The sequence below is a fragment of the Pantoea sp. ABR1s genome (assembly GCF_057812235.1).
Window position 1 is genome coordinate 1 of the sequence record NZ_JBSZSY010000003.1, and the last position, 57,671, is coordinate 57,671.

At 50.2% G+C, this 57,671-nt stretch carries 39 protein-coding genes and 9 pseudogenes (1 of these 48 running past the window's edge); 17 read left to right on the forward strand and 31 right to left on the reverse strand.

What is annotated here, in order from left to right:
• The 3 genes from ACXKZD_RS20415 to ACXKZD_RS20425 all read left to right on the forward strand — a co-directional run bounded on the left by ACXKZD_RS20415 (window position 1) and on the right by ACXKZD_RS20425 (window position 4,226).
• Window positions 1-867, forward strand: coding sequence for a RepB family plasmid replication initiator protein (locus tag ACXKZD_RS20415; RefSeq protein ID WP_425027990.1), 867 nt, complete (start codon window positions 1-3; stop codon window positions 865-867).
• Window positions 868-2,034: 1,167 nt separating this feature from the next.
• A complete protein-coding gene (locus ACXKZD_RS20420; protein ID WP_425027991.1) occupies window positions 2,035-3,243 on the forward strand; it encodes an AAA family ATPase in 1,209 nt (402 codons plus the stop codon).
• Window positions 3,240-4,226 (forward strand): ParB family protein, encoded by a 987-nt coding sequence (locus ACXKZD_RS20425; RefSeq protein WP_488982231.1) that lies wholly within the window; start codon window positions 3,240-3,242, stop codon window positions 4,224-4,226. The genes ACXKZD_RS20420 and ACXKZD_RS20425 overlap by 4 nt, the downstream gene beginning before the upstream one ends.
• 1,135 nt (window positions 4,227-5,361) lie before the next feature.
• Here ACXKZD_RS20425 and ACXKZD_RS20430 read toward each other — a convergent pair.
• Window positions 5,362-6,357: a LysR family transcriptional regulator gene (locus tag ACXKZD_RS20430; RefSeq protein WP_488982249.1), complete on the reverse strand. Its 996-nt coding sequence runs from the start codon at window positions 6,355-6,357 to the stop codon at window positions 5,362-5,364.
• A gap of 433 nt (window positions 6,358-6,790) precedes the next feature.
• Here ACXKZD_RS20430 and ACXKZD_RS20435 point away from each other — a divergent pair, with 433 nt between their 5' ends.
• The 4 genes from ACXKZD_RS20435 to ACXKZD_RS20450 are packed head-to-tail and all read left to right on the forward strand — an operon-like array spanning window position 6,791 to window position 11,043.
• Complete coding sequence (locus ACXKZD_RS20435; protein ID WP_425027994.1) at window positions 6,791-7,525, forward strand: fimbria/pilus periplasmic chaperone; 735 nt, start codon at window positions 6,791-6,793, stop codon at window positions 7,523-7,525.
• A 35-nt stretch (window positions 7,526-7,560) separates the two neighbouring features.
• Window positions 7,561-10,035, forward strand: coding sequence for a fimbria/pilus outer membrane usher protein (locus ACXKZD_RS20440; protein ID WP_488982232.1), 2,475 nt, complete (start codon window positions 7,561-7,563; stop codon window positions 10,033-10,035).
• Entirely contained in the window at window positions 10,028-10,474 is a 447-nt protein-coding gene (gene afaD, locus ACXKZD_RS20445; RefSeq protein ID WP_250489737.1) for an AfaD family invasin, read from the forward strand. Before ACXKZD_RS20440 ends, afaD begins: the two co-directional genes overlap by 8 nt.
• Before the next feature lie 47 nt (window positions 10,475-10,521).
• Window positions 10,522-11,043 (forward strand): hypothetical protein, encoded by a 522-nt coding sequence (locus tag ACXKZD_RS20450; RefSeq protein ID WP_425027996.1) that lies wholly within the window; start codon window positions 10,522-10,524, stop codon window positions 11,041-11,043.
• Between the two features lie 62 nt (window positions 11,044-11,105).
• Here ACXKZD_RS20450 and ACXKZD_RS20455 read toward each other — a convergent pair whose 3' ends face one another.
• The 5 genes and pseudogenes from ACXKZD_RS20455 to ACXKZD_RS20475 form a co-directional block, all read right to left on the reverse strand.
• Entirely contained in the window at window positions 11,106-12,032 is a 927-nt protein-coding gene (locus tag ACXKZD_RS20455; RefSeq protein WP_488982233.1) for an ISNCY family transposase, read from the reverse strand.
• Window positions 12,029-12,367, reverse strand: a complete 339-nt coding sequence (locus tag ACXKZD_RS20460) for a helix-turn-helix domain-containing protein (RefSeq protein WP_488982234.1) — start codon at window positions 12,365-12,367, stop codon at window positions 12,029-12,031. Before ACXKZD_RS20460 ends, ACXKZD_RS20455 begins: the two co-directional genes overlap by 4 nt.
• Before the next feature lie 357 nt (window positions 12,368-12,724).
• Window positions 12,725-13,836: pseudogene (locus tag ACXKZD_RS20465) on the reverse strand (IS3 family transposase).
• 83 nt (window positions 13,837-13,919) lie between these two features.
• Window positions 13,920-14,570 (reverse strand): annotated as a pseudogene (locus ACXKZD_RS20470) (YaaW family protein); the annotation flags it as partial.
• Between the two features lie 57 nt (window positions 14,571-14,627).
• Window positions 14,628-14,954, reverse strand: coding sequence for a hypothetical protein (locus ACXKZD_RS20475; RefSeq protein WP_488982235.1), 327 nt, complete (start codon window positions 14,952-14,954; stop codon window positions 14,628-14,630).
• Window positions 14,955-15,609: 655 nt separating this feature from the next.
• Between ACXKZD_RS20475 and ACXKZD_RS20480 the strand changes: the two genes are divergently transcribed.
• Entirely contained in the window at window positions 15,610-16,638 is a 1,029-nt protein-coding gene (locus ACXKZD_RS20480) for a tyrosine-type recombinase/integrase (protein WP_425028000.1), read from the forward strand.
• A gap of 681 nt (window positions 16,639-17,319) precedes the next feature.
• Here the strand turns inward: ACXKZD_RS20480 and ACXKZD_RS20485 are convergent.
• Both ACXKZD_RS20485 and ACXKZD_RS20490 read right to left on the reverse strand, forming a co-directional pair.
• Window positions 17,320-17,598, reverse strand: coding sequence for a Txe/YoeB family addiction module toxin (locus ACXKZD_RS20485; RefSeq protein WP_425028001.1), 279 nt, complete (start codon window positions 17,596-17,598; stop codon window positions 17,320-17,322).
• Window positions 17,579-17,824 (reverse strand): type II toxin-antitoxin system Phd/YefM family antitoxin, encoded by a 246-nt coding sequence (locus ACXKZD_RS20490; RefSeq protein ID WP_346530374.1) that lies wholly within the window; start codon window positions 17,822-17,824, stop codon window positions 17,579-17,581. The genes ACXKZD_RS20485 and ACXKZD_RS20490 overlap by 20 nt, the downstream gene beginning before the upstream one ends.
• A gap of 290 nt (window positions 17,825-18,114) precedes the next feature.
• Here ACXKZD_RS20490 and ACXKZD_RS20495 point away from each other — a divergent pair.
• Window positions 18,115-19,238: pseudogene (locus ACXKZD_RS20495) on the forward strand (IS3 family transposase).
• Window positions 19,239-19,994: 756 nt separating this feature from the next.
• On the opposite strand, the gene ACXKZD_RS20500 reads toward ACXKZD_RS20495, so the two are convergent.
• Window positions 19,995-21,539, reverse strand: a complete 1,545-nt coding sequence (locus ACXKZD_RS20500; protein ID WP_425028002.1) for a methyl-accepting chemotaxis protein — start codon at window positions 21,537-21,539, stop codon at window positions 19,995-19,997.
• 1,337 nt (window positions 21,540-22,876) lie between these two features.
• On the opposite strand from ACXKZD_RS20500, the gene ACXKZD_RS20505 reads away from it, so the two are divergent.
• A complete protein-coding gene (locus ACXKZD_RS20505; protein ID WP_425028003.1) occupies window positions 22,877-22,987 on the forward strand; it encodes a S24/S26 family peptidase in 111 nt (36 codons plus the stop codon).
• A 635-nt stretch (window positions 22,988-23,622) separates the two neighbouring features.
• Here ACXKZD_RS20505 and ACXKZD_RS20510 read toward each other — a convergent pair.
• Together ACXKZD_RS20510 and ACXKZD_RS20515 are read right to left on the reverse strand one after the other, a co-directional pair.
• Complete coding sequence (locus ACXKZD_RS20510) at window positions 23,623-25,590, reverse strand: glycoside hydrolase family 127 protein (RefSeq protein WP_425028004.1); 1,968 nt, start codon at window positions 25,588-25,590, stop codon at window positions 23,623-23,625.
• Between the two features lie 10 nt (window positions 25,591-25,600).
• On the reverse strand, window positions 25,601-27,001 hold the full coding sequence (locus ACXKZD_RS20515; RefSeq protein WP_425028005.1) for an MFS transporter: 1,401 nt from the start codon (window positions 26,999-27,001) through the stop codon (window positions 25,601-25,603).
• A 239-nt stretch (window positions 27,002-27,240) separates the two neighbouring features.
• Between ACXKZD_RS20515 and ACXKZD_RS20520 the strand changes: the two genes are divergently transcribed.
• A complete protein-coding gene (locus ACXKZD_RS20520) occupies window positions 27,241-28,059 on the forward strand; it encodes a helix-turn-helix domain-containing protein (RefSeq protein WP_488982236.1) in 819 nt (272 codons plus the stop codon).
• A 554-nt stretch (window positions 28,060-28,613) separates the two neighbouring features.
• Here the strand turns inward: ACXKZD_RS20520 and ACXKZD_RS20525 are convergent.
• Window positions 28,614-28,910, reverse strand: a complete 297-nt coding sequence (locus ACXKZD_RS20525; RefSeq protein WP_425028007.1) for a hypothetical protein — start codon at window positions 28,908-28,910, stop codon at window positions 28,614-28,616.
• A 380-nt stretch (window positions 28,911-29,290) separates the two neighbouring features.
• Between ACXKZD_RS20525 and ACXKZD_RS20530 the strand changes: the two genes are divergently transcribed.
• A protein-coding gene (locus ACXKZD_RS20530; protein ID WP_088234235.1) for an IS3 family transposase occupies window positions 29,291-30,438 on the forward strand; the annotation gives its coding sequence in 2 pieces (ribosomal slippage) (window positions 29,291-29,528 and window positions 29,528-30,438; 1,149 coding nt in all).
• Window positions 30,439-30,533: 95 nt separating this feature from the next.
• Here the strand turns inward: ACXKZD_RS20530 and ACXKZD_RS20535 are convergent.
• From ACXKZD_RS20535 to ACXKZD_RS20550, 4 genes and pseudogenes are all read right to left on the reverse strand, one after another.
• Window positions 30,534-32,078, reverse strand: coding sequence for a methyl-accepting chemotaxis protein (locus ACXKZD_RS20535; protein ID WP_425028008.1), 1,545 nt, complete (start codon window positions 32,076-32,078; stop codon window positions 30,534-30,536).
• Window positions 32,079-33,353: 1,275 nt separating this feature from the next.
• A pseudogene (locus ACXKZD_RS20540) lies at window positions 33,354-33,595 on the reverse strand (IS30 family transposase); the annotation flags it as partial.
• A 402-nt stretch (window positions 33,596-33,997) separates the two neighbouring features.
• Window positions 33,998-35,638 carry a methyl-accepting chemotaxis protein gene (locus ACXKZD_RS20545; RefSeq protein ID WP_488982237.1) on the reverse strand — a complete coding sequence of 547 codons (1,641 nt, stop codon included), beginning with the start codon at window positions 35,636-35,638 and terminating at the stop codon, window positions 33,998-34,000.
• 344 nt (window positions 35,639-35,982) lie between these two features.
• Window positions 35,983-36,189, reverse strand: a pseudogene (locus ACXKZD_RS20550) (CrcB family protein); the annotation flags it as partial.
• Here ACXKZD_RS20550 and ACXKZD_RS20555 point away from each other — a divergent pair.
• Window positions 36,183-36,494 (forward strand): annotated as a pseudogene (locus ACXKZD_RS20555) (LysR family transcriptional regulator); the annotation flags it as partial. The pseudogenes ACXKZD_RS20550 and ACXKZD_RS20555 overlap by 7 nt on opposite strands.
• An 837-nt stretch (window positions 36,495-37,331) precedes the next feature.
• The gene (locus ACXKZD_RS20560) at window positions 37,332-37,535 is read left to right on the forward strand and encodes a winged helix-turn-helix transcriptional regulator (RefSeq protein ID WP_488982238.1); all 204 of its coding nucleotides are present in this window, start codon (window positions 37,332-37,334) and stop codon (window positions 37,533-37,535) included.
• Window positions 37,536-37,904: 369 nt separating this feature from the next.
• Here the strand turns inward: ACXKZD_RS20560 and ACXKZD_RS20565 are convergent, their stop codons facing one another.
• The 7 genes from ACXKZD_RS20565 to ACXKZD_RS20595 all read right to left on the reverse strand — a co-directional run bounded on the left by ACXKZD_RS20565 (window position 37,905) and on the right by ACXKZD_RS20595 (window position 44,952).
• Window positions 37,905-38,675 (reverse strand): N-acetylmuramoyl-L-alanine amidase, encoded by a 771-nt coding sequence (locus ACXKZD_RS20565; RefSeq protein ID WP_488982239.1) that lies wholly within the window; start codon window positions 38,673-38,675, stop codon window positions 37,905-37,907.
• A gap of 116 nt (window positions 38,676-38,791) precedes the next feature.
• On the reverse strand, window positions 38,792-39,064 hold the full coding sequence (locus ACXKZD_RS20570) for a helix-turn-helix transcriptional regulator (protein ID WP_425028048.1): 273 nt from the start codon (window positions 39,062-39,064) through the stop codon (window positions 38,792-38,794).
• A gap of 101 nt (window positions 39,065-39,165) precedes the next feature.
• A complete protein-coding gene (locus ACXKZD_RS20575) occupies window positions 39,166-39,903 on the reverse strand; it encodes a fimbrial biogenesis chaperone (protein ID WP_425028012.1) in 738 nt (245 codons plus the stop codon).
• Complete coding sequence (locus ACXKZD_RS20580; protein WP_425028013.1) at window positions 39,903-41,186, reverse strand: fimbrial protein; 1,284 nt, start codon at window positions 41,184-41,186, stop codon at window positions 39,903-39,905. The genes ACXKZD_RS20575 and ACXKZD_RS20580 overlap by 1 nt, the downstream gene beginning before the upstream one ends.
• 9 nt (window positions 41,187-41,195) lie before the next feature.
• Window positions 41,196-43,679 (reverse strand): fimbria/pilus outer membrane usher protein, encoded by a 2,484-nt coding sequence (locus ACXKZD_RS20585; RefSeq protein ID WP_488982240.1) that lies wholly within the window; start codon window positions 43,677-43,679, stop codon window positions 41,196-41,198.
• An 18-nt stretch (window positions 43,680-43,697) separates the two neighbouring features.
• Window positions 43,698-44,369 carry a fimbrial biogenesis chaperone gene (locus ACXKZD_RS20590; RefSeq protein ID WP_425028015.1) on the reverse strand — a complete coding sequence of 224 codons (672 nt, stop codon included), beginning with the start codon at window positions 44,367-44,369 and terminating at the stop codon, window positions 43,698-43,700.
• Between the two features lie 40 nt (window positions 44,370-44,409).
• The gene (locus ACXKZD_RS20595; protein WP_425028016.1) at window positions 44,410-44,952 is read right to left on the reverse strand and encodes a fimbrial protein; all 543 of its coding nucleotides are present in this window, start codon (window positions 44,950-44,952) and stop codon (window positions 44,410-44,412) included.
• Between the two features lie 429 nt (window positions 44,953-45,381).
• Here ACXKZD_RS20595 and ACXKZD_RS20600 point away from each other — a divergent pair, with 429 nt between their 5' ends.
• From ACXKZD_RS20600 to ACXKZD_RS20610, 3 genes and pseudogenes are all read left to right on the forward strand, one after another.
• On the forward strand, window positions 45,382-46,263 hold the full coding sequence (locus ACXKZD_RS20600; protein ID WP_425028017.1) for a winged helix-turn-helix domain-containing protein: 882 nt from the start codon (window positions 45,382-45,384) through the stop codon (window positions 46,261-46,263).
• Window positions 46,256-46,714 carry a FidL-like protein gene (locus ACXKZD_RS20605; protein ID WP_307565810.1) on the forward strand — a complete coding sequence of 153 codons (459 nt, stop codon included), beginning with the start codon at window positions 46,256-46,258 and terminating at the stop codon, window positions 46,712-46,714. Before ACXKZD_RS20600 ends, ACXKZD_RS20605 begins: the two co-directional genes overlap by 8 nt.
• 201 nt (window positions 46,715-46,915) lie before the next feature.
• Window positions 46,916-47,503 (forward strand): annotated as a pseudogene (locus ACXKZD_RS20610) (integrase core domain-containing protein); the annotation flags it as partial.
• Between the two features lie 32 nt (window positions 47,504-47,535).
• Here ACXKZD_RS20610 and ACXKZD_RS20615 read toward each other — a convergent pair.
• From ACXKZD_RS20615 to ACXKZD_RS20650, 8 genes and pseudogenes are all read right to left on the reverse strand, one after another.
• Window positions 47,536-47,952 (reverse strand): annotated as a pseudogene (locus ACXKZD_RS20615) (ester cyclase).
• Window positions 47,953-48,166: 214 nt separating this feature from the next.
• The gene (locus tag ACXKZD_RS20620) at window positions 48,167-50,884 is read right to left on the reverse strand and encodes an autotransporter outer membrane beta-barrel domain-containing protein (protein ID WP_488982241.1); all 2,718 of its coding nucleotides are present in this window, start codon (window positions 50,882-50,884) and stop codon (window positions 48,167-48,169) included.
• A gap of 555 nt (window positions 50,885-51,439) precedes the next feature.
• Window positions 51,440-52,516, reverse strand: coding sequence for an acyltransferase family protein (locus ACXKZD_RS20625; RefSeq protein ID WP_425028020.1), 1,077 nt, complete (start codon window positions 52,514-52,516; stop codon window positions 51,440-51,442).
• A gap of 631 nt (window positions 52,517-53,147) precedes the next feature.
• Window positions 53,148-53,507, reverse strand: a pseudogene (locus ACXKZD_RS20630) (transposase); the annotation flags it as partial.
• An 839-nt stretch (window positions 53,508-54,346) separates the two neighbouring features.
• Window positions 54,347-55,387, reverse strand: coding sequence for a CAP-Gly protein (locus tag ACXKZD_RS20635; protein ID WP_488982242.1), 1,041 nt, complete (start codon window positions 55,385-55,387; stop codon window positions 54,347-54,349).
• Window positions 55,388-55,610: 223 nt separating this feature from the next.
• Window positions 55,611-56,534 (reverse strand): DUF1173 family protein, encoded by a 924-nt coding sequence (locus ACXKZD_RS20640; RefSeq protein ID WP_488982243.1) that lies wholly within the window; start codon window positions 56,532-56,534, stop codon window positions 55,611-55,613.
• A 49-nt stretch (window positions 56,535-56,583) separates the two neighbouring features.
• Complete coding sequence (locus tag ACXKZD_RS20645) at window positions 56,584-57,114, reverse strand: phospholipase D family nuclease (protein WP_425028024.1); 531 nt, start codon at window positions 57,112-57,114, stop codon at window positions 56,584-56,586.
• A 456-nt stretch (window positions 57,115-57,570) separates the two neighbouring features.
• Window positions 57,571-57,671: the 3' end of a KTSC domain-containing protein gene (locus ACXKZD_RS20650; protein ID WP_425028025.1), read on the reverse strand. 133 nt of this gene lie beyond the right edge of the window; 101 of the gene's 234 nt are visible here — the last part of the coding sequence; the start codon falls outside the window, past its right edge; its stop codon occupies window positions 57,571-57,573.

Sequence of the window (57,671 nt, forward strand, 5' to 3'; positions counted from 1 at the left end):
ATGATAGATAAGTCATTCATTGGCGATGCACTTTATAGTGACATGGTCAGTAAAGATAAACAGCTCACAGTTAATTCTAACAATACTGTTCAGCCAGTTGCACTGATGCGCCTTGGTGTTTTTGTTCCTAAACCCACGAAATCACAGGGTGAAAACAATATTGTTGATGCTTCGGAATTGTTTTCACAGTTAGAGATTGCTCGGGCTGAAGGTTACGATCATATCAATATTTCAGGTCCGCGACTCGATATGGATAGTGACTTTAAAGTGTGGATAGGAGTTATCTATGCTTTCAGCCGATACGGACTGACATCGAATAAAATTGAACTGAAATTCACCGAGTTTGCTAAAGGGTGTGGCTTTTCTGCTAAACGTATAGACGGCAGGCTGCGCCTTTCAATCCATGAGTCTTTGGGAAAATTACGTAATAAATCAATCTCTTTCAAACGTGGACGTGATGCTAAGGGAAGTTATCAGACAGGGCTTTTGAAAACCGGCTACTTTGATGCTGAAAAAGATATCGTCCAGCTTGAAGCTGATGAGAAACTCTGGGAACTGTTTCAGTTGGACTACAGAGTTCTTCTTCAGCAACATGCAATCAAAGCACTACCCAAGAAGGAAGCGGCTCAGGCTATTTACACTTTCATTGAAAGCCTTCCAGCTAATCCTATTCCGGTAAGCTTTTCACGTTTACGTGAACGTCTCTCTCTCAGCAGTTCTGTAAGCGAACAAAACCGCACAATCAAAAAAGCGCTTGAGCAGTTACAAAAGATAGGTTACCTGGAATTCTCCCTGGTCCGTAAAGCGCGGGAAAATTTCGTTATTATTCATAAGCGTAATCCAAAACTTAAACCGTCTGACATCTGAATGTGTGCTATCGGGAACCCTAGACAGCCTCCACTTCAGAATAGCAATTATGCTAGTCCGCCAGCGCACATGTTCAGGCAATGCATTGTTCCGGAAACCTTCCTGGGCATATATAAAGTGCTCTGACTCTGAACAGCAGCCCGTCAGCACACACTATCGGGTATTTTAAGCACAGCTGATTCCCTCCAGCACACATGAATCTCCAGCTAACGCACATAAGTATGAGTCATTCTGGAAAGCCCATCCTGCCAGCACACATTTTTTGGAGTCCTTAAGGCTCAGTTTTCCGCCAGCATACATGATCGTGACTTTCGGACGGGCTTGACCGGCCATAGAACATTTTTAGTTTTACCTGAACTCGTATCCCTCCAGCACACATTTCTGTATCCAAAAAGAAGAAAATAGCCTGCCAGCCTGCATCTTTTTGCTTCGGCAAAGTAAATGTGCATCCAGCTTATAAGTCAGTGGCCGCATATAGCCCGTTATAGATGGCTTTTATAGGGCTGCCTATAAACAGAACCGCCAGCACACATGTTTAAGTCCTGTTCTTTTTAATACCCGCCAGCACACATTTTCCTTTGGGATAATGACATCCCGCCAGCACACATTCTCTTTCAGGATAACCATTTCCCACCAGCACACACGATTTATTGTTTAATCGTTGATGCTATGAGTCGTAAGTCTTCTATGGCAGAGATTGGGGTGTCTATAAGGTCGAGTAGATGAGTCTTTTAACCCTCTAAGGAGAAATGACCTAACTCAGTTTTAATCAAAATGGTGCATCCGCTAAATTTATTGAAGCAAGCATGAATGTCCTAAAAAAACTTACAAAAACTGTACAAAGATCATCTGCAAATTATCTGAAAGACATTGCTGATCCTCGCTGAGTTAAAGGGAATTTCAGTTTGAAATAAACAAATAAATTATAATAAAAACAGTATGTTGTATGTTTTAAAGTATGGGCTAAATTTGTCTTAATCTAAGTGCATCACTTATCCTGTGACTGTAATTACTTCATTACCAGGACTTCACTTTTGACAGAAAAAGCGCGGTACAGTGAGCAATATATTATTTGAATGTACAATTAATCCATGTCTTTTCGAAAATTGTTGCTCTGACTTTTTTAACATGTACAATCAACATAAAAATTGACAACGGAACGGTTAAATGAAAAGTCATTATGGTGGCGTGGATGAGACCGCGCGCAGGGCAAGCGCAATGTTGCGCAGTATGAGTGACGATATATCCTTAAGACGAAATGAGTTTGGCCTAGATCAGTACTACCAGACATTCACACGTAACTCTGTGGCTAACCTTCCTAAACTCAGCCGGCGTGCAGTTGAGCAGGCGATCGATGAAATGGAAGCGCAGGGGCATGTATTCGGCAGAAAAGATGCCGGTAATACCCGACACTATGCTCTGACCATTAAAGACGTTGTTGATATTTACGCTCACCGCAAAGTGCCTAAATACCGTGATTTGCACACCGGGGAAGGTCCCTTTGTCATCTTTGTTGTGAATCTTAAGGGCGGTGTTTCGAAAACCGTGAGCACGGTGACGCTTGCACATGGTTTACGTGTTCATCAGGACCTTCTACAGCATGATCTTCGTGTGCTTGTGGTTGATCTTGATCCCCAGGCCTCCAGCACCATGTTTCTCAGCCAGCAAAACAGCATTGGCTCCATAATGGAGACGGCTGCACAGGCAATGCTTAACGATCTTGACGCTGAGCAGCTCCGTGAAGACATTATCAAACCCACAATCATTCCTGGTGTGGATGTGATCCCTGCTTCCATAGACGATGGTTTCATTGCCAGTCAGTGGAATGATCTCGTCAGAGAACACCTGCCGGACAAGTTACCCTCAGAGGTTCTGCGCCGCACTATCATTGACCGTGTTGGCGGGGATTATGATTTTATCTTTATTGATACCGGTCCTCACCTTGATGCCTTTATGCTGAATGCTCTCGCGGCAAGCGATTTACTGCTCACACCCACGCCGCCGGCACAGGTGGATTTTCACTCCACTCTGAAATATCTCACCCGACTGCCTGAAATGATTGAGCAGCTTGAAGAAGAGGGAATCACACCACGTATAAAAGGGAATATCGGCTTTATGTCGAAAATGACCTCAAAACGTGATCATGAGATGACGCATGGTCTGGCTCGCGACGTCTTTACGTCTTACATTCTTGATGCGGCACTGCCACGGCTTGATGGCTTTGAACGTTGTGGTGAGAGCTTTGATACTATCATCAGCGCCGATCCCGGTTCTTATCCGGGCAGTGCTGAAGCGCTCAAAAAGGCAAAACGGGAAGCAGAACGCTTTACTCAGGCTGTATTTAAAAGGATCGAGTTCATCAGGGGTGTGAAATGAAGAAAGAAATGGTGAAGCTGGGCCGGCAGCTGGGTAACTCAAGTTTTTCGAAAATGATGAGTGAGTCAGACAGCGAGCGGGTGTTCACCCTGAAGTCTGGCGCTCAGGCCCGTTTTGTTCTGACAAAGTTTCTGCATGATCACATTGAAGCACAGACTTTTGTAGACGCAACCGTTAATGGTCGTGACCAGGCCTTTCTGACGCGCGAATCGGTCAGTGATATTTCCCGTACCATCAGACTGCAGCAGTTCTTTCCCGCTATTGGCCGGGAGGTAGACGGACGTACAGAGATTCTCGATGGTTCACGCCGTCGGGCCGCCTGCCTTTACAACGGGACCGCCTTTGAAGTGCTGGTGACGCGTGATGCGTTGTCTCTTTCTGATGCCAGACAGCTGGCCGCTGACATTCAGACTGCCAGAGAACATACGCTTCGTGAACTCGGTAAACGATTAAAGCTGATGTATCCTGCAGATATGAATCAGTCTGATATTGCCGCCGCAGAAGGACTTTCTGCGGCTAAGGTCACCCGGGCGTTTCAGGCGGCTGCAGTTCCAGACGAGATCATTGCAGTTTTTCCTTCGGTCAGTGAACTCTCAATCAGTGACTACCAGATTCTGCTTGAGGTGACTGAGAGAGCCCGTGCGAGAGGCATCAGCACGGAGGAGTTTGCTGGCCATGTCCGTGCACGTATCGAAAGTGACGCGCATTACGACAGGGGGGATCCCACCTATAAGGCAAAGATAATCAGTTATTTTCGCGCTGAAAGCGCAGAGCCCAAAAAAGGATCGGCCAGCAAGAAAGTCGTGACTGAAAAACTGGCTGAATTTGCTGATAAAAAGCAGTTTGCCAGAAAGAAAACGGATTCAGATAAACGGGTGGTTACCTATGAATTCTCGCGCCTTTCTGCAGCCTGTCAGGCTGAACTTGATGCCGCGGTCAGAAGCGTCATCGAGCGTATGGTTGTGAAGGCAAAAGGCGCATAACTTAGTGCCAGTTGCGGGAAATTCAGAAGGGATTCCCCGCAAAAAAAACTTTAAACCGCTGTTTTTAAAATAAAAACCATAAAAATTTCAGTCTGAAATTCCCGGAAGCAAACGTTCTTTAATTACCTGCATATTACAGAGCCAGGTCTGGCTAAAGCAACACAGACCTTAAACTGATCAATGTTAAGCATGAAGAAAGAACGAGTGATTATCGGATTAAAATTCAATTTAGTTTAAAAATGCAATTCTCAGTGAGGCTGAACAGGAGAGAGGCTTTATCTGACTCACGTTTCTCCCTTCATATAATCTTCAATCAGTACACCCCTTATTCTGAGCCGGACTCTGCTGTTCATCTCAAAATTTTAATCCCTGTATTGCGACGTTACATCAGATTTTGAACCCTTAACAGACAGCGGGCATATCGGTTATTCATAATAATAGAAGCAGTAGATACAGCCGGGGCACGGGAAGTCAATATGAGAGAAAACTCGCTGGCTGATCGTATCATTGCATTATGATTAACCGGCCAGAAATGCTGGGCCTGACGGGGACGCCAAGGCATTATTATGCTATCTGAACACGCAACAGCTGCGAATACTACAGTACTACCGGGTGTGATCAGCGAAGCCGTTATACAGTCTGCAATCGAGCGCGTCAGCAGAAAATGGCGCAGCAGGAGCTACATATAGTATGTATATCAGCTGGTAGAACCACTACATGCAACCTTATCCACAGAAACGGTGGGTAAGTTAGGGATAATTGTCGGAAATAGACAGAATTTACTTAATATGCTTTTCAGGGGCTTGTATAAAAAGGCCACCAGGGATAAGGGCTTCAACGATAGGTAAATGGCCCTGCCGGCCTTGACCGGCAGGGGAGCTGTTAACGCATAAATTCAAACAAAAAGATAATCACGCTGAGGGCAACACGAATTGCCTTGAGTGTAGTGATCAACACTTCCATAACGTCCTCCATTCATTCAGGGACATCAAGGACATTGCATGGTTCAGCCAGCCTAGAATTTTCCGCTGCGCTTTTTTCCGTGCTGTTCGTTTTACAGTGTACAGACAAAACATTCGGTGAAGTCTGTGGAATGATGAAAGCGATGCCACGCTTATCAATGAGCACTGGGCGGTTACGGTTTTCTGGTGTCATGCCGTGCAAGAAAATCGGGCTGCAGCAGAGGCGCCGCGTGGTCATCAGCAATCAGCTGCGGGCGCGTATTCCAGCGTTCCTCGATATAATTGCAAAAATCAGTGAAAATCCTGGTGTGTCGGGGGCGCTGACGCCAGATAAGCCAGACCGGGAGGTCAGGTATATTCCATTCCGGCAGAATGATTTCAATTTGTCCACGCCTCATATAACCGGAAGCCAGCCAGCCGGGCGTGGCGACGCTGATCCCGCACCCCTGAATCGCCAGGTTCAACATAGCGAACAGGTTGTTTGATGAGATGCCTGTTTCAGCATCCCGCTCCAGCGCATAGGACTCTTCTCCCCTGAAAAACAGGATCGGACCTGCAAGGCCGTGATGGTGCATCCCCAGAAGCTGATGATTTTCCAGGTCGCGCGGATGAGAAATGACCGGATGCTGCTGAAGATAACGGGGACTGGCACACAGCACAAGCTTCAGGGGAGACAGCTTTCTGTGCACCAGGTCTTCACTTTCAATCCTACCACTGCGCAATACCAGGTCATCCAGTTCGGGGGATTCCCGGCTAAGATCGCTGCGTTCACGCGCGTCGAGGAACACCTTCACTTTCGGATGCATCTGCGCATAATCGAAGACCCATTCATTGGCCAGAAACTCACACACGATGGCGGGTGCCGTCAGACGGATATGTCCCTTTATTTCATTGTCCGGATTACGGATGTCCTCAAGCAGCGAATAAAAGGACTCAGTGATCTCCCTTGCACGGTTTAGCGTTGTCAGGCCCGTTTCGGTCAGGTTCATTCCCTGCGACGTCCGGCTAAACAGTATCGCACCCAGATAATTCTCCAAGCGACCGACGGCCTTGCTGACGGCTGCGGTACTTATATTCAACTGCCGGGCAGCCTCTGAAATGCTCCCGGATTCTGCTGTGCGGATGAAGATAAGCCAGTCCCGCATACCACGGTTATTATCCTTATCCATCATGGTTCCTTAGTCAGTGTGTGCAAAAAGCAGAGCTGATGTGTTTTTCAACACCTCTGTCAGGGGGGGGATTATGGGAATACAGGATAGTTTAAATGAGAACACTTTGTTATCAAGCCCTGACGCCGGCGGTGAGCCGCCTTGTGAAAACACTGAGCAAAGGAGTTGTCCGTTAATAATGATTACCTGGGGTATAGCCAACGGGTATTCATACCGTGGACACGAAGTATAGCCCCCCTTCCTGCTCTGTACGCTTGAACCTTTCCTGAAAGTTAACGACGGGTTAACCCCTGATGGGTTTTCTCAGCCCCTTCCCGTCACTATGATTCGCGTCCTGAATTAAGACCTCAGTTGACAGGCCGCCGCGTTTATCCCTTTCAGGCAGACGGCACCTGTATTTTGTCTGACGGCGTAAATATAACGGGACCATCGCATGAACCATTCAATAATCACTAAAACCCTGCTGGCCGGAGTTTTGCTTACCCAGTGCCTCTCTGCAACAGCGGGGGTACTCCAGCCAGCAACGAGCTCTAACGCTTTCCGCGTAACACTCGGATCCACACGGGTTATCTACCCGGAAGGGGCGCCTGGGGCGCAGCTGTCGGTGTCAAACCCGCAGGACCGCCCCATGCTGGTCCAGTCCACGGTGACCGGCGAGGACAAGAAAACGCCGGCTCCCTTCCTGGTCACGCCGCCGCTGTTCCGCCTTGAAGCAAACCAGCAGAGCCGGCTGCGTATTATCCGCACCGGAGGCAGCCTTTCGCCGACGCGGGAGAGCCTGTACTGGTTGTGCGTGAAAGCGCTGCCGCCGTCGGGCGACGCGTCTGGTCACGCAGCCGGGGTGTCGATGACCGTGAACATGGCCATCAGCATGTGTGACAAGCTGATTTTCAGGCCGTCCGGCCTGAAGGGCAGTCCGGAAGATTCGGCCGGCGCGCTCACCTGGACGCGCGTAGGTAAGGAGTTAAGGGTCAGTAATCCGACGCCATTTTACATGAACCTGAAGGCGGTGAGCGTGGGGGGGAAAGAGGTCGGTAACCTGACCTATGTCCCGCCGCAGGGAAGCGTGACGCTGCCGCTGCCTGCAGGCTCGGCAACGGACGTGAAGTGGAGCGTCATCAACGACCAGGGGGGCGAGAGCCGACAGTTTGAGGCCAGAGCTGACTGATTTATCCGATTTAACGCGAAGAGCCGGAGGGACGCGTGCGTCGTACAGCTTTCATCACGGCCCTGCCGGTAGTGTGCTTTACCTCCGGCGCGCCTGCGCAGCAGTATCATTTTGACGCCTCGCTGCTCGGCGGCACGGCGAAAAACGCGGACCTGTCACTGCTTGAACAGGGGCTGCAGCAGCCGGGCACCTACCGGATGGACGTTCTGCTTAACGGCGAACAGGTTGACAGCCAGGACATCACGCTGCGACTGGTAAAAGCGCCGTCGGGAGAAAGTCTGCAGCCTTGCCTGAGCGTTGCACAGCTGCTGCGCTGGGGAGTCAATACGGCGGCCTGGCCTGCGCTGGCCGAAGGCGAAAAAGCGTGCGCCCGCCTGTCGGCCATACCGCAGTCGCAGTTGACGGCGGACGTGGCGGCATTGCAGCTGAGACTGAACATTCCGCAGGCCGCCCTGCGTCCGCACTACGGCGGTCTTGCGCCGGAGGCGCTCTGGGACAACGGCATCACCGCCTTCAGAATGAACTACAGCGCCGCCACCTCACGCACGGCCGGCCAGCCCGGCGGCCCGGCGGAGACATCGTGGGCACAGTTGCAGCCGGGCATCAATGCCGGCCCGTGGCGCGTGCGCAGCAGCCTGAGCTGGCAGAGTGGCGGACGCTGGCAGCGGGCTTACGCCTGGGCAGAGCGCGGGTTCGTGAAGATAAAGAGCCGCCTGACGCTCGGTGAGCGCACCACCTCCGGCGACGTTTTTGACGGCGTGCCGTTCACCGGCGCCATGCTTGCCACAGACGAAGCCATGATACCGGCGGACGAGCGCGGCTACACGCCTGCGGTGAGGGGCGTGGCGCGCACCCGGGCCAGGATTGAGATACGCCAGCATGGCTATCTGCTCAGGATGCTGCAGGTCGCGCCCGGGCCTTTCAGTATTGAGGATTTGCCTGCGGGGCAGGGCGGAGACGACCTGCAGGTCACGGTGTATGAGGCGGACGGGCATAACCAGTTCTTTACGGTTCCGTGGCAGACGCCGGCCGTGGCGCTGCACGAAGGATACCTCAGGTACAGCATGGTCGCGGGCCGCTACCGCCCGTCTGAGGTGGGGGTTGCCCGGACACCGTTCGCACAGGCCACCCTGATGTACGGGCTGCCCCGCGGACTGACTCTTTATGGCGGACTGCAGGAGGCAGCATACTACAGCGGGGCATCACTGGGGCTCGGAAGCTCGCTGGGCCGCTGGGGTGCCGTCTCGGCTGACGCCACGGCGGCACGTGCCCGCACCCCGTATGACGGGGCACGGGCGGGAGCTGCCTGGCGGGTGCGATACAGCAGCCAGTTGGGTGGCACGGGAACGGGCCTTGCCCTGTCGAGCGTGCAGTATGCCTCACCCGGCTACCTGTCTATGACTGATACCCTGGATCGCTGGCCGCGCACTGACCGCCCGGCGGGATACGCAGGGCGGTCAGTGCGCGGTCGCAGCACGATGCAGGTGAGCCAGTCGCTGGGCGCGGCGGGCGGGCTGGGTCTGAACGTCACCCGTACGGACTGGCGGGGCGGCAGCGGACCGGACTACGGTTACGGCGCCAGCTGGAGCGCGTCGCTGCACGGCGCATCCGTGTCGCTCAGCTGGCAGCAGAGCCGTACCGGGCTCGGCTGCCAGGACGGTCTGCTGAGCCTGTGGCTGAGCGTGCCGCTCGGCCAGAGCACCCGCGCCAGCTGGAGCCTGACGGCCCCGACTCAGGGCGCACAGGCGCAGGAAGTGGCGCTGAGCGGCCGGGCGGTGAACGACCGGCTGGACTGGAGCATGCGGGAAAGCTACCGCCCCGGCAGCGGGTCAGACCCGACGGGTGGCAGTCTGCATGCGGGGTGGGCCGGCACCTACGGGACGGCCAGTGCCGGCTACAGCTACAGCGCGTCGGGCCGACAGGCCGACGTCAGCGTGGCGGGCGGCGTAATTGCTCACCGGCACGGGGTTACGTTCAGCCAGCCGCTGGCCGACACGGTTGCGCTGGTGAGTGCCCCCGGCGCCGCTGGCGTGGGCGTGGGTGGGTGGCCGGGCGTCAGTACGGACTGGCGAGGCTACACCTCCGTGTCCGGGCTGGCCGACTATCAGGACAATTTGGTGAGCCTGGACACCACCACTCTGCAGGATGATGTGGATGTGCCGCAGACCGATGTGAGAGTGGTGCCAGCTGCCGGTGCAGTCGTGATGGCGGCCTTCCGGACGCGATCCGGCGCCCGGGCTCTGGTCACGCTTCGGCACCCGAACGGTACACCCGTGCCGTTCGGGGCGCAGGTGAGCGTGTCGGGAAAAGCCGGAAGCGCGGGTCTCGCGGACGGAAGCGGGCAGGCTTTTCTTACCGGCCTGCCGCCTGCGGGTCATCTGATGGTGCGCGCGGACAACGAGAGCTGTCAGGCGGACTACCGGCTGCCCGGAGAAAAGGGCCCGGCCGGCCTTTACACCTTCAGCGCGGTCTGTCGCCGGGCTGCACAACACGGAGAAAAACATGAATAACGCAACCGCCAGTGCCCGGCGCTGGCATTTTGCCCTGACGGGGCTGCTGCTGACCGTGGCGGGAGCCGCTCAGGCCGGCCCTGTGCTTCAGCTGACCGCCACTCCCGGCCTGCAGGCCGGGCCGGTCAGGGACGGCACGCTGCTGATGCGGGGCCGCGTCAGCAGCGACGCGCCGCATGGCGGCTTCCGGCTATGGTGCGCTGCGGATGCGGCGGGCGGCAGCTCAACCCGCTGCGTACTGACCGGGCAGCGACATGCTGGTAACACCCTGCGGGTGCGCCTGAGCGGAGAGGGATGGCAGCCGGGACCGACGCTGGAAGGCGGAATCATGACGATTAACGCGGAGCGCAGCGTTGCATTCCGCATTGAGGCCGACGGCGACCAGAACGCCGCCGCCGACACGTGGGCCGTGGCGCTGAGCGCGGCCACAACAGACTGAGACCGGCAATCCTGCCGGCTCGGAAATACTAAACCAGAGGAAAAACCATGAAAATTCGTTTACTGACCGCCCTTGTCGTCGCCGTCTGTTTCAACCAGATGGCCATGGCGGATTTGGTGACTACGGGCAGCATCACGCAGAAGACTACCGCCACCGCCACCGTGACGCTCAACCAGCCTATAACGCTGGAAAACACCGTGACACCTGTTGAAGGACTGAAGGCGGGGGCTTCCACACCAACACTGGCCTCTGGCCTGATTGCAACGGGTAACCTGAGAATTAAGGAGGCCGGGGCAAGTGCGCAGCTTGCCTTAAACACCGACGCACCTGGTAGTAAGGCGTTTGTAACGTATGCGACAGGCCATAACCTCAAGGATGACTACAAACTGGAATATCGGGTATATCCCACATCACAAGACACTGATTATATCGAAACGTCAGAAGGGATTTACATTTTCAGTAATCAAAATGTCAATAATTTTGGTTATAACGTTAACGCTGTATCATCGAAACTGCCCAAAGCGGGCAACTACGTCATCAGCGTTACGGGCGCCGTATACAATCCGTAACGAATCCACCTGATATTTTTAATGGCCGGCAGGACGGCGCAACCGCACGGACCCTGCCGGCATCACGGGAAAAAACAGTGAGACTGATGAGAGAAAACACAGATACCAGACGGGCCATGCACCCGTTCAGCGCCACGGACCTGGCCGCCAAGCTGGGGCGGTACGGCTTCACCGAATGCAGCATGCTGCGGGCTTTTATACTCTGCATCTGCGCCCCCCGGCACCGTAGCGAAATGCAATCGTGCCATCCGGATAATCGAAAGCGATGATTTTTTCGCCAGCAATGCGCGCGTTTTCTTCCGTAGGCTCAACCAGATAAAGCATTTTATCGTACTGAACCTCAGGGATGTTGAGAGAGTGCGTAACGTCTGCCAGGCGAAAATATTATCCAGCTCTGCGCGCGTTTCTGACACAGGCCGATGCAGATTTTTCGGGTATGTTGCCGGCCTGCCGAAGCGGCGGTTGAAGTCACTGATAAATGTCTCAAGCCAGGCATTCGCGTTATCAATGCCGGAAATGTTCTCCAGCCGCATCTCCTTTACAAGCCGATCCTGAAGCGTAAGATTCGCACGTTCGACGCGACCTTTGGCCTGCGAGCTGTTGGCACAGATAAGCTCGATGTTCAGGTCGTGCAAAGCGCGTCCAAACTGTGTCACGCCGGTACGGCGTGTTTCGGCCTGGCTGACGCGGAATACTGTGTGCTTATCGCTGTAAAACGCCACCGGCTTGCCGTGTTTGTCGATGTAATCGCGCGTCGCCACCATGTAATCAAATGCCGATTCACTCTGGCAGAAGCGCAGGTGCATCAGACGGCTTGTCGCATCATCAATGTAAACCAGAAGGCAGCATTTTGGTGCACGGCCTTCGAACCAGTCATGGTGAGAGCCGTCGATCTGGATAAGTTTGCCAGGACAATCCCGCCGCTGGCGTGGCTGATATACCCGGGGCTGACGGCGAGCCTGCGGGATCCAGAGTCCGTCAGCAGTCATCCAGCATCGCAGCGTCTCAACGGAGACAGCGTCCCGTGACCCTCCCGGAGCTTTTCTGCGGCAAGTGTGAGTCCGAAACCCACGTAATTTTCATGTAGCAGCGTCAGTATCCGGCATCGCAGCGCATCATCAATCCGATGAGTACCGGGTTTACCACGGCGCGCGTTTGTCAGCCCGGCAGCACCGGACTCGCGATAGCGGTTAATCAACCGCTGAACCTGACGTTCAGTGAGCTGTAACTGTGAAGCAGCATCACGGCGGCGCAGACGTTTTTCGATAACAGCCTGAATGACGGGAAGACGGTGAAGCTCTTTGTTGGACATGGTCACCAGCATCAGCAGAGATCTCCCAGAAAGGTGGCAAAAGAACCATATCTGGGTGACATTATGAACTAGCTAAAAAGTGACATTATCAAATTGGATTCGCACAATACTAATTATGTTAAATTTAATACCAGAATGAAGATTAATTAACCCCCTTGGGTATCGCTGAGTATATTATATTCCCTTTTATATACAGTATTTTTAGAAAAAGATATAGATTAAGGTGGTTTCATTAGGAAACCACCTTGATTTTATTCTAGGGTTATTTCATCAGCTAATGAGTTGGCTGTTTTACTTCTGAGGGCAGCGATCTGAATTACTGCAGGAATTGTTACTCTGTATGCTGTCCCTCCTGTAAGTATCCCAGCTTTAGTTCCACACACTTTTTGAGAGTTCCGGTTTTTCAGCCATCAGCCGGTATTCTTCCGGCGTCAGGTTGTTCAGGGATTCATGAGGCCGCTCGCTGTTATATTCCGTCAGCCAGCGCTCTGTAATTTCCCGTCCTTCATTCAGTGTTCTGAACAGGTAAAAATCCAAGATTTCTGTCCGGTATGTCCGGTTAAAACGTTCGATAAACGCGTTCTGTGTTGGCTTACCCGGCTTGATAAATTCAAGCTGCACGCCATGTTCTTCGGCCCATTGTGCCAGCGCCAGTGAGACCCGTTCCGGCCCATTGTCCATCCGCATCTTCAGCGGGTAGCCGCGGTTTACCACGATCCTGTCCAGCACCCGGACGACTCGCTAAGCCGGGATATTAAGGTCGATTTCTATCGCCAGCGCTTCACGGTTAAAATCATCCACCACATTGAAGGTCCGGAAGCGTCTGCCGCAGACCAGCGCATCGTGCATAAAATCGATGGACCAGCTCTGGTTTAACGCTTGCGGTGTCGCCAGTGGTGCTGGATTACGCACGGGCAGCCGCTGTTTTCCCTTACGACGGAAATTCAGTTTCAGCAGGCAGTAAATCCGGTGAACGCGTTTATGGTTCCAGATATTGCCCTGCCTGCGAAGCAGCTGGAACAGCTTCTTAAAGCCGTAGCGCGGATAGCGTTCTGCCAGCTCAGTCAGTGCATGGATCACCGGTTCATCACGCCGGGTATCGGGCTGATAAAAATACACCGTCCTGCTCAGCGGTAATGTCCTGCACGCCTGGCGGATGCTCATGGCAAATTGTGCCGCCAGATAGCTGACGAGCTCCCGCTTTATCGCTGTCTTTAAAGCTTTTTTTCGATGACGTCTTTCAGTGCCCGGCATTCAAGGCTGAGATCAGCAAACATCTGTTTGAGGTGTCGGTTTTCATCCTCCAGGCCTTTCATCTTTTTAATATCAGAGGCTTCCATACCTCCATACTTTGCTTTCCAGTTGTAGTACGAAGCCTCTGATATTCCCGCTTCGCGGCAGACATCTCTGACGGTGCGTCCGGCTTCGACGGATTTCAGAACGGCAATGATCTGGTGTTCGGTGAATCGGGCTTTACGCATGGCGATCTCCTCAGAGGACATAATCAGTATGTCGGAAGATCTCTAAAAGTGAATGGTTCGGTTAAGCGGGGTACTTACACTCCAACATCTATCAATGTCCAGGCTGCAGTGATTGCCCATCCAATAGGCCCAGTTAGAACTGCCATAGTACGCGTCAAGAGGATATTACCACCGAAACTGAGCCCCCTTCCAATTAGTGCTTTTAGAATTGAATTAGCAATAATTAAAGTAAGCTTATAGGATTTGAAACCGCCAGCTTTAAATATAACCTGAAAGGCTGTTACTAAAGTTTCTGGAGTCAACCCGCTTGTGTTTTTAACACCTATTTCACCTGCAAATTCTTTTAATTCTTCTGAAGTCATCTTATCTAGTGCATCCTGCAAAACTTTGAGAAGAAGACATTGTTCTATTATCTCAACTGAACTATTTTTATTATAATTAACTTTCATTTTATCAAATGCGCCTATTAAAACTTCTTTCTACTTTACCCCTCTACCTCCTCTTATGAGGGTGGCAAATGTATTGCTTCCGAAACATTGTACTTCTGCCGCAATTTCTCTCCAATATTTACTATGTTGTGGCTTGTAAGCTTTATAAGCATCGGTAGTAGTAAGTTCTTCAGTCCAGCGTGTTTCTCCATCCTTATCAAAAATTAAGCATTCGACTAATCCGTTTAGATCCGAATCTGTGCACTTTGATAAAAATGAAAGATCTTCATCTTCACGATATGCCATAACTACCCCTTTAAATTATCATAATGAAATTTTGGTCCTTCATACAATGAGTATGGTTTATTTTTCGGAAGCTTCACAATTAACATTGACTGAGGGGATGTAAGTCGTTTCCTTGTCAGCACTGATAAATCCGCGCATGAAACTTAAAATCGTTCTGCCATCATCGGTCCGTCCGATATAAATATTTCTTGCTACCTGATAATCTGATGTACCGCCTCGTTCATATATACCCCAAATTGTTTTTTCACCCTCCGTGCAGATGATTTTGAAATCCACGCTGTCTGATTTTGGAACAAGAAACCATTCTTTATCTTTAGCTTTTGCTAAAGATGAAAACAATAGAAGAAAAGTAAAGTAAGTCGTTAATTTATTTGAGATCTTCATATTCCCACCTCTTTTAAGTTTAAAGTAAGATATCGGCACTAAGTGAAATTGTTCATAGGCAAAAAATGCTTTTTTTATTTTTTAAGTGCTCTGCATTTCAGGAATAAATAATTAATAAATTTCCCGAAAATATTCATATCGTTAACCGTTCATGACAGCCTCAAGACTCTAAGCGAACCACATAATAGAAGCTATTTATCAGTCGATAGATTCGGAAATGAATCTACCCACGTTAGTGCCCTTCAACTGATTACCAGACGCTAAATTAATATTAACCTTTTATAATAAGTGGTTTATCAGCCTACCCCGTCGTAAGCATACTGCCGTTACTGGATCATTTTATAAAATGCTAGCTTCATATATTTAGTTTATGGACTTTGAGGATCTCGTCCTCACCTACTGACCAGACGATAACTTCGAATTCTAACATTATATAATTATCATTATATAAGGCCAGACAGGGCCGCAGAAACCCTGTATCATGCGGATCCGGGCCGGATCATGACCTTTGTGGCAGTTTATACAGGTGGTAGCCGGGCATAAAAGTGACTGAAAAACAGGCAGCGCTACGTGAAATCTGGCGGGTAACCACCCTGCTGTTTCCTCAGAATTCACGTAGCGTCGCCAGGGCGTACATGGGAGAAAACTGAACAGGATGAACGATCTTTCCGTTTTTACCGGTCTCATCCCCGGAGCGGCGCCGGATGATGACCTGACCGAAAGGCTGGCCGCGTTCGTCCGCCATCGAGAGGCCTTTTCGGCCAACACGTGGCGTCAGCTGCTGAGCGTCATGCGAATCTGCTGGCGCTGGTCGCAGGCAAACCGGCGCTCGTTCCTTCCCATGTCGCCAGAGGATCTGCAGGACTATCTCTTTCATCTACAGGCAATCGGCCGATCGACGTCAACTGTTTCGGTGCACGCTGCGCTTATTTCAATGTTACACCGTAACGCGGGGCTGGTCCCTCCGACGGTATCACCTGACGTGGTGCGCGCCAGAAAGAAAATTAACCGCACCGCCATCATGTCCGGCGAACGTACGGGACAGGCCGTGCCCTTCTGCCGTCCGGATCTCGACCGTCTGGATGAGCTATGGCAGCATTCGCCCCGTCTGCAGCACTTGCGTGATCTGGCTTTCGTCCACGTGGCATACGGCACCCTGCTGCGGATGAGCGAGCTGTCACGCCTGCGGGTGCGCGACCTCACGCGCGCGGCTGACGGCCGCGTTATTCTCGACGTGGGGTGGACCAAAACCATTCTGCATTCCGGCGGCATCGTCAAAGCGCTGAGCGCGCGTTCTTCAGAACGGCTGATGAAATGGATTCGCGCGGCGGGTCTGGCGGACGAGTCTGAGGCAGTGCTGTTCTGCCCCGTTCACCGGTCAAATAAGGTGACCGTCGTTCCGACCACGCCCATGAGTGCGCCCAGCCTGGAAGACATCTGGCACCGGGCAAGGCGGGAGGCTGGCCAGACGACCCGCGCGGAAACCAATAAAGGGCGTTACGCCAGCTGGAGCGGCCACAGCGCGCGCGTCGGCGCCGCGCAGGATATGGCCAGAAAAGGCGTATCCATTGCGCAGATCATGCAGGAAGGCACGTGGACACAGACTCAGACGGTAATGCGGTATATCCGCATGGTCGAGGCGCATAAAGGGGCCATGGTCACGCTGATGGAAGATGAGGATTAGTCTGGCCTGCTGTGCCCCTGCTAAAAAAACCTGGTATGGCCGCCTCCCGTTGAAAGGAAACATTCCTTATTAAAATATTTTTGCCTGAGGCCGTAGACCCGCTCCTCCCGGCCCTTTCAGGCTCAATCACACCGGCGACTACTGGCCATGGGCAGACAGGAAATCAAGTTATAAATAGCCATGTGTTGTAAGTAATCAACGGGGAGCAGGTCACATTCACAGCATGCATTCCGTTAATAGGTTAATAAGTTAATAAATTAGTAAGCTGCGGAAGGCAGTCCGGATGGAGGGTGCCAGGCTTATGAGTCAGAAAATAACACCGGCACCGCACGATGGAACGTTCTCGGCGTTTCTGACGCGCCCGCAAACCACGCGTCACGTTAGCCGATTGCTCATATCGTCAGGGTTTCGCGCCAGTTGCGATCCCGGTACATTCCGGCCATAGGCTGGCCGTTTTGCTGTTGAGGATTTGCGCGGCTGTTACGGTGTCAGACTACCGGGTGTGAAGGTCATCTTCCCGTGATCACTGAGCATTCTTCCACACCCGCCCGGCATGTGTCGCTACGACGGATGCGTTACCCGCCAGAGATACCTCATACTTCCCGGCTGAACGTTCATCATATCTTATCCCTCCTTATCCGCCGGGCATGAAAAAGCCCGCAAACGCGGGCTGACTGATTATCAAGATTTATCGCCGTAGTGATAACGTGCTGCATAGATAATAATCTCTCCGTTCTGGATTGAGTAGACCAGCCGGTGGCTCTGATCGATGCGTCGCGAATAGAGCGCTGGATCTTTGTGATGCCGTAACCGTTCAGGTTTGCCAATGCCAGTCAGCGGATCGGCCTCAATGCTGTGAAGCAATTGCCGCACGCGTTCAAACTTCTTTTTGTCTGTATCGCGCCAGTAATTGAGATCGTCAGCTCCATTTTTCGTGAACTTAATATTCCACTTCGACAAACTCGCCCCGCTCCGCCTGTTTCATTGACTCATTAATATGCGCAGCGTTTGCCGGGTTGCTGAACAGGTACACCGTTTCTATCAGTGCCTCATACTCTTCTGCATCGATTATCACAACATCAGGTGCGTCTCGGCGCATAACGCGCACAGGCTCGGCGTCGTCAGTGACCCGCTTCATCGTATCTGCGAAATGTTTGCGGGCATCGGTAAAATTGATTGAATGCATGTTATTAACTCCCATCAGTTGACGGCTATTATGGAACATGTACTCAAATAAGTACAATTTAAATTTTTCGCCATTTCTTATCAGGACGACGCCCTTGCGATGGAAAGATTAAGAAGGGAAGCCAGAAATTCTGATCACCAAAATCCTTCTGACGTCAGTATACCCCGCTACCCTTAAAGAATGGGGGCTAAGTGCGGGCAATTTGCGCAGTACATCAGCTGACCTGCCCCCTGTTGATTAACACACCCCGATGTTAGTAATGTCTTCATAAGCCACATGAGGGCATCCCCATGAAGAAGCGTTTTTCCGACGAACAGATCATCAGTATTCTCCGCGAGGCCGAAGCCGGAGTTTCTGCCCGCGAGCTCTGCCGCAAGCATGCTATTTCCGATGCCACGTTTTACACCTGGCGTAAAAAGTATGGCGGCATGGAGGTGCCCGAGGTTAAGCGGCTCAGGTCGCCTGAGGCAGAGAACGCACGACTCAGGAAGCTGCTGGCCGAAGCCATGCTGGATAAGGAGGCGCTTCAGGTGGCACTGGGCCGAAAGTACTGACGACAGACCAGAAGCGGGAAGCCGTGATGTTGATGTGTGATGCGACCGGTCTGTCGCAACGTCGTGCATGCAGGCTTACAGGTTTGTCCCTGTCGACCTGCCGTTACGAAGCGCAACGTCCGGCATCGGATGCGCATTTATACGGGCGCATCACCGAACTGGCACTGGAGCGCAGGCGTTTTGGTTACCGCCGTATCTGGCACCTGCTGCGCCGCGAAGGACTTCATGTTAATCACAAGCGAGTATACCGGCTCTACCATCTGAGTGGACTCGGCGTAAAACGCAGACGTCGTCGTAAAAGGCTGGCAACAGAACGTCTGCCGCTGCTCCGCCCGGCGGCGCCCAATCTGACCTGGTCGATGGATTTTGTCATGGATGTGCTGGCCACCGGTCGCAGGATCAAGTGCCTGACCTGCGTTGATGACTTCACAAAGGAGTGCCTGACGGTCACCGTTGCATTCGGGATTTCAGGCGTTCAGGTCACGCGTATTCTGGACAGCATTGCGCTGTTTCGCGGCTATCCGGCTACGATAAGAACCGATCAGGGCCCGGAGTTTACCTGCCGCGCGCTCGATCAATGGGCCTTTGAGCATGGCGTGAAGCTGCGACTTATCCAGCCCGGCAAGCCGACACAGAACGGATTTATTGAGAGTTTTAACGAACGGGCGCTTTCGCGATGAATGCCTGAATGAACACTGGTTCAGTGACGTCAGTCATGCCAGGAAAACCATCAGTGAATGGCGTCAGGATTATAACGAATGTCGCCCGCACTCCGCGCTGAATTATCAGCGCCGTCTGAATTTGCAGCGGGCTGGAGAAAGGGTAATTCTGAGAGTGAAGGATCCGACATTACTAACTGAGCCTTGTATCTAATCCTGGGGGCAGGTCACAATAGCTATGTGCCGCTAGACAAGACAACTTCAGGCTGAACGTGATGCCAGACTGGCATTCTCTGCCGACCAGCCCATTCCGCTTTCCGCAAACCCGATTACGAATGAACAGCAGTATATTCATGAGCTTGAGGAGCGTATTAAGGGGCTTGAGCGGAATAGAGAAATACGAAAAAAGCCCCGGCCTCGCTGATGTCGGACTTCGTAAAACCCTGATGCCCGCAGCGACCGGGCTAAAGTAAAGTCACGGCACTGATCGTCATGCGCACGGAACCTTAACTTCCGCACGCCGTCGGCATGCATAAGCGGTGGAGCGCGGTGACATCATTATTCATTGGGCGGATAAATTCCGGGCCGATCCCAGCCCGGATGAAACGTTTTATGCTATGCGGGCAGTACGCATTGCGTTTGGTCTGCGTAACCATAGCGCGTGGTACGCGTCGAGCAGCTCAGTGTCTATCCAGCGACGGCCTGTTACTTCTGCTGCGAGGCAGTCTGGGCCCTCTGCCTGCAGAGGGATCGAGCACGATAGTCCTGTGCACAGTAAACGATTCTGTAAGCGCATCAATAAACTTTATTCCATCAAGGCGAAGTACGCCTGAACAGCATGGATCCGGAGGCATGTCTGCGTTTCGTGCTCAGCCATATTTAGGACTGGCCAGCGAAACAGGTGCGCGAACTACGACCGTGTAACACCGGCCAGACGTCTGTCTGACAGGCAGTGTTTCAGACCCGGAAAGTTTCCACCATTCCGCGCAACGCGTGCGCCTGCTCAGACAGCGACTGTGAGGCAGAAGAAGATTCCTCAACCAGCGCGGCATTGTTCTGAGTCACCCCGTCCATCTGGCTGACGGCAATGCTGACCTGAGAAATACCCTGCATCTGCTCGGATGAGGCCAGCGAAATATTATCCATGGCCTCGGCAAGTTCACCCACCATGCCGACGATTTTCAGGATACTGTGACCCGTTCCCGCAGCAACTTCCACGCCGCTTTCCACCTGTTCCACGGCCTGCTCAATCAGCTGCTTGATATCACGCGCGGCGGTGGCGCTGCGTTGGGCAAGCGTTCTCACCTCCCCGGCCACCACGGCAAAGCCCCGCCCCTCTTCGCCGGCACGCGCAGCTTCCACAGCGGCGTTAAGTGCAAGAATATTGGTCTGAAAGGCGATGCTTTCAATTACGGCGGTGATGTCCCGCACCTTTGTCGCGCTCAGCGAGATGGCATTCATGGTTTCCGACATGCGCTGCACGTCCGCTTCGCCCGAGCGTGCAAGCGACGCGGTTTCGCGGGCCGAATCAGCGGTCTGCTGTGCACCGGCCGTATTACTTTTCACCGTCGTGGTGAGCTGCTCCATACTGGCAGCCGTTTCCTGCAGAGCAGCAGCCTGCTGTTCCGTACGTGACGACAGCTCGGTGTTGCCCTGAGAAATCTCATCCGCGGCCAGTGCCACTGAGGCGGATGAGTCTTTAATCTGGGATACCAGGCCCCGGAGATTGGTTTGCATGGTGTCAAGCGATGCCAGCAGGCTGCTCGTGTCGTTACGACGCAGTATAACCGGAGTCGTAAGGTCTCCCGACGCGATAATAGCCGCAAGCGCCTGAGCCTGTGCCGGTTCACCTCCCAGCTGACGCATCAGTATCCTGACGGTAAACGCGCAGGTTCCGGTCGCAACGAGCACAGATGCGGCTGCAAGTAATACCAGTATCTGTGATGCGCGGTCGGTTGACTTGCTGTTCTGTTCAACGGCGGACTGCGTATTTTTCATCTGTAACTGCGTCATGTCGTTCAGTAATTTCAGCAGGATGCTCTGCGCCGGGCGAGTGACTTTCATGAGGTAATCGGTGGCTTCCTGAGGACGACTAGCCAGCCCGAGTCGGCCAGCCTGCTCCAGCGCAGCCAGCACCGGGCCTTCAGCTTCAGATATCTGGCTGAATAGCTCGCTGCCACTAAGTGTGGAGCCCGTTTTTATCATCTCACCCAGAGCATGCCGGTTTTCGACATAGAGAAGTTTCTGCTTCTGCAGGCGATCCCACTCGGGTTTCATGGCCTGAGGATCTGTAAGCAGGGCTATGTTACGTACTGCAATGCCCATATCTCTCAGGGCGCCGCGCATATCCAGCACCAGCTGATACTTTTTCATTTTGTCGTTGACGGCGTCGTCCATGCCGTCGCTGGCCTTACTAAGTGCGTTAAGCGCAATGCCGGTACAGATTATAAAAAGCAGGATAAGCAGACCGAAACCGGATGTAAGACGGGTAGATATTTTCATATATGTTCTCATTTTCAGGGAGGATAATTGCCTGGTGTCAACTGTGTTATCGGCATTAACAGAAAAAGATACAGCCACCAGAATATCCTTACAGCAGCAGGAGGCCCCAGGTGTAAGATTTGCGCAGTACAGAAGTCGCGACGACTTTTTTTATTCACTCGGCGTGGAACCGGACGAAATTACTTTCGATCAGGAACCTGTAGGGAGGTTTAACGTAGCACCAGGCAATAAGTTACTATTGCTGAACGAACAGGAAGATTCGCTGCGCCTCGATCCGTTTACTGGGGCTATGGCCCGTAAAAGTGGTGGAATAAGCAGCCGCTCATCAACGCGAGCGGCGAAACGGCGGCGAGCGGCCGCATGTTTAAACTTATCTGAAGCCACGGCACACTGTCGTGTCTGCCGACGGCTGGTTCGACTGGCATAAAGAAGGCACAGGTAAGCAGCCACTCTTTATCTTTTACAAAAAGAGAGCCGCTTTTCTTTGCCGCCATTGGCGTGCAGCCGTATGAGCAGGACCACGGCAAAGAGGGGTTCGTAATTGTGACGTCATCAATCAGGGCAGCGAGCTGATCGAGGTCATATCGGCTGGTAAAGATTAAGTGTCTCTAAGGTCACATAACTACACATGGGGGGATCTGTCAGCAGCGTGTCACACAACATGTTGTTGCCGGAGTGGGCAAACAGTAATAAGGATGCATTTCTTTTTCCTTAAACGTGCAATTCTGACGCTCGCCGCAGGCGAGGCTGAGGCGTACCGCAGCGTGGCGAGGAAGCTTCATTTCACCAGTGCCGGTGTGGACTGCTTACACACCAGACATATATACCGCATTACCATTAAAGCAGCGGGGCCACAGAGAGTCAGGCCTCGGGAAAAGCTTTTCAAATGTATCTGCCGCTGCTCTGAGCATAATAGTACCCCCCCAGCATCTGCCGGACTGATTTTCATATAATTTACCGCCCAGTCAGACAGATGGCCTCGCTTACGTAAATGGCTGCTTCGCTCCCTTTTACCAGATTAATTCGCCTCAATAAGACTGTTCTTGTAAACAGTTTAATGAGAGGGGATTTATGTAAAATTTTATCAATGTTTCCACCGTTATGCTGCTGTACGACCGGGGCATCAGGTCATGAATCCGGGCAATATCACAGTCTGGCTGGCATTGCTCTGTCTACCAATTCTTACGCCCGCGTCCGGTTACCGCTTTATGCCGCTCCGTGCGCCGTCGGCTTCCCCTCCCCCGCTTAGGATTACATTTAAAAAAGAACTCGATCTTAATGAGCTCTGCATCCGTCGGCGCGTCTAAACTTTCTTCGTGCGCACTAGCGGAAACAGTATGCAGGATCTCGGTCTCTCCGATAGAGACGTCATGGAGGGTGTCCGGGCAGCAGATGCGGCTCGCGGTGACATCGTAATTGCTGAAGTCAATGGTGAGTTTACAGTCTAGGGTCTGCAGCCCGGGCTCGCCCTGCTTTGCTGCCGATGAACCCTGCCGACGCCAGGCTGGCGCGTAACGTCCAGCGCCAGAAACACCTGCATCATCGTGTCTCAGTTCGCCTGCACAAAATCCCCTTTATAATGCGTCCGGAAATCCAGCTATGTGTCGTTGCACCCGTCCAGAAACAGCCCAATGTCAGCCAGCAGGGCGTAAAAAGCGGCTCCCGGGCAGACATGCCATCGATGTAAAGCGGACGATGCAATGGATTACGATCAAAGAGCTGGATGTCTTCTTTGATCAGCCTGGCTGGGTCACGTGCCATGCTTCACTACGATGATTTATGTCAGGAACGATATTCAGATAAAAGCACTGACACTGATGTTATGTGAGCCGATAACGAAAAGACGTTACCGAAAGCCATGGTCGCAACAGGCGGACGGGATGCCTTTTTTAAATTCGCTATAACTTATTACACTGAATTCCGAAGTAGAGGAGTCTGAGAATATTCAGTAAAAACATGTAAAATAAGAATCGAGATGGAGCTAAAAAGGAATTACAGACGAATATCCACCAGGCTTCCTGTCCTGGTGGCGTATTGCTAAAAATACTGGTATATCAAAGCAAGCTACCATTTTCTCTGTAGATTAATGGGAAGCCTGTTCTTCGTTCACCCAGATCCTCATCTCACCTTCTCCTCTGTTAGCCCAGCAAAACCAGGGAATAAAGGTTAATGTCTGTGAATGCTGTATTGACGGTGAACGGTCATAATTCCAGAGCAACTGTTTTTCAGGATTACTGGAAGTGCGCTTATTTCCCTCAGCCTGAATGAGAATTTTTCGCGAGAACAGACCTTTGCCTTCCGTCGTTCTGAAGGTTGCATTTTGAGGCAGCCACAGGTTGTGCAGTTCCTCACCGTTATCTGCCTGTTCAAGGCAGTAGACCAGCGGCCCACGCTGAATTGCCACTTTTCCAGCAACATGCCGCACCAGTGAGTTTCCATAAATACGACGCACTGGCATGGGCAAAGTCAGGGTCAACGTATCCCCTTCCTGCCAGAGTCGGTTAATATGTAGGTAGCCTTTTTTCATGCTTTTTTCTACATCAGTTCCGTTAAGCGTAACCTGTGGCATATCGCACCAATCAGGCATGCGTAAGGCCAGCGTATGCTGTATCCGAATCGCCGAATCAATAGTAATAGTGACTTTCTCCTGCCATGGAAAATTACCACTTATACGCAGCCGCAACATCTGCTCGCCGACCTCAACCTCAAGACTATTGCCGATGTAAAGGTTTATATATAACTCATCTTCACGAGGCGTGTAGATGTAATGACCTAGCGATGTCAGCAAGCGTGCAATGTTAGGCGGGCAGCATGCACAGCCAAACCAGCGCTGGCGAACTGGTTTTATATGATCATAGATATGATTGAAACTGAGCGTTTTCGGATGGACTTCCAGCGGATTAACGTAGAAGAAATGTTTGCCATCCAGCGCCATACCACCCAGTACGGTGTTATACAACGCCCGCTCCATCACATCGGCGTACTGGCTGTCGGCCTCCATCTCCAGCATGCGGCGGGCAAACATCATCAGTCCAATCGACGCACAGCTTTCTGCATAGACGCTGTCGTTAGGCAAATCGTAGTCGCTACTGAAGGCTTCTCCGCTACTTTGCGAACCGATACCGCCGGTAATATATAATTGTCGCTGGGCCATGTTATGCCACAGGCGCAAGCAGTCCTGGCGCTTTGCTTCATCCTGACTTAGCCTCGCCAGGTGAGCGACACCGGTCATCAGATAGACAAAACGTACCGCATGACCGATGGCGGTTTGTTGCTCAGATAACGGTTGATGAGCCTGACTGTAGGCTTTGTCTTTGATCATCCATGCCGGCCCATAAGTGTTCCAGTAAGAGGTTTTACCCCGCTTTTCATACTCAGTGTCGTAAAAAAAGGGCTGTGTACCGCGCTGCTCTACGAAGTATGTCACCAGCTTCCGGTAACGTGGCTCCTGTGTGACCTCATGCAGGCGCATCAGCGCCAGCTCAATTTCCGGGTGTCCCGGATACCCGTGCAACTGCGAGTCTGCCGGTCCAAATACACTGTCGATATGGTCAGCGAGTTTACATACCACCTCCAGTAAACGGCGCTTACCGGTAGCCTGAAAGAATGCGACACCGGCCTCGATCATATGTCCGGCACAATACAATTCATGACATTCCGCAAGATTGGTCCAGCGCTCGTCAGGAGCTTTGACGGTGAAATAGGTATTGAGATAGCCATCGTCACACTGGGCGGCCGCCACCAATTCAATCACTTCATCAGCGGTTTTCTCCAGCTCCGTATCCGGCTGCTGACAAAGCGACCAGGACACAGCTTCCAGCCACTTTGCCACGTCACTGTCCTGAAACACCATGCCGTAGAACTCTCCGCTCTGTAACCCTGCGGCAATTCGGAAATTTTCAATGGCATGGCTGGGATCCGCTTCTGCAATGCGATCGTTAAGCGCATCCCACTGATAAGGGATGACCACCTCGCGCACCAGCCGCTGATACTGGCCAAGGAATGGGTCATCAATTTTAAGTTTATGCAGATCGACTTCCATCACAGACATAATGTTCTCCTCAGGACGGAACATGGCGGGCACGCAAATCGCTGGCAATGCGCACCATTAATGGATTATTGAGTTTGCAGGCGATAAGGGTTAATGCCAGTAGCAGGTGGAATAAGGCAGGAAGCAGCGTTTCCATGCTGGTGATGCCATGCAGAGATGTCGCCGTCTGATTGACGGCACCTGGTTTATAAGCAACAAAGATAAACACCAGGCTGATAATCCCGGCACTGGAGGCCCAGGCAAGCTTGATGAAAAAAAGGTTAAAGGCGAAGTTCATCCCGGAGGAGCGTACGCCAGTTTTCCACACGCCGTAATCATCGGCAAAGGCCATCAGCGAAAAATGCAGAGGCAACGTGAAACCGAGGATGATGCCATTGCCGAAGATTACTGCCAGCCACAGGTTTTTCCACGCCGGGTCGGTTGGAATCAGCCACATCAATACAGCCAGCGCCGCCAGCACGATGTTGGTCCAGTAGTAAAGCCTGACGGTATCCACGCGTTTTGACAGTGGTGTGACCAGTAACGCGCCAAGAACAGAGGCAAAAGTCACCATGCTAAAAAAAAGTGATGTATAAACTGTGCCGCCCTGCAACACGTAGGTGATAAAGTACATGTATCCTCCACCCCGAATGTTAAAAACATTGATCAACAGGAAAGACATCAGCAGCATCAGTAATAGCTGGTCGTTTTTTCGCAAGCCTGTCAGGTGTTGACGCAGGGTAAATTTCCCCATAATGTCGAGAGATACGCGCTCACGTACCCAGAAGAAACAGCACAGGAACATCACCACTGCCACGCTGCACAGGATCCCCACTCCCATTTGATAGCCCCGCGCAGCATTACCTTTACCCAGCGTCGATACCAGCCACGGCAGCCCCACCGATACCAGAAAACTCGCCACCCCGCACAACACAAAACGCCACGACTGGCAGGAAATCACTTCGCTGTGTCGGCTTGTCATGGTGCTGATAAGCGCACAGTAAGGCACATTAATCGCGGTGTAGCTGACAGAAAGCAACAGATAGGTGCCGAACGCCCAGATAATCTTCATGTTCATGCTGACATCAGGAACGGTGAAGGTCAGTACGCCAATAATGCCAATCGGAACCGCAATCCACAGTTGCCACGGGCGGAAACGTCCCCAACGGGTTTGTGTACGGTCAGCCAGGATGCCCATAACCGGATCAGATACGGCATCAAATACGCGTAATGCAATAAAAAGCGTTCCAACCAGCGCAGGTGTCAGCCCAAATACATCGGTATAAAAAAATGTCAGAAAATTCATGATAAGGCTGGTTATCACCGTGCCACCGGCATCACCCAACCCGTAACCGATTTTCTCACGCAGGGAGAGGTAATCACTGGCGACCTGCGGTACCAGCTCACTTTGGGTAATTGGGGTGGAAGTCATTGCAAAACTCCTCATCAGGGTCAGAGTCTATCGCCCGCATCAAAGCAGGCTAATTAGTGAGTACCAATTTATTTTTCCCGGAATACTTCGGGCAACAAGGTGAGCAAACAGTATAAAAAGGAGATGATTCCGACCTTGTTCTCAAATTGTGAACTGGATCGGGCGCAGGTTAATTAATATCTAATAATCAAAAGTTAAAGTCGTTTTACGTAATTTAATTAAGTGAGAAGTTAATATTTATGCTCAAATTATCCATAGCGTTTCCGGTGCAGGTACAGAATGGCGGGTTATTTATTTCACGTGGGGTAGGGAGTCATCCGGTACGTAACCTGACTTCTTGGGAAGTGATTTTTGTCGAGCGCGGACAACTCCAAATCCGCGAAGATGATCGCCTGTTTACAGTACGGGCAGGAGAAAGTTTGCTGCTTCAGCCTGGACACCGCCATATGGGTGAAGGGGAGTTTCCTGCTGACCTCAAATTTTACTGGCTGCACTTTGACTGGCATGAGGGCCCGGATGAAACAACGCCATGTTCGGTGCACTTGGATATTCCACAGTACACACGGGTGAGCGAACACCAATATGTCATTTCACTGTTTCGCCAGTTTCTCAGTGAACAGGAAAATGTTCATCGCAGTATTGCGCTGGAGTGTATTTTGTTACTGATACTGCAACAGATTGCCGCACCTGGACCACAGGAAAGCACTGGCGATAGCCCCGGCCTGGCGCTGGCATGGAAAGCACATCAGATCATTCGCACACAATTTCATCTGCCGATCTCCACTTCTTCACTGGCAAAAGAGCTGCATTGCAATGCTGATTATCTTGGGCGTGTTTATCGACGGACGTTTAATATTACGCTAACCGAAGCTCTCCATCGTCAGAGAGTGCTGATGGCAGAGAAACTGCTTATTAACAATTCGCTATCATTAACCGAAGTAGGTCGGCAATGCGGATTCAACGATACCAGCTACTTTCGTCAGGTCTTCCGTAAATACACTGCCCTGACTCCTGCAGGATGGAAACGGCGCTACTGCAGAGAGCATGTAAACTCATGATTTACATACATAATGTAGCAATAGGAATTAAATTTAAGTCTTATTTTTATTGACTGGTAAGCTAAAAATATAAATTCATATTTAGTGCTTATTTTATTTAAATCACTTGTTGTTTATTTGATAAAATCATTTCCCCTTTAATTCCTTTCTTCTCTGGGGATATTGTCATTTCACCTGCGCATATAATTATAAGCGTATCTCTACTCCAAAATTTAACTTCAGTAAACGACAGGATTCTGGCGTGATAATCACACTCAACTGAACAGAGGTTGTGCAAATAAAAAGTTACTATTCACCGAAAATCAGATTGACCTTTGACTCAGGCAGACTGAACTGGGTTAGTCTATATGCGAATAGTTTCGCCGGAAAAGCTCCCATATTTTTGTGCGGCATTTTATAGCAAATGCGCAAAGGGATCTGTTTCTGATCACAGCGAGATCAAGTTGGGAACGATGGGAAAGTGGCAGTGACATGCTGTTAAGCGTCACTCTCACGTCGTTTAAGTATGCGAATTTGAAATAACCATCACGACTGGAGAGCGGATACATTGGGTTTCAGTCAGCCTGAGTCATCGTTACCTTCATGAAATTCTGAAGGGCCATTATTGCTTTTCCCGTCATAACTATCTCACTCAGCATCACAGCATGATGCACATTGAGCCACATCAGAAAGCTGGTATCCTCCATATATGGACCAAATAAAGTGTATGTCTTAATCAAATGCGCCAGGTTATTGGCCCATGTATCCAGCGATCTATATTCCCCCTGACTTAACTGTGCCAGGAGGACGTCCGTCTGCGCCTTTACCTCCGTAATACGCTCATATTTCTGTTTCACTATTTGCTTACTCACCAGGTTGTCCAGAATCAGTACGCACGCATTAGTACTGCTGTATCACATTTTATTTACTACAAACAGAGCTATACAGCCCCCAGACGCTAGTCCTGAAGTCTGTCAGAAAGTCATCCTGTTAACCGCAGTTTGTTCTGTATACATCTTTGCTTTAACTGTCACAGCAGTCGTAATCTAAAATGGATCTTGATACACACAGCAGTATCTGCAGCCGCAAGCGGTTAATGGGGCCCCAACAGAAGCTGAGTTACCTCTACCCGCTTGCCCTCAATTCCTAGAGTCTTTAGGCTATCCTTATTATTCGATGTTCTAAGGTTTGAATCGCCACGGGTTTAACAGACACCTCAGAGTCATTTAAGATGGCTTAAAGAGAGGTGTCCATGAGCGGTAAGCGTTATCCCGAAGAGTTTAAAATTGAAGCAGTCAAACAGGTTGTTGATCGCGGTTATTCTGTTGCCAGCGTTGCAACACGTCTCGATATCACCACCCACAGCCTTTACGCCTGGATAAAGAAGTACGGTCCAGATTCTTCCACTAATAAAGAAGAGTCAGATGCTCAGGCCGAGATCCGCCGTCTCCAGAAAGAGCTGAAGCGGGTTACCGACGAACGGGACATATTAAAAAAAGCCGCGGCGTACTTCGCAAAGCTGTCCGACTGAGGTACGCCTTTATCCGTGACAACATCTGTTGCTGGCCTGTTCGCCTGCTCTGTCGGGTGCTGGATGTTCATCCCAGTGGTTTTTACGCCTGGCTTCAGCAGCCGCATTCACAACGCCATCAGGCAGACCTAAGACTGACAGGACAGATTAAACAGTTCTGGCTGGAATCGGGATGCGTCTATGGTTATCGCAAAATCCATTTGGATCTGCGGGACAGCGGGCAACAGTGCGGAGTGAACAGAGTCTGGCGACTGATGAAACGTGTCGGGATAAAGGCTCAGGTCGGATACCGGAGCCCGCGGGCACGTAAAGGCGAGGCCAGTATCGTGTCGCCCAACAGGCTCCAGCGACAGTTCAATCCGGATGCTCCGGATGAGCGTTGGGTAACGGACATAACCTACATCAGGACCCACGAAGGCTGGCTGTATCTTGCTGTGGTTGTTGATCTGTTCTCACGCAAAATTATCGGCTGGTCCATGCAATCCCGGATGACAAAGGACATTGTCCTGAACGCACTGCTGATGGCTGTATGGCGGCGTAATCCCCAAAAACAGGTGTTGGTTCATTCGGATCAGGGCAGTCAGTACACAAGCCATGAGTGGCAGTCGTTCCTGAAATCACACGGCCTGGAGGGCAGCATGAGCCGTCGCGGTAACTGCCATGATAATGCGGTTGCAGAAAGCTTTTTCCAGTTGTTGAAACGCGAACGGATAAAGAAAAAGATCTACGGAACGCGGGAAGAAGCCCGCAGCGATATTTTTGATTACATCGAAATGTTTTATAACAGTAAGCGTCGGCATGGTTCTAGCGATCAGATGCCACCGACAGAATATGAAAACCAGTATTATCAACGGCTCGGAAGTGTCTAGATTATCCGTGGCGATTCAGTTGTGGCCGGTATCCGCCACCTCAGTATTGCCATTGACTGCACGTGCTTCCAGGGATATTTCACAGAACCATGGAATTACACTTTGAAGGTTTCTACAATCAAGCGAAGCGCGTGAGCCTGTTCTGATAATGATTGCGAAGCAGTCGAAGATTCCTCTACAAGAGCGGAGTTGTTTTGAGTGACTCCATCCATCTGACTCACCGCAATGCTAACCTGTGAAATTCCCTGCATCTGCTCAGCAGAGGACAAAGCGATCATATCCATTGATTCCGCGAGTTCATCAACTAAATTCACTACCCTGAGAATATTCTGTCCGGTTTCATTCGCGACCATGACACCACTTTCAACCTGTCCAACCGCCAGTTCAATGAGGGATTTGATATCCTTTGCCGCGGTCGCACTTCTTTGTGCCAGCGTTCTGACTTCAGATGCGACGACCGCGAATCCGCGTCCGGTCTCGCCCGCGCGGGCAGCTTCTACAGCTGCATTTAGTGCAAGGATGTTGGTCTGAAAAGCAATACTCTCGATGACAGCGGTAATGTCCCGGACTCTGGATGCACTTTGAGATATTTCGCTCATGGTATCGCCCATACGTTTAACATCGGTTTCGCCACTCTTAGCGATAGAGGCAGTATTTCTTGCAGTGTCAGCAGTTTTCCGGGCTGAAGTACTGTTGTTCTGAACTGTTGCAGTCAGTTGTTCCATACTCGCAGCTGTCTGTTGCAGGGCTGCAGCCTGCTCTTCAGTACGCGATGCCAGTTCGTTATTGCCTTCTGATATTTCATTTGCTGAAAGTGCGACGGACGCAGAGCCTGACTTTATCTCCAGCACGATTTCACGTAGTCGAGACTGCATACTGCTCAGTGATGCCATCAGGCTGTGACTATCATTTTTTCGCAATAATATTGACGAAGTCAGATCTCCCTGGGAAATTGCATAGGCCAGGTTTTGTGCCGTCACAGGTTCCCCGCCCAGTTCAAACATGAGTTTCCGAATCAGATAAGTACTGGTGCCAATACCAAAGAAAACAGCAATGCTTAACAACGTCAGTAAAATGATGTAGGCACGTTCAGTATTTTCTCCGTTTATTTTGACCGACTCTTCCGATTGCTTAGTCAGCACCTGACTCATAGAAGCCAGGCCATCAAGCAGAGGAACCTGAGCCGGCCTGACTGACTCAAGCAGATATCTGACGGTGACCGGGCTGTTCTTCGACAAGGCTAACGGGACTGTATTACTGAACGCTTCAAGGGCGTTTTTTTCACTACTCTTGATCATTTCAAAAGCTTTGAATTCCTGACTGTCACCAGACCTGCTAATCAACTGACCAAGCTTCGCTCTGCTATCATAAAATTTCATCTTTAATTTATTCAATCGCTCTGACTGCTCCTGAATTAGCTGCTCGTCAGAAAAGAGTGAAAGGTTTCTGACAGTTATAGCCATGTCCCTCTGTCCAATAGTCAGATCCGTGATAATTTTTATTTTTTGCATGTCGCCCTGCACAACGGACTCCAGCGTATTTTTTGCCTGATAGAGTGAGTGAACGGCAACAACTATGCATACAGAGAAGAAAATAATTAATGTTCCGAACCCTGCGCCAAGACGTGTAGACAGTTTCATGACATAGCCTCATATAGATTGTTAAATATTTATCGGCATAACCGGGAAATACTTAACAAGAAAAAACAATTTCCCATCAAATTAACCAGTCGGCAACCATGAAATAAAATCACACCCACTATAAAAAAATTTATAATACTCAAATTACTTAAGCATAAAGGAAGCTAATGAAAAGCAGTTGGTAAAATGACATTTCTATTCGTGGTTATAATATTCAGCACTAAACCATCTTAATCTCTATCTATTGCCTTGAGCTTTTTTAAAGGAATGCCAACAGGAAGGATTTAACCCATTGATTAAAAACAACTAAATAAAATCATTAAAAAACAAACGCCTTCTTTAGCATGTTGAAAGAAATGAGGGCTTCCTTCAATGGTGAACGAATTACATCGAATAAACCAAATAACCATTAATGTTTAATATGTAAAACTTGAGTAATAAAAACGTGCGAGACCCTTATTAAGTCGATAACTCATCATATAAAATAATGAATTAAGCCATTTTTACTTACTGACCTTATCCCCACTGATTAATACTGTGCGATATCAGTCACATGTTTATTAGTAATACGAGAAGATCTCTATAAAGATGCAGATATCCAACGAAAAAATTATCCGTATCCTCCGCGAAGCTAAAGCCCAGGTTTCTGCCCGGAAGTGGTACACGCAAGTACGTTATCTCTCATTCTATCTTCTTCACTTGGCGCAAGTAGTCTGACGGCATGGAAATTCCTGAAGGGAAGCGGCTTAAGGCGCTTCAAGACGTTAACCCTCGTCTCAGGAAATTGATCGTCAAATTGATGCTGGATTAAGAGGCACTTCAGATGGCTCCATGAAGAAAGTTCTGGCGCCAGTACAGAAGGAGGAAGTAGTGGAAGTAGTGGAAGTAGTGGAAGTCATGCTTGAGGCAACGGCCCTGTGTTGCAACGTCATGCCAGCAGGCTGGCAGATTTGCCGCTGTAAACCTACCTTCATAAGGCTCAGTGTCCGGCTGCTGATGCACAGTTATCTGTGCTTATCACTTAACTGGCACTCGAATGTATGTGATTTGGATTTCGCCATATCTGGCAATTTCTGCAGCGTGAAGGTCCCTGCGTTAGTCACAAGCTGAGTTATCCGTTGGCGATAAGACTGATCAGAGCCCGGAATTTATCTGGAACAAGGTCGATTAAAGAATTTTAAGCATAAAGTGCAATTGCGCTTGTCAATCAACACTGAATTATCAGAAGCAATCAGAGTTTTCAACATGGTCATGTTTTGAACCTTCATGCCTTTAAATCTCGCGGCTAATAGCATAAAAAGGGGCTCCTGATAATTTTTCAGCGATGTCCCTGATGCTATTTTTTGCTACCAGCCCCCTGGACATTCATTCTTTTTCATCATTTGAAGTGCTACTTTCTATCAGAGGGTCGTTCCCCCGCCTTATGAAAAGTACATAACAGTGAAGTGATATCTGTCTGACATTCTGGCGATATCATGCAGGGAGTCACCTTGCTTATATCGATTTCAGATAATCACTTACTGTTCTGGCGTGAATAAAACACGAGTTTGTCGTTCCATACCCATGCCCCCATTCTTAATGATAGCGATACATCGTATCGTTGACCTCACAGCCATAAGAGGCAACTACTGATATTACGCTATATGGATAAACACGAAGCAGGGTATGACTCACTGTCTAGAGACTATGTTAGTGCCGGAATTTAACACTTTTAATCTTTATGGATTATGAGAATTAGGGATAATAAGGGGAGCAAGGCCCCCCTCAATCAAAAAAATTGCTAAAGGCTTGGAAGGCCTGAATCACTCATTTCGGCGCGGTTATGCATTGTCAATAAATTACAAAGCTTTAATTTCTCTCAAAACTCAGTATTTTGAACTGCACATAACCATTTGATGAACGCCCTAAACTCATGATGTTCAGAAGTGCGTCCATCCCTCATCAGCAATCTCGCCCTCCTTTTTTATTGTTATCTTAGGGGACGCTTTCACATCCGGACTTTTGACTGAAGGAGGTGCCTGGTTACCCAAACTGAATACCGATACGGCCTGCAGAAGCTGGACCGCCTGTTCTTTCAGGCTGGCTGCGGCAGAGGCTGACTCTTCAACCAGTGACGCATTCTGCTGTGTGGTACTGTCCATCTCGGTCACGGCAATCCCCACCTGTTCAATACCGCGGGCCTGTTCGGCACTGGCTGAAGTGATTTCTTCTACCGTATCCGTCAGTTTGCCGACCGCAGAGAGAATATCTGACATGGTTTCGGAGGCGTGTACCACCAGTTCGTTACCCTCACCGACACTGTGCGCATTCAATTCTATAAGCTGACGTATTTCGCCAGCTGCCTTTGCGCTTCGCTGCGCAAGGGATCTGACCTCACTTGCCACCACGGCAAACCCCCGACCATGCTCACCTGCGCGTGCAGCTTCCACGGCCGCATTCAGCGCAAGGATGTTTGTCTGGAATGCAATTCCGTCAATCACTGCTGTGATTTCAGCAATTCGGCCTGAGCTTTCGCTGATGGATTTCATGGTACCGTTGATAGCGCCAGTAGCCTCACTCCCCTTCTTAGCCACGTCGCGTACGCTGACGGCGAGCTGACCTGCCTGGCGTGCATTATCTGCGTTATTTTTAACCGTCATACCGAGCTGTGTCATGGTCGCAGAGGTCTGCTCCAGCGCACTGGCCTGTTCTTCTGTACGTTGTGAAAGGTCTGCGTTGCCCTGTGCAATCTGAGTGCTGGCAGATGCCACGCTTTCAGCATTGTTTCTGACAAGGCTGACAGTGTTAATCAGTGAGTCCTGCATGTCACGAATGGCCATAAGCAATTTGCCGGTTTCATCTTTATGTTCAGCGCGAACTGCTCCACTCAGGTCGCCACGTGACACACGTCCCGCAGCCTCTACAGCCTCCAGTAATGGGCGGGTAATGCTGCGTGTAATTATCCATGCCGAGATGACTGCAAGAAGAAGTGCAATTGCGCCGGCTATGGTGAGCATCACGATAGCGCTGGAACGGTCCTCGCGAGACTTTGCAGAAGCAGTGCGCATGCGCGATTCCTGGAAGGTCTGCATTTCCTTCAGCGATGCCATATAGTCTCCCTGCGTCTGATAACGCGGACCAAACAGCAGCTGTGTGGCCTCATCACTTTTTCCCTGTTGCGCGAGGGCCACTACATCATCGATAAAAGGCAGGAAAAGTTCGGCCCGGGACTTCAGGCGGTTAAAGATGTCTTTTCCCTCTGGAATATTGACCTGATTCCCGATGAGTTCAATGAGGTCGATAACCTCTGCTCTTTCTTTGCGGTAATCGCTGATGGCTTTCTCTCTCTGAGACTGATCTTTGAGAAGAATGGCATTTCGTACCAGTCGGCTCATATCTGATGTGTAATAACGCAGCAATGAGGAGGAGGAAGCTTTGTTGTAGATACTGCCAGATATCTCGTCGCTTATACTGCCAAGCGAATTCATTTTGACAATGCCAATCAGCACCATAAAGATGACAAGCAGCGCCATGAAGCCAAAGGCAGCCCCGAGCCGGATTCCGATTCTGATATTATTCATATTTTTCCCAAGGTGTAAGGCATCAGCAGCCAGATGCGAACAGCCTGAGCTGATGAAAATGGTTATCCCCTGAAAGCAGGGAGCTATTAAAATGAGGGTCCGAAATATTCAGACCCTTCAGGGTTCTTATCGGCCTCATTCAGAAAACGTTTAATGAGTAACTGTTACAGGAAGTTATATTCACCGTAGGAGATATTTTAAATCGGCAAGGTTTTTTCCTGAGTCTCATTGCCGGGATGATTACACATCCTTTACCCGGAAGGCTTAAATGAGGAGGCTTCCGGAACCCGTTCAGGCCTCCCTGGCATCGGGTTACTGCCTTTACTGTAACCATGTAAACTGCGTCAGAACATTAATGACACGAGATAAAATACGGCGGCAGTCATGAGCACCGACCCGGCAACATGAACAAATACTGACGTCAGTGCCCAGGCGTAATTACCCGTCTGCAGGAGGGTAAATATCTCTGCAGAGAACGTGGAAAAGTTTGTAGGTCCACCGCACAAGCCGGTGACAATAAGCAGTTTCCAGGCAGGGTCAAGGTGTGGGTGTCAGAGCCGGGAGTTACACCCACGCTGCGGGTTCTCTCGGACTCACTCGTTCAGCCATTGGCAAGAGTATTGTCAGGCTCGAAACGCGTATGGGGGTACGCCTCCTTAACCGTACCACCCGGAGTCTGAGTCTGACCGATGAAGGGAGGATCATGTTTGAACGTTGCCAACAGATACTGGATGACCTGGAAGAGGTCGATGCTACCATGGCCATGCGCAGAGGTAAGCCAACGGGAACTCTCCGGCTGAGTGCGCCGCTTTCTTTTGGGCAGCACCATATCCTTCCTATTCTGGATGTTTATCTCAATATGAGGTGATGATATCACCTCTATTCAGGTGGCCAAATTTACTATGCCACTACAGAGTGTCATTGCACTGGAAGAGTGTGCAATCCATACGTGACAGTCGGTGAATACCAGATCAGAAGCAATCAGCGTCCAGCTGGCCGGGATCCATAAGGGCGCAATGTCAGTACAGTCTCCGGCCATAAAACCGAGGATCTGAATTGTTTCACCTTCCAGCAGGATTTTATCTTAAGTCCATTTTTCAACAGAAAATTTAATATTCACACCGTTATGTCCAAGAACCGTGTTTCCCAGTACTGAATTTTGAAGTCATACACCTCAATGATACCTGAAGATACTTTTTTATAAGCAATCACTCTGGCGTCAGGATACTTCTGCTTGTTCACTTCCATACCCAGATAATGATCTCGGTGAAGATGAGTAATGTAGATAAATATAATATTACGGTCGATCTCAATCAGTTCGGCCACTAAACAGTGTGCATTCTCTATCGTCATAAATGACTGTTGACGTGATACCGAAGCCGTTACAATTATCGCTGCTCAAAAAAATTTTTTCTGAGTGATATTTTTTACTAACCCTGACAGTAATGGTCTCAAATATGTATAACGCCCGTTTCCTGATACTGTAAAGAAGAGACCTGAAAGGAATTCAGTACCAATTAAGAAAACCGAACACGCGAAAAAACTATCTTTCAGACAATAATGATAAAACACCTCAGAAAAGGCTTATTGAAAGACTTTCTAACAAATTGCATCTGGCAGTCATATATATTCTCAGTTCCGGGGCAGGCCGCTTCAATCAGATACTGAAACGCAATGACGGTATCTCACAAAAATGCTTTCCCGTACTCTAAAGAACCTTGAAGAGAATGGCATGGTAATGCATAGCGTCTATGGAGAGAAAATGCCCGTAGAAATGGTTTTAAGCATTACGGATTTTGGCTTTTCACTGATTAAAATTCTGGAGCCGCTCATTACCTGGTCGGGAGAGAACGTCAGCAAAGTCAGTAAGTACCGGCTGATTTACGTGACTAAATAAGGCGAAGATAAAAGCGGTGATCTTAAATAATAACGAAATCTGCGGTACTGGATTTTTTACGATGTAATCAGCATCATTATTAAAACGCAAGCACTATAACAGGAATTTAATATCAACCTGTAATTCCAGCCTTCATTTTTAAAAAGGTAAGCATACCTCACTTACCTAATCTTTAATCTTTAAGCCAGACGGAACGCAGAAGCATATTCCGGGAACAGAACACACAGATACCGGGAGTATTATTTTCCGGGAATGACTTTTACTTTCAGCTGGTTACTGACCATCAGAAAGACGGTCAGGCTTCTCTGAAGAGCGCGCATCCTGCTGCCCGTGATCCGGAAGAAAAACGGCTGGCTGACACTCTGCCTTTCAGACAGAAGGAGCACGGTACTGCTCATTGAGCGCCTGTGCAATCGCCTCGGTTTCTGCATCGGGTGTGCCGTCAGTGTTTTCCGGCCTGAAATGCATCTGAAATGCGCTGATGGTTTTTCGGGTGTCTTCATCCAGGAAGCCGCTGAGCGGGATCTGATCGTAACCGTATCGCTTAAGCAACGTCTGGACGCTCAGGACATCCACAGGGGCGTTCATTGCCCGTCCGGCCAGATACTTTTGCACACGTTGTGGCTCAGGCCAGGCTCCCACACCCTGAGCCGCAAGCGCCTTCCACGGGAAAAGTCTGCCCGGATCCTGTTTACGTAGTGGTGCGATGTCACTGTGGCCTAGCACGTTATCCGGCGTGATGCCATAGCGCCGGATAATCTCTTTGGCCAAGGCTGTCAGGGCGCTAATCTGCTGCTCACGGTAAGGATACCAGGTCTTTTGTCCCAGCATATCTTCCGTGAAACCGGGATTCACGATTTCAATACCCACCGAGGAGTCATTTAGGTTGATCCGCCCGTTCCAGTTGCTTACACCGGCGTGCCAGGCCCGCCTGTTTTCACTGACCAGCCTGTAGACGACAGGTTTGTCTGTGCGGCTGTCTGTCTGATCTGAAATCAGATAGTGTGCGCTGACGTTCTCGCCGGTAAGCAGTTTCAGCGAGGTGGCCTCGTCGACTGCCGTGTAATGAAAGACCAGGAAACGTATCCGTTCGTTTTGTGCTGCTGAGAATCGGGTCTTGTCCAGCAAATAATCCTTCATGCTGACGCGTTGAGATGTTTGCGTACTGCAGCCTGTAAGCACGCTGAAACAGAACCAGAAAGTGAGGATTAATTTAATTCCTTTACCGTAAACTGACATGCGAAGTCCTTTATCCGTTAATTCCGGGAGGCGGGGATTCTGCGACGCAGAATACCGGATTCCGCGCGGCCCCCTTGGTAATTCTTTCTGTTTTCTAAAAACCAGATAATAAACTCATTGTTGTTTACCGCCCCAATTTTTTTCATTACCCTCCTTTTGTGATAGCTGACTGATTTCTCGGGTATCCCGGACCATTCGGCAATCTCCTTCATTGTCATGCCTGTCATAAAGAACCAGGTCACTGCAACTTCCTTCTCGGTGAATGACAGACAGCGCTCAGCGTTATCCATAAACGTCACGGATCCTCCATTTTTAAATTAATTAAATAATCATATGAGCCCCGGCTCCAGAGCAGGTTGACAGCCAGAAAACAGACATTTATTTTTAAATTTTAATTAAGCACCTTCATAAAGCTGGCATTTTTCCCGACATCATCAACGATGGTGTATTCAACAGGCGTCTTTTTACTGTTTACAGCTTCTGATAATTTAAAGCGCTTATGACTGAAAGGTGCAATCAACCGGTCCATGCCAAGTTTTACTGACTGCCCGGCGTCAGGCGAATTTAACTTTACCGAAACAGGCGTAATGTAATACGGTGTAGGATTAGTTATTTCCAGTGTTCTTCCTCCGTCCGTTAAACGTAACCCTATGGATTCACCAGTAGTGTTAATATTCATGGCTTCTTTGAATGGCCGGTAAATAATCTTCAGCTGCGAGTTTAATCCGACCTCTATTTTATTTATATGGTGCGATTGCTTAGTTTGCTTGACGCCCGGTATTTCATAGAGGTTGATCCAGAAGACGGACTCACGGTCTCTTGGTAATTCACTGATTTTTTCCGTGGGCAGTATCTTCAGGTTTAAAACCTTACCCGGTGCCATCCGGGCCACCGCCGGAATGACCACAAAAGGATAGTTTTTTTCTTTGTTCATATCACCTGTAGCACCGTCATCAATCCAGCTCTGAAGAAGCACCGGCGCTTGTCCGTCATTGTTGACGATGAGCAGGCGCCTGTCGCTGTCGGTACTGCTAAACAGCACCCTGTCCTGCAAAGGAACAACCGTTGCGTGGACCCCGAGTGAAATAAACATGAAGACAACGCTGAAAAGGTGAACCATGTGTCTCATCACCAGTACCTCACATTAATATAGGCTGTCGCGTCAACCTGACCGGGTATGACTGGTTTAGACGGGTCAATGATGCCGTAAAATGCAAAATACTGTGACGTAATATCTACCTGATTATTGCCGTTGTTAGAACGGGAGACGACCCCGTCGAGTGGAGAAAACCATCCGACTCCCAGATCCTTATATGCGTTGGTTAAAAACCCGACTTCCTTACCCGCAACAGATAAGCCGATGCCAACATTAGAAGCATAGCCGTCTAGCCCGTCATTATCCGATAATGTATAACGCGACCAATCAACCCCACCCGGTACGGGATGGTTCGTACTGAATGCCACCGATATTTTATCGGCTCCCACCCCCGCGAACCTGTCAATAAGCTGAGCAATGGCTGTTCCTCCACACCTGTAAGTGACATTAAAGTTAGCGCCTCTTTCTACGCCAGCCTTCAGTTCACTGAGAGTGACTGGAGGAAGAGTTACAGGATTGGTGTAGTTGAAAACACGGCATCCCCATTGTTTCTGTGTGAAGGAATTATCCGCAGCGTAGTGCATCCCAAAGCCAATCCAGTTACTGGCGCTGAAGCCATCCCAGTTGGTATTGCTGTCGGTGCCGGGCTTGATGTTTCGGGTGTCATTCCAGCCGGGACCGACAAAAACTGTATAACCATTTGGCTGGGGACACGTGTAGCCTATCCCATTGGCAGTATCATCGGCGGGGCCGTTACATCCCCAGTGTGCGATCGGATCACCGCCCCTGAGCGTCGCAGGCAGACGGTAAATTTCTGCCGTCACGCTACTGAAGTCGCTGGCATAAAAGTTAAGTTTATTACCTTCTCTGTGTCCTCGAATGGGCGAACTCTGCCAGTACCTTGAAAATACTTTTCCATCAGTATCCCGGATGAGCTTTATGCCAATAAAGGGGAAAAAGGTCTGATAGACGCTGTCACCCGCGCTGATGTTGCCGCCCACGTTACTGTCTCCGTTGGTGGCAAAATACTCATAGGTCTGTCCCTCATCGGCAAGATCGCAGGTATATAACAACGTATCCGGCCCCTGTCTTGCCTGAAACGCCTGGGCCTGCCCCACTCTCACATTTGTGACGCCTATCAGGCCGACTGGCATGAATTCTGCCGGGGTAAGTTTTATGTTACCGTAGCTGAGAGGCACACCTCCCTGAGCATCCCCCCCCGGGGAGCCGTGCTCGACAGATTGACATCTTGCCAGGGCTGATGATGTAAAGAACATCACCATCAGCAAGGAAAAAATAGTTACATGCTTTTTCATGTTCTGACCTTATTCACAGAGTGCAGTGACATAATTGAGGGCCTTTACGGGCGTAGCATTCACTGGCGCATAGTGGATAATACACTGTTCATCCTGTGCGCTGCCCCAGCGGGCGCTCAGCGCCTCACGGTTTTCCAGCCGCAGATAGGTATTCCCCGCCTGACTGACCGTTGCAACACTATTGCCACTGGAATCAAAGATATCTGATCCCAGGGGAACGTAGCTGCCATCCCGGCGTTTCAGCTGCATCATGACCGGTATTCCCTGACGGGTTTTGAAGACCACCCGGTTGACTGAACCTGCATAGGGAGTAACCACTTGATGACCGTCGATAATATCCACATCAGCGGACTCCCCCTCCGGTGCATCAAGGTTGACGTTGTTACGTCTGTACGGCATCAGCGAAGGGACGATGGCGTAACCTGAACTGTCAATTTTAATATTCTGGCCGTTCAGCACCGTCGCACCCTCAGCTCCTTTGGCTTCTACGATGGCAAAGGTGTCGCTTACGGTATGGCCCAGGGTGATACCGCCGCTGTGAACGGCGACCGCGCCACTGATAGAACCCGATGCCTGCCAGCTGCCCGTGGATTTTGAGACCGTTCCGCTTACGTTGGCTTTTGGCAAAACTGTGGCCAGATTAAGACCCGTACCACTGCCCGTTCTGTCCCGACTGTAATTGACGCCCCACTGGGTATTATTATTCCTGCCTGCGCTGCCAGACAGCGATGTCTGGTAGCTGCCTTCACTGTTGCTGTTAATGTATGAGGTACTGAGCGTAGTATTCCGAGTATCCCGTCCGAGAGGCACGGAAAAATTAAGGGCAAACTGGGTATCTTTGGAATACTCCTTGTAACGGTCATTATCACGTGCCCCCCATCTTTGCGCATCTGATACGCGGGTGCGGTACTGTCTGGAAATGCTGAAATCCATGTGAATACCGTAGGGCAGCGCCGTGGTGTATCCGAGCTGGTAAGACGTGTCTTTGTTCCGTCCGTCATAGTAATTCTGTGAAGAACCCGAAACATAAATGCTCCCCAGCCCGGCCAGCGGCTGACTGACGTTCACCTGAATGCGATTTTTTTGCATGAACGTTCCCCCCTCAACCGACGACAGCGGGGTGTCGTAATTATTCAGCGCGACAATGTCCTGGAGATCCCTGTACCCCTTCGTGGAATACCGGTAGCCAGCAAAACTGATCGTGGTTCCGGTTGGCCCCAGCGTCTTACTGTACTGAGTGTTTACCATCCATCCCTGCGTGGTACTGCCATTTCTCAGCCTGGCATTTGACCAGGTTGCGGAGCCCCCGAAGGCTCCGAGCGATGATGAGTAAACGGCCCCGCCGTTGACAGCCTGGTAACCGCGACCAATACGTAATCCACTGTTGGCCGTCGTCGTATTGGAAACACCGTAATTAACAGATAGTTCAGAAAACTGGTTATCGCGGGAATAGTCGCGAATTTCCCCGGCAGAAAATGCATAGTCCAGTCGACCCGGGCGGACCGAACCCGGCAATGTAGAATAAGGTACTGAATATTCGGTTGTACTGCCGTCACTTTCCGTGACCCTGACACTCAGGTCACCGCCGTAGAATGCGGGTGCAAGGTCATCAATGCTAAAGGCGCCCGGTGGTACAGTCGTCTCATAAATCTTGTTTTTCTTCTGAAAAACCTCGACTTTCGCGTTAGTTCGCGCCGTCCCTTTTACAGTGGGGGCGTAGGCGACAAGCGAGGGGGGTAGCATGCGGTTGTCCGTCTTCAGGCTTAATCCCGTGAAACTAAGCCCGCTGAAAGTATCTGATCCCGAGCTGAGCTGTCCGAGCGACAGTTCACTTCTCAGCGCGGGTAAACCGCGTCTCACATACAGGCGCGATGAATTCCACCGTGAACCGTAACGGTTACGACTGAAATTGCCCTGCTGCCGGAACTGCCACTTGCCTGCATTAAAGCCGCTGTTGAGTCCAAGGTATGTTGAGCTCAGCACGCTTCCATAGGCGCTGTGCGACTCATACTGGTTTACCGTATAGTTTGAGAATAAAACGCTGCTGCCCGCCTCAAACTCACTCGCCGGAATATAGTCATCCGGTCGTGTTTCCAGCAAAGACTGTGGAACGGCAATATCGACCCTCAGAGAGGAGAGATCAAGCCCAACTTTTGACTGGGGCAGGACTGATTCCAGGAAATATTTTTTATCCCCGTCAAGAGCCTCAGGCTTTTTTTTCAGGGGCATGCCGTTTATAAAATCGCCTGTAAATAACGGAACTAAGTTTTTACCTTTCATTTTAAAAAGTAGCGTTCTTTTAGAGTACAGCTTGTTATTCACATAAACAGAAACCTCATACTCTCCCGGTTTATAAAAAGCATTTCCATCTGATAAAGCAGCAACGCCCGTCAGGCCACTTGCTTTCAGCATGGCGGGGCTGAATTCGTATTCTTCCGCATGTAAAAGAAATGGGCAGAAGGAAAAAATAAACAGTAATATCTTAATATTCATTTCACTGAAATCATTAGTTTATTTATCGGTGATCAGGAAATTTACTGGTGTACCGTAATCATTGATCATTACCGCATGAAGCGGACCGCTGACAGAACCACCTTTAATATCTTTAGAGAAAGAATCACCAGGCTTCAGGGTCAGATTTTTCGCAATTATCAGTTTTCCATTGTTGATATCTCTGATGGAAAGAACATTCGGGCTCTGATTGCTGATGGATAACCTTCCATTCTGAATATGGTATGATACTTTATTTTCTTCTTTTGCAGAAAACGCATTAACTGATTCAGGTCTGTAGATAATTTTCAAGCGGCTTTTGATGATAATGTTTAAATGGTTATCGTCATTTTCACTTTTTTTGGCACCAGGGATCTGAGTGAAATTAAGGTAAAAAAGTGACTCTTTATCCTCTGGAAGAGATGAATGCAACAGTCTTATTTTTACCGTCTGCCCCCCTTTTTCTTTAATTTTAAATACAGGTGGCATGGCAATAAAATCAGGGTCCCCGGTATTATCGGATTCAACCTGTACGATGAAAGGGTTATCGCTGGTATTATCGAATGTAACGGTTTTCTCCATGCTGCCTTCCATGACGATCCGCGAAGCATTCAGCACAACGGCAGCCTGCGACAACCCACTGATAAAGAATAATGAAAGCAACATCGTCTTCATAAATGATATAATTTTCATGATGTTTTCCGGCCCCGCGAATATTCGCGGGGCACTTTAATTAAAGGTAATTAATGGCGTACTGAACTGATGCCTCGACATTACCGGCTGTGGCCGCACCAGTGGCAATATACTGCGCGGTAAACTGTGCTTCTGCACTGTCAGTACCTGATAGCAGTGAAAACGCTTTTGACGTAGCCTGGCCAGACGATAAATTGATGGCGTGACTGTCTGGATCCAGTAACTGAATAGCCACATTAGTCGCAGGGGATGTGGTGGAAATATTTTTCAGGTTGCCAGAAGCATCAACATTATTAGATACAAAGTTGATTTTGATATCCTCCCCAGCGGTTCCCGGATTCGCACATCCTGTCAGCTTCATGCTGAAAGTTGTGGGAGTTGAAGTATTACCCGCCGCAGTAAGGTCACTGACTTTTGCGGCCTGCAGAAGGATAACAGGCGCTGCAGAAGTTGAGTCATTGACGCTGATATTACATGTCTGAGCCGACACACTTCCTTTGAAACGAATGCTGTTTTGCTGTGCTGCAAATGCACTGCTTGCAGTCAAAGCAACAATCATCGTGACTAGAGTTTTCTTAAACATTTTTTCTCCTTTAAGGATCATAAAAAACTGATTACTGTTTTAGCCGAATAACCAGCCAGCTTAATTACCTGCATTGCTGTTAATACCGAAGTATCACTTTCATACCGGTACATTAAATTTTCACCGGCATGTTAGACACTGAGGGGTAAAAAAGCACCTTTGAATATCTCTAAATATGTTTTATCTTATATTAGTTCTATTCTGTTAGTTTTTTTTAATAAGAATCAATGAGTTATATTTTAATGTTCTTTTTTTTAAACATAGCAGGAGAGGGGCCTAGCATCGAAAAAAATATGAATCATATCATTTAAATTGATTCATACAGTTTTAAGTATTATGCTCATCTTTTTACAGAAATATCTTAAAGAATTTTTATTCCTTATATTTATTGTGGGTTTATGGTTTTCTTTCGCGTCACTGGAGAATATCTTGAGCAGAAAAATCACTCTCAACGAGTTTCTGATTTTCGAACCGGAAAAAAAAAGAATAACCGGCAGGGGAAGACCTGTGATTATCAGTGCATCGGCATCACTGTGCCTGGAGCTGATGATTGAGAACGCAGGTCAGCTGATCACACATCAGCAATTTTACGATTTTGTATGGCGTCGTTTCGGAACAGAGCCTGCGCCGACGGCCCTCTATCAGAATATATCAGCTCTGAGGCGAGCGCTGAATAAAGCCGGTCTCCAGGAGGATATTATCCGGACTATGCCCAGGAAAGGGTTTATTCTGTCACCTAAAACGACTATATCCAGAGAAATTACTTCTGCTCCGGCTTCCGTTCCGGTGCAGGCAGAGAGTGTTCAGGCTGTCAGGTCCGATGAGAACAGCAACTTTGTGAATACAGAAAATCCTCTTAAGAAGACAATATCTGAAGAAAATCCCAATGTTATACACTCCGCCAGGAGGCGACTCACACATTCTTTTTTTATCAAAGGCACCCGGTTCTGGTCGGCCTTATCCTTTAAAGAACCTATGTCAATAATCTCATTCACGCTTATGCTGTTTGTTATTGTTTATTTTTTCTCTCTCAGAACGGGCATGGATGATGAAAATGTATTATTCAGTTACAGCACAGATTACAAAGGCTGTAAAATTTTCAGTAAATCGGACGCATTACTAAGCACTGAAAATGTTCTAAAAAAAGTAGATCAGCTTAAAATAGATTGCAGAACTGCACCTTATGTCTATCTTACTGCTTATGAAAATGCTGACAGACTGTCATATTTCAGCTGTCAGCATCCCCTTGATAGCAGTCTTCGAGCAAACTGCCGCTCTTTCTACTATGTGAAGAATTTCAACGATGAATAAGATAATTTATCCGGTTTCGCTGTTTTTTTTGTTCTATCTTTTTTGTCCTGTAAAACGTCAGGGGGGGCACGTCATCACGTGTAAAGCCAGCGTCTCTTATTTCTGGAATGGAGAGCGGCTTGACCTGCGCATCTCGCAGGACCTTGATGGTGGAAAAGGGTTTCTCTCAGTGTCAGGCATTGTTTATAACAGTGATAAAACTAAATCCTATCTGGACAAGACAATCTCATTTTCATACAGACAAAATAAAGAGTTTTATTATTTTCGGTCTGAGATGATCATGAACTCGCCACAAATGACGATGAGTGTCAGCGAGCAGAAGAAGTGGTTGCCTGAATTTTTTATCAACCGTGACGCGGCAATGTTGCTGAAGATAAAACCCTATGGCAAAAATGCCTGGTTATTTTATTCTGCAACCAGTCCGCTTTTTGTTTGCGAAAACATTCGCTGACGGCCTTCACTTCCTCGAACCCACCTTTGCGGCACAATTCTGAGAACTGAATACGTCATTAAAATCCGGTTCAGGGTGACTGAACTACTCCTGAAGTCATCACCCTGTTCCGGCCTTCATGCTTTGCGCTGTATAGAAGTTGATCGGCTACAGACAGGGCTTTTTCCATATCTGTATCATCGTGTTGAAGGCCGCAGACGCCTGCTGAAACTGAATTTTCGACGCAAGGGTAAGCAACGTCTTCCGGTGCGCAATCCGGCTCCGCTGGCAACGCCGGAAGCGCTCAATCAGAGCTGGTCTATCGATTTTATGCACGACGCGCTGGTCTGTGGTCGGCGTTTTCGGACCTTCAACGTGGTGGATGATTTTAACCGCGAGGCCCTTGCGATAGAAATCGATCTGAATATTCCTGCGCAACGAATGGTGCGGGTTCTGGACAGGATAGTGGCGAATCGCGGATATCCGCTGAAGATGCGGATGGATAACGGCCCGGAACTGATATCACTGGCTCTGGCGCAATGGGCTGAAGACCATGGTGTGATGCCGGAATTTATCAAGCCGGGTAAGCCGACACAGAACGCGTTTATTGAGAGGTTTAACAGGACGTACCGGACAGAAATACTGGATTTTTACCTGTTCAGAACGCTGAACGAAGCACGGGAAATCACAGAGCGCTGGCTGAATGAATACAACAGTGAGCGGCCCCATGAATCCCTGAATAACCTGACACCGGAAGAATACCGGCTGATGGCTGAGAAACCGGAAATCTCAAAAAGTGTGTGGAACTAAAGCTGGGATACTTACACTTCTACACCAAGTCGTCAGGCAGGTATGCCACCTATTTGTTGGAGTAGGTTTGACAGATCAGTTTGCCCGCGTTCTTCGCGCAATTTATCCTCTGAAAATCTATAGAAATTAACAGCCGATACTTTGATATTTTTTCCCGTTGCTGGTACACCAAAAGATGTTCCCTGATGGGTACCTCGCATTGTGAAGCACGCAGTAACCCTGTCATTTTCAGCAATCATTTCGTCAAGTGTCCATTGTATGTCTGGGAATCCAGCGCGCATCATCCCGATAACATCAAGTTAGCCCTCAGGACCAGTTAAAGGCTGCTAGCGTCCGGGCACATGGAAAACAGCATCAGGCGCAATAAGCTCCTTTGCGAGGCTTTCGCTTAATGAGTTAATAAATGTTACAAAATCCGTCATTATCTGCTTATTGATTTGAACAGTCATATCCCGTTTCCGTTGTGGCGTTAAGTGTTCAGTATCGATTGTTAAAAAACTGAATCCATAAAATCGTAAACTCAACCTTGTAATTCTCACTGGTTTCGTTAACCGAGGGCCAGCTAAAGTCAACAGAACCAAAAACAATCTTAACGTACAATATTCTCTGTTTCCCAAACGGAGTCTTGGAAGGCTGAACTGTCTCCCGCCACGGCGTGAAGCCTCAGAACCGGTAACTCACCTGTAGCGAACCCTGACTGTTTCTGTAGCCACCGACACCGGCCTGCTGCGTGAATACCACGGCTCCCGTCAGGCTCTGCGAAAGACGTCCCTCAACGCCCGTTTTAAGCTCTGCGATATTCCGGCTCCCCCGCACATCATCTGTTTCTCCATTCATACGCACGCCGTACACTTTTGTATTATGCAGCCAGTTCGCTTCCACGAACGGCTGGAATTCGCGCACTGTCTGTTGGTCCTGCCGACTTTTCCCGTTCAGGTAAGTTCTGAGACCGAGCCGGGTGGTGACTCCGTCGTTTCCCGCACCCTGCACGTGCGTGCCGCCAGCCTCTGTGTGGTCATCCGCCCGGATGCCGGACCAGACGGTCTGCACGTGTGGCTCGATGAACAGTCGGTTTTCCATGCCGGAGCCGCTTTGCCAGCTTTTAATCTGCCACGCATATCCGCCTTCCAGAGAGGCTTTCAGCCCTCGGCTGTTATAACGCTCCGCAGGCAGCATGTCGCCTGACACCTCGTTTTTGAACCAGTTGTACTGTGCCCACGTATCAGCCCATGCTCCGCTTTTTGCCTCTGCGTTTTGGTACCATGTGCCGTATACACCTGCGCTGTATCCGCTCACGCTTCCTTTCGCGTCATGCCCCGTCAGGCTGCTGTGCGAACTGCTGTCCGCCCGGGCGTAGCCGCCCATAAGGCCGGCGTGAACTGCATCTGTGCCATTGGTTGACCCCTGAATAACATCCCCTCCCAGCTGCAGCACGTAGCGGTTAGTCTGCGTACGGTTCTGCCCGTCTGTCATGGCCGCGTGCCCGTGGCCACCCAGATTACGCATCCACATGCTGGTCGTACGGACCGACCCCGTTACCGGGTCGGTATAGCGCGTTTCCCCGCTGCGGTCGCGCATTGACAGGTCAAACAGAGTATTCGCCGCCTGCAGGTTAGCCGTGTAGGCCGCCGCCTCTGGACGGTACATGCGGACAGGTTCAGTTTCAGGTGATTGTGCAGGAGACGGTGCAGGTGCAGGAGACGGTGCAGGTGCAGGAGACGGTGCAGGTGCAGGTGCAGGAGACGGTGCAGGTGCAGGTGCAGGAGACGGTGTAGGTGCAGGAGACGGTGCGGAGGCAAAACTGGTCAGGTACCAGCCCGCCGGTTCGGTTCCCGAAACATTTCCTTTGCGCAGGCTGTAGTCGTAGGCACCGGCCACCACGCGGTTACCCAGCGAGAACACGGCATCAGAGCGCCCGCCCACGCTGATGAGCTGTATACCGTCCAGCGTCTGACCGCCGCCGCCGTTCTCGTTGGTCACGAAAAGGGTGCTGGCGCCGCTCGTGTTCCCGCTTACCACCAGACGGTCGGTCAGCGAGTCATCACCGGTCAGCACGCTGCCGAACGACACTGAACTGCCGGACAGTCCGGTATAGTCACCGTTAACAGTCAGGGTATTGCCGGCGCTGGTCGGGGTCGGGTTCAGCACAAGGCTGCCGCGGTTGGTGAGGCTGGAATTTATAGTGGAGGAGGCCATTTTTTCAGAACTGAAAAGCAGTGTGCCGTTCTGAGACAGTGTTCCGTCAAGGATGCTGCCGTTTTCCAGCATCAGTGTGCCGTTGTTTACCGTACCGTTAACGGCAGTCCAGCGGGCCGACGGTGTGAGGGTCAGTGTACTGCCGGAATTGACGATAATATCGTCCACACTGACGTTATTCGTAGCGGTGAAGGTCGCGTTCGTGCTTTCATCCCCCACGGACAGAGAAGAACCCGTCAGGCCGGTCACTGAACCGTTCACAGTCGCACTGGATCCACTGATAAACAGTGAAGAGTGCCCGAGATAAACCGGGCCATCAAGTAAACCGGCGTTATGGATTCCGTCACGTATGTTGCCGGAGTTAAATACAGACCAGTCCCCCCCTTTAATGGTACCGCTGTTATTAATCTGAGTGAGATTTCCGGCATTGCTAATTCCCGTGTCTGCTCCCTGAATTATTCCGCCAGGCTTGTTTATAATGCTGCCGACCGTTCCTTCGTTGAGGATGCCATTGCCAACGGTGCCCGTAATGGTGCCCGCGTTGTCAATTTTACCTATCCGATTGGTTATGCCACTCGTTGTCAGATTGGTAATGCCGGTCGCAGCCCTTATTACCCCGCTGTTAAGCACCGAATCAATGGATGAAAGATTATAAAGGGCGGTAGTGTAATTATCTTTACCGGTCAGGTCGCTGTTCAGCGCCATGCTGGTGTTAACGGAGTCATTTTGCAACGTTCCACTATTTGTAAAATCACCAATAAATCCTGAAATATTATACACCGCGGCAATACCTGAGCCACCACTGACTGATATCAATCCGTCATTAATAAAATCGTCTATATGAGTTTCATTTTCTGAACCCGGTCCATTACTGGCTATGCGAACACCAGTGTATGCAGAAGCTATCGTTCCGCCGTTGCCAAAACTCTCAAGGTTATTATTAAGAATAGAAACCGCAACGAAACCGTTGCCTTCACGGGTGACGTCAACAGATGCGCCTTCTGCCACAGTAAAAAAACCAAGTGATGGAGAGACCGTACATTCTTCGGTTTCCTGACTGGTAATAGTCTGAGCTTCATTATCGTCAGCTGAAGCACACATGCTGGCTGCCACAGATGAAAATGACAGTAAACTCAAACTCATCAGGCTAACAGTCCATATTACATGTTTTTTTTCATGAGTCATTATGTACTCCGGTCAGGAAAAATTTCATAGAAAAAAATAGCGAAGTCAAGTTTCAAAGATACACATATCTGATGTTGTACGTATTCTGGCCCAAACCGATCATTGATTCCGATGTGGCTTGATCGCATTTTTCGATTTAATTCGACCACAGATTCCGGTTTTTTCTGGCCAAGTATGGCCATCTGTCAGAATCTCGCGCGTTTCACTTTTGGAACAATGGACAACACATCTTCCTGATAACTCATTTTCCGGAGGAGTGTCGACATGGCAAGACTGAGAACGCGGCTGAATGAAATTAAAGAACTGCTGAGCATGAAATCTGACTGCCACCTGCGCAACAGGAGCACATCAGGCTGTCTGATTATCCAGTTTAGTACCATATCTGATGGGGTCACCCACTACAGATATAGCCAGCTGGCATGCCCCTGCCCTAGCGGCTAACCGACAGCGCAATCTGCTACCGTGCAAGATTTTTTCACCTCCGCCTTAGCTCAATGATTTTTTTACAGGTTCAGCCCAGACCCATTGATAAGTTCGATTCAAATGAATGGTTCCCTATGGCTTGCTGTCTTCGGGCGCTCTTTTCAGCGAGATATTTCCGGCAATTTTTTTTCCTAACTGTACTGAGGGTATTTCAACCAGTCTGAACATAACAGACGATATTCCGGTGCTTACTACAATTGAGAGTAAAAAGACTGACGGATTTCCGTTTTGTAGCGCTGATGACGGTAAAGAATTTTTTATATAAAGCATCACCGGGTAATGAACCAGATACAGTGAGTAAGAGATATCACCCAGAAATGACAGTACACGAAGGTTTACTGTTTTCTTATGGCAGCTCAGTGTAATGACTGAAGTCATAATTATCAGTGCAGGCCAGAAGCCGCCGCTCATGCCGAAAACTTGCGGCCCAGTGATAGTGACAAAGGCAATGGCAAAAACGAGGGCGCCCCATGCCACTGCCCGGATGACGCGAGAGTTAATGATTTTGTCATTCACCATCAGTTCTGCCAGAAACATACCCATAATGAACTCAAAAACAACCGTGTTACTGGCAATTTTAATCCAGCCCTGCCACCAGTGCGAGACAATAATTTGAGGAGACATTTGTGAGGAAAAGCTGAAACTGCCGTTATAAATTAGCTGAAATCCCACTATTGCAGCCATAAAAACCAGCGCACAGAGATAGCTTCGGTAGCGATAACAGAGACTCATGGAAAGGGCAAAAACGACGTAGAACATGACTTCATAGGACAGCGTCCAGGGGGGGCCAAGAGGGCTGTAACCAAATGTAGGGCCCTGCCTGCTGTAATCCTGAAGACAGAAATAAAGCACACATGACATCTCGCCAAATGTGCGATCATGATAAACAAAGAGAAGCGAGGCCAGCCACACCATAAACAGAGGTGGCCATATGCGGAAAAAACGCTTTATTAAAAATGTATTGGCCCCCTCCGGCATCTGGCGGGTAATGAACGTCATAATGAAACCACTGACGATGAAAAAGATATCTACTCCCAGGGCGCCGGGAATGCGGTTTACCCAGGATTCGCTCAGAAAGGCAGAATTATGGGCAATCACTACAAGCAATGCAGCCAGCCCACGCACGTACTGAATAGTAAGTATCCTCACGGCTCTATCGAACCCTTTTTAGTAAGAAATAATCAATGATTATTTAAGTTAGCAGCATTGCCCTTACCAGACCAGATACCAGCTGGAACTAAACTTGAGCGTAAAGCATAACTGGTAATACAGCAGGATCCACCAGAAAAAACCACCCGGACGTTCAGTATCAGCAGCTCACCAGAATTCAGCCCTAGCTGTTACGGTTACAGCTTTTGTAAAAATACTGTTTTGCACACCACTTTTCAATACCAGTAGTAAGTTAAGTAATGCCGCCGTTTCGTGGGAGGTCAGTTATTTCCTAGCGGTGAATCCCCCTCAGCTGCGGGGCTGAGCTACAAAAGGGGTGAAAGCCTTGGCCAATAAGCGGGTCAGGTTATGGCTTTTCCTGACTCACCGGCAGGCACCCGGCACCGCTTAGATTTTCTGAGGGAAAATGACATATGTAAACAAACTGAGGTAAACGGGGCAGATACCTGCGGTCAGCCGGCACGCTCTAAACAGCGACCGTTTTCAGCAGACATAAGTCCTGCGGGATTCTTCTGCAGGGCTTTTTATTCATTACCGACAGGCAGACAGTGACGAATTTTATTGTACAACTGTCGTAAGAAAGCACTGATAGCGTTAAACATATTATTCGGGAGGATAAAAAGGGGCTTAAATTTTCGTTACAGAATGCGGTTCTCGTCTTTAGTACGCCATAATACCAGCGCACCAGTTTTCTCATCAGGGCATCGATGGCTACCATTTTCTGTTTGTCCCATATACACAACTCATCGAAGTTATTGCGCATCCCTTAATTGTGAATTTTCCCGCACAGAGCTGACATGTAAAGCTTCGCTCTCAGCTGAGGCGGTCCGATTGTCGACATGCCGGGGCGACTCCGTACTGACGTGCCTGATCACTTCTCTACCGTCATCACTCCCAGAAAGTCGGCAGCCTGCTCAACTGACTCAAAGTTATGGCTGCGGAGCACTACCAGCATGTGCATGCCCAACCTCACTTCTCTCCCATAAACCGTCACGACTGTTCGCCTTGTACATACGGAGTCGTGCTCCCGGTAACCGTTCAACCTGATGTGCTATGGTGGTAGCTAATCACCACATAATGTTAGATACAAGGTAAAGGCTGTGCCGGTAGACCCTGACGCACCCTAGCCAGAAGGTACTTATTTTCATACTGATAACCCACGGACGCAGATTTTCACGAGTACGATTTAGTAAAAACGTAAGTGTCACATATAGAATTCATTGACGTTTAGACTGGCGTGGGATTGGTTTTCAGGGCAGCAGATCGGCAGCCCTTACGATCCTTTAGAAGTGAGTTCGAATGATATTTTGAAGATGCTGTTGCGCATACCGCTGAATAGTACCAGTTATAAATAGAGGAATTTCAGGTTCTTGTTGAAATTGTGCTATTTTTCTTATGCGGTGAATCCCCCTCAGCGGCGGGGCCAAGTCACAAAAGGGTGCAAGCCTAAGCCAATAAGCGGGTCAGGTTGTGGCTTTTCCTGACTCACCGGGAGGCACCCGGCACCGCTCAGCTTTCCTTTCGGGACTGATGGATGTAAACAAACGGACGTGAATCCCCCTCAGCGGCGGGGCCAAGTCAGATACAAACATAATCATCCTGGCAATGAGCAGAAACGGCAGGTCAGGTTCTGGCTTTTCTGACCTATCGGGAGGCACCCGACACGTCCGGGACAGTTGCAGTTTTCAGCAGACAAAAGGCCTGCGGCTTTACCCGCAGGCCTTTTTATTTATGCTGAATCCGGAGGTGAGCTGCACGTCACAAAAGGTCACCGGAATGCCTGCGTAATTATTATGCCCTCCGGTTTCTTCAGGCCCTGATTTTCCGGTATGCAGGATGCGTATTTACTCCCCAAAAACCGGCCAGCGCACTGACAACAGCCCCCGCCAGAAGAGCGATAAATGACCACAGTGCGATTTTTGCAGCCGCGCTGGCAGCTTCATCTGCTTTCTCTTTTGCCTGCTTTTTAAATTCAGCGTACTGCGCCTTCGCATCGTTAAGATTATTCTGGAGCTGCGTCATGCGGGCGCTTACCTCCTGAACGGTTTTGTCACGCGCCTGGAGGAAGTTATCGACTGCCTTGTCCGCCTCCTCCGGTGACAGACGGGTATTTTCGGCCAGCGCCTTTTTCACCTCATTCCTGTCGACACCATTGCTGACCGCTTCCGCCCGTGACTTCAGTTTACCGCTCAGCGTATCAAAAATGGCGTCGCTGTTGTCAGGGTTGACGGCCAGGTTTTTGACCGAATCCGCAATGTCGCTCGCTGCCGCCTCAAGCTGAGACTGCAGAAACTCCGGCTGAAGTTCTTTAATGTTGCTCCTGCGCAGCGCATCCATCACCTGTGTGTCGGCCTGCGTAGCCGCGAGCTGAGTGTTAAGTCCGAGCCTGTCAGTGATATTCTGAGCGATGTCTGCTGTTACGCCAGATGCTTTGCCTGCGGCATTGCCCAGTCCGCTCACGGCAGAGCCGGTGGCTGATGCGGCCGCACCAACCGCGCTTCCCGCCATGTGCAGAATGCCGCCAGCGGCGGCGAAGCCCAGCACGGAAGCAACAAGCAGAGACGTTGCCCATGAGAGGAATCCGTGGATGGTTCCATCTGCGCCCGCCAGCCTGCCGGCCACAAAACCGCCGCAGGCCAGACTCAGTACTACTGAGATAGCCGACCAGATGATGACAGCCTTGCCGGCACCGTTGATTACATCGTCAGACTGAGGTGAAAGCAGTGAAAAACCCAGGCTGGACCCCAGCGTAGTCAGCAACAGGGACACTGCCATTACCGTTACCACACCCGCAATTATGCTGCCCCATGAGACGTGCCTGTTCAGTTCCGCCTCTTTTACAAGTTCCATTGTAATCTCCATTTAAAAACGTATGAAAAGGCGGGATTCTTCCACGCCCGGATTAATCTTAGTAAAAATATGCGTCACTGACAGTCGATTAGGAGATACAGGCATCACCTGGTGCTGTCAGAGTGAGGGAATTCGGGGCACGGGCAGACAGTTCAAAGCGCAAGACGGTGCAGATGAGACGCTTACGATTATCCTGCAACTGCTGCTCGGCATGTTGTGCCCGTCACTGCGGATGAAGACCGTTACCTGCGGCTCGGTTTCGCAGATAACCATGATCAGGACACCGCGGCGCTAGTCTCCCGGTTCGCGCGAGGCGCGCTCTGACGTCATCAGGCAGCTGCAGCGCGGGAAAACCGGCAAACAGTCCCAGCGGAAGCGTGGACTCCAGCCGCGCATCGGCCGCGTCGCTCCAGGCAGCCAGCTGCGAGATCAGGATGAGACGGCGTGATCCGTAGCCGGCGTCTCTGGCAGCCTGACGGTTCTGCACGGCCTGCGCTGAGTCCTTCATGGCCATCAGCAGCAGCGACTGCTGCAGCGGGACCCGTCCGATACGTACGCGTGCGGCCGTTTCATTCAGCCGCCAGCTGACCCAGCCCGGATAGCGTTTCTTCCGGTCAAAGGCAGGATGCCAGACGTTGATGCCGGACTGCTCCCAGAGCAGGTGCAGCAACCCCAGAAGGCGCATTGAGGGCTGCCGGCGCCGCTTAACGGGTCCGGCGCTGACCGGGATAGCATCCGGTTTTTTTTCCTGAATATCTTTCTTCTGCAGGCCTGTGGGGAGACGTACGACAATGTTCCCGTCCGGTGCCGCCTTCACGACGTCAGGTGCATAAATAGCGGCCTGCCTTTCATCAGACCAGACGGAATAAAAGCGGCAGTCCGGCGCGTGCTCATGGCCGGAAAACGGCCATGACGCGAGCCAGCACTGATCTGTTTTCTGGGAAAGGTGCACCTTCAGGCGCCGGCAGCGAGCGTCCTCATCGGGTGGCCGGCACAGGCAGGTCACCACCGTCGTGGCTTTATTATCCCGCGCGTATTTCAGCCAGCGCTGCCACTGTTCCGGCTTGTACGCACGGAGGTCTGCGGCACACTCCCGCGTTCCGCGCTGGCCGGTAAACCGCACCGGAAATGTTTTCTTTGCCGCCATAATAAACCACCTCCCGATCACAATACTGAATATGAGACCTGCATGATCCTTAATTCAGCCTGTCCGCTGAGCAGGCTACAGGTGAAGACTCATTCAACAGCCGGTTAAATTCCGTCTGATACTGTCGCGCGGTTGCCGGCTCGCCCGTAATAACCAGCGCGTTTTCAGCATTTCTTTTTTCAGCCGATGACGTGTAATTAAACGACCCGGTTTCAACCGCGCTTCCGTCAGCAACAATAAATTTATTGTGCATGATGCTGTACATTCCGTTGACGCGCACCTGCACACCCGCGCAGGCCAACGCGCCGACGAGTGACCAGCGGTCCCGGCTTTTCTTTTCATCGGCAACCAGCCGTACCGTCACGCCCCGCGCCACGGAAGCAGCCAGCGCCTGCGCCACGGGCTGGCTGGTGAAATCATAGGCCGCCACGTCCACGCTCTGGCGCGCGCTGCCGGCGAACTGCAGTATCAGGTTCAGCGCCGTGCCGCCGGGAGAGAACCCTGCCGTCACCGCAGCGAACGAACAGGGTATAAATGCAATCGCGGATAGCACCATTACTCTGGCTTTATGATTATTCACGGATAGTTTCCTGCAGGAGAAATAAGTCACCATTCTATCACGCAGCGCATTTACTTAATTAAATAACGCCCTGTTACTGTCGCAAAAAAATATAACAAATACGGGTTAAGTCATTATTAACCCCTGCCGATAATATAATTCAGACGGGGAGCGGGGGAACCATGAACGAATTTCACGAAATAAACATGCTCACATCACGCGGTGATATTAACGGGGCACTTTCACTCATCTGTAAATGGAATGAGAGCATTGCCCCCTAAAATCATGAAAAAGGCCGGCTACAGTGTGACGCCGCATGCCGGCCGCGCGTTCTGGTCGTGGGCGCAGGCCACGCTGACGGAATCAGCCCGGCAGCGCCGCTGTGGCTACCGTGTACGGGCTGAGCGCAGGGCGCCCGTCCGATACTGTCGCCAGCAGGCGCAGGAGAACTATGATGCGTACGCGCAGATGATGGCCTCAGACATCGCGCCGAAGGCTGAGGCTGCCCCGCACAGAGAGGTAGCGTCCATCGATGCTGGTCCTGAAAAAAGTGTCGCTGTCTGCGGCCGCACAGAAGG

What these genes read in the sequence shown, in the direction of transcription:
- ACXKZD_RS20415 (WP_425027990.1), top strand. Translation starts at nt 1, where the DNA reads ATGATAGATAAGTCATTCATTGGCGATGCACTTTATAGTGACATGGTC.
- ACXKZD_RS20420 (WP_425027991.1), top strand. Translation starts at nt 2,035, where the DNA reads ATGAAAAGTCATTATGGTGGCGTGGATGAGACCGCGCGCAGGGCAAGC.
- ACXKZD_RS20425 (WP_488982231.1), top strand. Translation starts at nt 3,240, where the DNA reads ATGAAGAAAGAAATGGTGAAGCTGGGCCGGCAGCTGGGTAACTCAAGT.
- ACXKZD_RS20430 (WP_488982249.1), bottom strand. Translation starts at nt 6,357, where the DNA reads ATGGATAAGGATAATAACCGTGGTATGCGGGACTGGCTTATCTTCATC.
- ACXKZD_RS20435 (WP_425027994.1), top strand. Translation starts at nt 6,791, where the DNA reads ATGAACCATTCAATAATCACTAAAACCCTGCTGGCCGGAGTTTTGCTT.
- afaD (WP_250489737.1), top strand. Translation starts at nt 10,028, where the DNA reads ATGAATAACGCAACCGCCAGTGCCCGGCGCTGGCATTTTGCCCTGACG.
- ACXKZD_RS20450 (WP_425027996.1), top strand. Translation starts at nt 10,522, where the DNA reads ATGAAAATTCGTTTACTGACCGCCCTTGTCGTCGCCGTCTGTTTCAAC.
- ACXKZD_RS20455 (WP_488982233.1), bottom strand. Translation starts at nt 12,032, where the DNA reads ATGACTGCTGACGGACTCTGGATCCCGCAGGCTCGCCGTCAGCCCCGG.
- ACXKZD_RS20460 (WP_488982234.1), bottom strand. Translation starts at nt 12,367, where the DNA reads ATGCTGGTGACCATGTCCAACAAAGAGCTTCACCGTCTTCCCGTCATT.
- ACXKZD_RS20475 (WP_488982235.1), bottom strand. Translation starts at nt 14,954, where the DNA reads ATGAAGATCTCAAATAAATTAACGACTTACTTTACTTTTCTTCTATTG.
- ACXKZD_RS20480 (WP_425028000.1), top strand. Translation starts at nt 15,610, where the DNA reads ATGAACGATCTTTCCGTTTTTACCGGTCTCATCCCCGGAGCGGCGCCG.
- ACXKZD_RS20490 (WP_346530374.1), bottom strand. Translation starts at nt 17,824, where the DNA reads ATGCATTCAATCAATTTTACCGATGCCCGCAAACATTTCGCAGATACG.
- ACXKZD_RS20500 (WP_425028002.1), bottom strand. Translation starts at nt 21,539, where the DNA reads ATGAAAATATCTACCCGTCTTACATCCGGTTTCGGTCTGCTTATCCTG.
- ACXKZD_RS20505 (WP_425028003.1), top strand. Translation starts at nt 22,877, where the DNA reads ATGCAGGATCTCGGTCTCTCCGATAGAGACGTCATGGAGGGTGTCCGG.
- ACXKZD_RS20510 (WP_425028004.1), bottom strand. Translation starts at nt 25,590, where the DNA reads ATGTCTGTGATGGAAGTCGATCTGCATAAACTTAAAATTGATGACCCA.
- ACXKZD_RS20515 (WP_425028005.1), bottom strand. Translation starts at nt 27,001, where the DNA reads ATGACTTCCACCCCAATTACCCAAAGTGAGCTGGTACCGCAGGTCGCC.
- ACXKZD_RS20520 (WP_488982236.1), top strand. Translation starts at nt 27,241, where the DNA reads ATGCTCAAATTATCCATAGCGTTTCCGGTGCAGGTACAGAATGGCGGG.
- ACXKZD_RS20535 (WP_425028008.1), bottom strand. Translation starts at nt 32,078, where the DNA reads ATGAAACTGTCTACACGTCTTGGCGCAGGGTTCGGAACATTAATTATT.
- ACXKZD_RS20545 (WP_488982237.1), bottom strand. Translation starts at nt 35,638, where the DNA reads ATGAATAATATCAGAATCGGAATCCGGCTCGGGGCTGCCTTTGGCTTC.
- ACXKZD_RS20560 (WP_488982238.1), top strand. Translation starts at nt 37,332, where the DNA reads ATGCTTTCCCGTACTCTAAAGAACCTTGAAGAGAATGGCATGGTAATG.
- ACXKZD_RS20565 (WP_488982239.1), bottom strand. Translation starts at nt 38,675, where the DNA reads ATGAAGGATTATTTGCTGGACAAGACCCGATTCTCAGCAGCACAAAAC.
- ACXKZD_RS20570 (WP_425028048.1), bottom strand. Translation starts at nt 39,064, where the DNA reads ATGGATAACGCTGAGCGCTGTCTGTCATTCACCGAGAAGGAAGTTGCA.
- ACXKZD_RS20575 (WP_425028012.1), bottom strand. Translation starts at nt 39,903, where the DNA reads ATGAGACACATGGTTCACCTTTTCAGCGTTGTCTTCATGTTTATTTCA.
- ACXKZD_RS20580 (WP_425028013.1), bottom strand. Translation starts at nt 41,186, where the DNA reads ATGAAAAAGCATGTAACTATTTTTTCCTTGCTGATGGTGATGTTCTTT.
- ACXKZD_RS20585 (WP_488982240.1), bottom strand. Translation starts at nt 43,679, where the DNA reads ATGAATATTAAGATATTACTGTTTATTTTTTCCTTCTGCCCATTTCTT.
- ACXKZD_RS20590 (WP_425028015.1), bottom strand. Translation starts at nt 44,369, where the DNA reads ATGAAAATTATATCATTTATGAAGACGATGTTGCTTTCATTATTCTTT.
- ACXKZD_RS20595 (WP_425028016.1), bottom strand. Translation starts at nt 44,952, where the DNA reads ATGTTTAAGAAAACTCTAGTCACGATGATTGTTGCTTTGACTGCAAGC.
- ACXKZD_RS20605 (WP_307565810.1), top strand. Translation starts at nt 46,256, where the DNA reads ATGAATAAGATAATTTATCCGGTTTCGCTGTTTTTTTTGTTCTATCTT.
- ACXKZD_RS20620 (WP_488982241.1), bottom strand. Translation starts at nt 50,884, where the DNA reads ATGACTCATGAAAAAAAACATGTAATATGGACTGTTAGCCTGATGAGT.
- ACXKZD_RS20635 (WP_488982242.1), bottom strand. Translation starts at nt 55,387, where the DNA reads ATGGAACTTGTAAAAGAGGCGGAACTGAACAGGCACGTCTCATGGGGC.
- ACXKZD_RS20640 (WP_488982243.1), bottom strand. Translation starts at nt 56,534, where the DNA reads ATGGCGGCAAAGAAAACATTTCCGGTGCGGTTTACCGGCCAGCGCGGA.